The following is a 56,268-nucleotide window of genomic DNA, read 5'->3' as shown; positions in this document are numbered from 1 at the left end:
CCTCACCGAAGAACAATCGATGCTCCGCGACAGCGCGCGCGGGTTGATCAGCGACAAGGCGCCGGTGTCGCATTTGCGGCATCTGCGCGACAGCAAAGACCCCGCCGGCTTTTCCAAGGAGTTTTGGCATTCCTTCGCCGAGATGGGCTTTGCCGGCTTGCTGGTGCCGGAAGAGTTCGGCGGCAGCGGTCTCGGCTATGTCGAGGCCGGCGTGGTGATGGAGGAGATCGGCCGCACGCTGATGCCGTCGCCCTTCCTCGCCACCAGCGTCGTCGCGGCCTCGGCGCTGAACCGTGGCGGCAATGCCGGGCAGAAGTCGGAATATCTGCCGAAGATATCCAACGGCTCCCTGCTGGCGACGCTCGCGATCGACGAGGGCGCAAAACATCGGCCGCTTCAGACCAGCCTCCAGGCCGTACGCGCCGGCAACGGCTTCAGGCTCTCCGGCGCCAAGGCGCTGGTGGTCGACGGTCACGTCGCCGATCTTCTCATCGTCGCTGCGCGCACCGCCGGCTCGGCCGGCGAACGCGAGGGGCTGACGCTGTTCCTGGTCAACCCGAAGGCCAAGGGCGTTGCGATCGAGCGCACCATCATGGTCGACGCTCACAATGCGGCGCGGATCGAGCTTGCCAATGTCGAGGTGGATGCCGACAGCGTGCTCGGCGAAGTCGGCCAGGGCGCCACGCTGCTCGACGGCGTGCTCGATATCGGGCGCGGCGCGGTGGCCTCCGAAATGGTGGGCCTGAGCGAAGAGGTGTTCAACCGCACCGTCGAGTACCTGAAGAGCCGCAAGCAGTTCGGCAAGCTGATCGGCGAATTCCAGGCGCTGCAGCACCGCGCCGCCGAGCTCTATGTCGACATCGAGATCACCCGCGCCGCCGTGATGAAGGCGCTGCAGGCGCTCGATACGGACGTCGCCAAGGCCGCATCAAGCGTCGCAGTGGCAAAGGCCCGCGCCGGCACCACCGCCACGCGCGCGGTGCAGGAAGGCGTGCAGATGCATGGCGGCATGGGCATGACCGACCAGTTCGACATCGGCTTCTTCATGAAGCGCGCGCGCGTGTGCGAGGAATTGTTCGGCGACGCCAATTACCACACCGAGCAGCTGGCGCGTGCGCGGGGGTATTGAGGCGCACCGTCGCGTCGCATTCGGTGTCATCGCCCGCGAAGGCGGGCGATCCAGTATTCCAGAGACGGCAGAGATCTACCGAGAGGCTGCGGCGTACTGGATCGCCCGGTCAAGCCGGGCGATGACAGTTGAGAGTGTGGACAGCGCTTGCCCCAAGCTCGTCATTGCGAGGAGCACTTGCGACGAAGCAATCCAGACTGCCTCTGCGGAAGATCCTGGATTGCTTCGCTTCGCTCGCAATGATGGCGGAAAGACCTCCTACCGCACCGGCGGTGCATACTGCACGCCGCCTGCATTCCACAGCTGGTTCATGCCGCGCGGGATCTTCAGCTTCGACTTCTCGCCGATGTTGCGCTCGTACATCTCGCCGTAATTGCCGACGTGGCGGATGATGCGGACCACCCAATCCTTGGTGAGGCCGAGCTGCTCGCCGTAATTGCCCTCGGTGCCGACCAGCCGCATCACTTCCGGCTTCTTCGACTTCAGGGCCTCGTCGATGTTCTCCGAGGAGACGCCGAGCTCCTCGGCGTTGATCATCGCGTACAGCGTCCACTTCACGATCATCATCCAGTCGTCGTCGCGCTGACGCACGACGGGGGCGAGCGGCTCCTTGGAGATCATGTCCGGCAGGATCATGTGGTCGCCGGGCTTCGACAGGTTGATCCGCAGTGCGTAGAGTTGGGAGACGTCGGCGGAGAGCGTATCGCATTTGCCGGTGTCGTAGGCTTTCACGACGTCGTCCAGCTTGTCGAACTTCACCTCTTCATACTTCATGTTGTTGGCACGGAAGTAATCCGTGACGTTGAGCGCCGTGGTGGTCCCGGTCTGGACGCAGACCTTGCTGCCGGTCAGGTCCAGCGCAGTTTCCTTGTTGCGCGCGCGCGGCAGCATGAAGCCTGCGCCGTCGTAATAGGCGACCGCGGGGAAATAGAGGTCGTAGTCGAGCTCGCGCGCCATGCTCCAAGTCGAGTTGCGCGAGAGGATGTCCACCTTTCGGCTCTGCAATTCCTTGAAGCGCTCGTTGGCATCCAGCGCGACGAACTTCGCCTTGCTCGGGTCGTTGAAGATCGCGGAGGCCACCGCACGGCAGAAATCGACGTCGAAGCCGGTCCAGTTGCCCTTGTCGTCGGGGATCGAGAAGCCCGGCAGGCCCTTGTTGACGCCGCACAGCACTTCGCCGCGGCGGACGGTGCGCTTCAGCGTGCGGGTGTCGTAGAATTCATAGATGATGGCCAGGACGGCGACCAGCACGGCGACTGCGAGCCCGATCAGCAGGCCGCCACGAAAAGTGCGCATCATGTTGCTCTCTCGAAATAATCGGGAAAAGGAATATTCGCTAAGGCGAGGAGATCAGAGCTCGGGCTTCTGCCGGATGACAACCTTGGTGCCGACCGGGACGCGATCGTAGAGATCGGCGACGTCGCGGTTGACCAGCCGGAAGCAGCCCGAGGAGACCTTGGTGCCGATCGTGTCGGGCCGATTGGTGCCGTGGATGCGGTAGACCGTGGTGCCCAAATACATGGCGCGCGCGCCGAGCGGATTGCCGGGGCCGCCGGCCATGAAGCGCGGCAGATAGGGCTGGCGCTGGATCATCTCCGCCGGCGGCGTCCAGTCCGGCCACTCCTTCTTGTTGGTGATGTTCACCAGCCCCTGCCACTGAAAACCGTCGCGGCCGACGCCGATGCCGTAGCGGATCGCGCGACCGCCAGGCTGCACCAGATAGAGATGCCGTTCGGCGGTCGAGATGATGAGGGTGCCGGGCGCTTCGGTGGTACGGAAGTAGACGACCTGCTTCTGCCACTCCGGATCGAGTTCGAAGGCATCGTCGGCGACCAGGCCCGGCTCGTCGCCGCGGTCGGGCTGCTGGGCGTAGGCATGGGGCGCGGACAGGATCAGGCCGATCGCAGCCACAAACATCCCGGTCAGACGACGAAAATCCGTCATTTCAAGCTCTCCCCCACGGCCAAGGCCAAAACCATCTGGAACCATCAAATCTGAGGGCCCTCTTCATGGCAAGTTCAAGGCACACTTAGCCGATATGTCACGAGAATGCTTTGGTTTTTTGACGAGGCCGGGCAATGCCACAAACAGGGGATGGCGCGAAAAGCAGTAGCCACGGCCTCGCTTGGGGTGGGGCGACCAAATTTGCATTCACAAACGCCGTCATGCCCGGGCTTGTCCCGGGCATCCACGTTCTTGGCGCTATGGGTAAAGACGTGGATGGCCGGGACAAGCCCGGCCATGACGATGTGGAAGCGACGCGCTATCAGATCTGGTTATTCTCAGCCGCGATCCCGAGCCGCCGGACGATTTCGGCACCTACGGCCCGGGCTTCAGGCCTCGACCCGATGCGAGGGCTGCGAAACCGCCGTCCCGACTGCAATCGGATCACCACGATACAGTGCTCGTCCTCGGACCGGCCGCGGCGCTCGACCGTGATCGTCTTGACGTCGCGCCCTTCGATGTGGTCGGCGCGCAACGTGCCGTCGCCCCACAGGCGTTCGACGCGGATATCACCTTGCCGGATCATCCAGAAGGCGCCGGTCACAAGATTGGCATAACGGGACACCCCGAAAGCGGCGATCGCGCCGACCGGCAGCAGCATGATGTCGACCGGCCCGGGCGACAGGCCACGCCAGAGCCTGTAGGCGTAGGGAACGGCGCACAATGCGACGACGATCAGTGCGACGATCCTGATGTCTCTCTTCGAGAACGGCTCGAGCGGGTCGCCGAGACGCATCTCGGGATTGCTGGCATCGAGCGGATTGACGGGAGACTCGACGTCGGGAACGTCGAATTGCGCGGCGATCCGCGCCACCGTGTCGTGCACGTGGGTGACATCGGCGATCGGCGGCGATGTCAGGCGCTCACCGGAGGCCAACGTGAAGGCGAGCTGGAAGCGGGCTTTCGCCCTCTTGCTGCCGGGAACCTGCAATCCCCTGATGTCGTCCTTGGCGACGATCCGCGTCCGCAGTTTTCCGAACGGACGCTGCTCCCCGATCAGGATCTCATCCGGCGTGATGATCCACACCACCGCCGGTGCCAGCATGATGATAGCGACGAACGCTGCTCCCACCAGCAGCGCGACCACGGAGATGATGACCTCCAGGGGATCGCGTGTGAACAGGCCCGGCGTGAAGCATAGCGCAACGGCGGCCGCAAAGCCGGACATGACCAGCCGCTGCGCGATCGAGGCGCCTTCACGAAGGCGAATGTCGGTGCTGCTGGTGGCGTCGTCCATCGCGAGCGGCTGATTACGTGGCCCGCGAAACTCCACGGACGGGTCCGTGGAGTCAAGCAACAAGGGCGAGACCCGCGCCGGGTGTTAGCTATTGGCGTTCAGCAGCTTTGCCACGGTGCGGTCGATCTCGTCATAGCGGCCTTCGCCCTCGTGCTGGAACACGATCTTGCCGTTCTGGTCGATGATGTATTGCGCCGGCCAATATCGGTTGCGGTACGCGTTCCAGGTCCTGGAATCATTGTCCTGTGCCACCGGATAGGTGATGCCGTGGCGCTTGAGCGCCGCCTGGACGTTGGACGCCGAGCGCTCGAACGGGAATTCCGGTGTGTGCACGCCGACCACGACGAGGCCCTTGTCCTTGTACTTGGCATAGAGGTCGATGACGTGCGGCAGCGTGTTGACGCAGTTGACGCAGCCATAGGTCCAGAAATCAACCAGCACGACCTTGCCGCGCAGATCGGCAATGTTCAGCGGTTTCGAGTTGAACCAGTTGTTGATGCCGGCGAAGTCGGGCGCGGTGTCCTGGCTGGCGGCCGCTGTCACGACAGGGACGGCGCGCGCGGCCTCGTCGCAGATGCCGGGGATGACGGCGCCGGTTACGGCGATGCCGATCAGAGCGGCGGAGACGGCGAGCAGTTTGAAAGTCATGGAAAGATCCTCCGGTGAAGATGAGGGATGATCACAGGCCGATCTGGCCGGTGGGATAGAAGCCGGTGAGCCACGCCACGATCAGCGTGTCGTATTGGAAATAAGCGGCGAGCGCGAAACCGATCACGACAACGCCAAAGCCCTGCTGCAGCCGCGGCGAGATGCGCGCGAGACTGCGTACTCGCGTCGTGGCGGCCTGCCCGCCATAGGCGATCGCCAGCATGGGAATGGCCGCGCCGATGGCGTAGGCGACCAGCAGCGTGCCGGCCCAGGTCGCGTTTTCAGTGGTCGCGACCAGCGTCAGGATCGAGCCGAGCACCGGGCCGGCGCAGGGCGTCCAGACCAGGCCAAGCGTGGTGCCGAGCACGAGCCCGCCGAGCGCGCCCTCGCGCTGCGTGGCGCCGGAGTTGCCGAGATCGAGCCAGCCGTTGAGCCGGATCGACAGCCATTCGAACGGCGCCGGCCACAGCATCAACAGGCCGAAGCCGAGCAGCAGGATCGATGCCGCCTCGCGCAGCACGTTCGGATCGAAATTAAACAGCCGCGTGATGGCGCCGAGCAACAGCGCGGTCGCGGAGAACGAGATGACGAAGCCGAGCGCGATCATCGCGGGGCGCAGATGCGAGCTGCGGCCGATCGAGGCCCCGAGCAGGATCGGCAGCATCGGCAGCGTGCACGGCGCGGCGATGGTGAGGATGCCGGCGAGGACGGCGAAGGTGAGTTCGAGCATCGGAGCACTCGTGAATGGGGGTCACGAGGGCTGTTCGGGATGAGAGAGGCAGTCGTTACCTCGCGTCACGCCTTCGTGACGGGAGTGCTGCAGCGGGCGTCTCGAACCATAAGGCCGGCACCCGAACCAGCCCAAACACAAAACGACCCGGAGGGGGGCATCCCGTCCGGGTCGTTGGAGGTCTTGGGAGGTTTAACGAAACCGTATGTGAGTTTTATAGGAGGGAAGTTTTTCCGCCTGATGTTGTGCTTTGTTTCAATTGTTTCGTCGGCGGTAACACTTCCGTGTCCGGGGTAAGGCCAAAACGAACGCCCTATCCCCTTGAAATATCTGAACTTCAAGCGGCAAAGCGCTCGACGCCGCAGCCCTTAAGCAATTCGGCGAGTTGCTTGCGGGCGTAGAACATCCGGGTCTTCACCGTGCTCTGCGGGATGCCGATGATCTGTCCGACCTCCTCCACCGACTTCTCGTGGTAGTAGACAAGCGTGATGATCTCGCGATGCGCGGGTGACAGCTTCTGAACGCAGGCACGCAGGATTGCGCTGGTGTCGCTGCGGTCGAGCGAGGTCTCCGGCGTGTCGCAACCGTCGGCGATCTGACGCACGTCTTCCTGGTCGATATCCTCGAAGCGACGCTGGCGCATCGCGGTCAGCGCCTTGAAGCGGGCGATCGAGAGCAGCCAGGTCGAAACCTGCGAGCGGCCCTGGAATTGGCCGGCGGTCCGCCACACGTCCAGAAACACCTGGCTGACGAGGTCTTCCGCCGTGGTGGCGTCGCGCACGATCCGCAGGATGAAGCGGTAGACGCGCACATTGTGCCGGCAATAAAGGATGTGCATGGACGTCCGGTTGCCGTCGGCAATGCTTTCGAGAAGCATGTCGTCCGAGGTCGCCTGAGCGGCAATGATGCTCTGGCTGGCTTGGGCGTTGATGGCGATGACGTTCGGCATTGACTTGGCTCCCCGTAGCGCCGCAACCGAGCGGCGTTTCCTTCGACCAAAGTGTTAATGAGCCAACGTTTCGGGACGTCTGCACGAAAAGGGGAAAATGGTTTCGTGCGCCATCAAATTGTTTCGTCGGATTAGCCGCGACGAAACATTCGGGGTAAAAAAGCGTGGAATTTCAATGTACGGAAAATACGGGGGTGGGGAATGGAGGCGGACGGAGGCGCCGGGAACGTATTTCGGGCCTTTGCGTTCGATGTCGCCTCAATCCCAGCTGTCGTCCTGGCGAAGGCCAGGACCCATAACCACGGAGTGGGTTTGGCGAAGACACGAGGGACCAGCCTCGCGCCACAACTTCTCCCTGGCGTAATGGGTCCCGGCCTTCGCCGGGACGACACCGTGGGTGGTGCGTGATCTACGCCTTCTCGCCCGCCGGCGAGAACAGATAGCCGCCGCCGCGGATGGTGCGGATCACGGCGGGTTTTGCCGGATCGGGCTCGATCTTGCGGCGGATGCGCATGATGCGCAGGTCGACGGCGCGGTCGAAGGCTTCGGCGTCGCGCGCGTTGGCCAATTCCAGCAGGCGCTCGCGCGACAGCACGCGCTTCGGATTGGCCGCGAACACCTTCAAGAGCCCAAACTCGGATGCGGTCAGCGGGTGCTCGTTGCCCTCGTCGTCGCGCAAGGCCTGAGCTTCGAGATCGAGCCACTTCGTCCCGAACCGTACCAATTGCTCCTTGTCCGATTTCGCAGCCGCCGTTTCCGCCACGGCTTTCGCCGGCGCGCTCCGGCGCAGCACCGAGCGGATGCGCGCCATCAGCTCACGCAGCTCGCACGGCTTGGCCACGTAATCGTCGGCGCCGAGCTCGAGGCCGACGACGCGGTCGATCGGGCTCGCCGTCGCCGTCAGCATGATCACCGGCACGTTGATGCGGCTCTTGAGGTCGCGGATGATCGAGAGCCCGTCTTCCTCCGGCATGTTGAGGTCGAGCACGACGAGGTCGGGCATGCTGCCGTCGATCGCCGTGCGCAACGACTTGCCGCCGTCGCACAGCGTCACGGTGAAGCCGTGCATCTTGAGGTAATCGCCGACCATCTCCCGGGCCGGGGCCTCGTCGTCGACGATCATGATGTGCTGGCTTTGGGTCATGGTCCTGAGATCACGGAATTTCGGTCGCGGGGAGGGTGATGGTGAAGGTCGAGCCCTTGCCGGGGCCCTCGCTCTCGGCGGTCACCTCGCCGCCGTGCATGTCGATAATACGCTTGACGATGGACAACCCAAGCCCGGTCGAGCTCTCGCCGGCGGTCGGCTTTGCCGACAGCCGCTGGAACCGGCCGAACAGGCGGCCGAGATCCTCCGGCGACAGGCCGGCGCCCTCGTCGCTGACGCGGACGATTGTGTCGCCGCCTTCATGGCCGACGATGACGCCGATCTTGCCGCCGATCGGCGAGTATTTGATGGCGTTGCTGATGAGGTTGTCGATCGCCTCGCGGATGCGGTCGGTGTCGCACATGGTGACGATGTTGACGGGTGCGGTGACGCTGATCGTCTGCTGCTTGTTGATGGCGAGCGGCTGGTTGGCCTCGGCGACTTCCTTGACCAGGGCCGCGACGTCGACCGGCTCGCGGCGGATGGTGATGTCGAAGGCATCGGCCATCGCGTCCGAGATCAGATGATCGACCATCGAGGTCAGGCGCTTGGTCGCATCGCGGATGTGATCGACCTGGGCGACCACGCCGCCTGACGACGCGCCGGTCGAGATCAGCTCCTTCAGCATCTCGGTGCGGCCGAGGATGACGCCGAGCGGATTCTTCAGATCGTGGGCAACGGTGCCGAGGATCTCGTTCTTGAAGCCGTTGGCGCGCTGCAGCCGCAGCCATTGCGCTGAGAGCCGGCGGTTGGCCTGCATCAGCGCGCGGGTGCGCTGGGCGACGCGGTCTTCCAGCTGGGTGTTGGCAGCCTGCAGCTGCTGGTAGAGGATGACATTGTCGAAGGCAATCGAGAGCCGGCTGGAGAAGATCTCGACCAGCGAGCGGTCGGTCTCGGACAGCTCGCGTTCGGCCTGCAGCAGCACCACGACCTCGCGCCCACTTCCGGTGCGCAAATAAATGACGCTGCGGTGGTCGGCGAATTCGTTCTTGCGGCCCTGGAAAGCGGCTTCCACCATCGCGCGCAGATCGGGGTCGAGCGCCTTCGACGAGGTCGTGCCGATGAAGCGGCTGTAGCAGCCGCTGCCGGCGAGCACCGAGAGCTCGGGGTCGAGGCCGCCATTGTCGCGCAAGACCAGGATGCCGGCGCAATCGACGTTGAGCAGCGAGGCGAGCTGGGTCAGCACGCCCTCGGCGAGCCGCTGCATCGACTTGAAGTCGTACAGCGTCGAGGCGGCGTCGATGATGATCTCGAGCCCGCGCCTTGTCTGCAGCATGCGCTCGAGCTGCTGGTAAGAGCGCAGCGCCGCGGTCAGCGAGGTGAACAGCTTGTCGGCGGTGAGCTCGGTCTTGGCCTTGTAGTCGTTGATGTCGTACTGCACGATTACGCGCCGCTCGGGCGCCTGGCCGGGCTGTCCGGTGCGCAGGATGATGCGCACGGTCTCGTTCTTGAGCTCGTTGCGGATGTACTCGACCAGCTCGAGGCCGGCGACGTCCGTCTCCATGATGACGTCGAGCAACACGGCGGCGATGTCGTTGTGCGCCGCCATCAGCTTGCGACCTTCCGCCGCGGAATGGGCGGAGAGGATCTCCAGGCCCTGGCCGTTGAGGGAATAGTCCGAGAGCGCAAAGCGCGTGCCGTCATGCACGGCCGGATCGTCGTCGATGACGGCGATCTTCCATTTCCGGGCGTCAACATCCTCCGATGCAGTACCGGTGTCGTCGATCAGGTGGAGGACATCGTCCTGTTCGGCCATTGAGAAGTCCCGTCAGTCTCTGTGCTTTGCCCGCCGCCCCTGGCGACCCGGGGCATGATAATGCGAAATGTAGTGCCTTGTCCCAGCTTGGATTCCAGCATCATGCGACCGCCGAGCTGCTGGGTGACGAGGTTATAGACGATATGGAGGCCGAGTCCCGTGCCACCTTCATTGCGCCTGGTGGTAAAGAATGGGTCAAAGGCCTGGCGCTGCACGTCGGAGGTCATGCCGGCCCCGTCATCGGTGAAGATGATCTCGACGTCGTCGGCCCCGCGGGGCCGCGCCGAGATCGTGATCGTGCCGGCGCGGCCGTCGGCAAAGGCGTGGTTGGCGGCATTGAGGAACAAATTGGTCAGGATCTGGCCGTAAGAGCCGGGATAGCCGTCGAGCAGCAGCCCCTCGGGCATGTCGACATGGAGCGTGATCGGCGACCGCTTCAGCACCGGGCGCAGGCTCGCGATGATCTGGTCGGTGGCTTCGCTCAGTGAGAACTGCCGCCGCTCGGCATGGGAGCGGTCGACCGCGACCTGCTTGAAAGACTGGATCAGTTCGCCGGCGCGCTGGAGATTGGCGACGAGCTGCTGCGAGGCGTCGCGCGAGGACTGCACGAATTCTTCCAGCTGCGAGCGGCGTAGGCCGCCGTCGCCCTTGAGCTGGGCCTCGAAGATCTCGGTGCGCCGGGCAAAGCTCGACGCAACGGTGAGGCTGATCCCGATCGGATTGTTGACTTCGTGCGCGACACCGGCGACGAGGCCGCCGAGGGCTGCGAGCCTCTCGGCATCGATCAGATTCTGCTGCGCGGCGTTGAGCTCGAGCAGCGCGCTCTCGGCCTTCTCCTTGGACGCGCGCAGCTCGTCCTCGGTCTGGCGCTTTGCGATGGCGTTTTCGCGGAACACTTCCACCGCGCGCGCCATGGCGCCGACCTCGTCACGTGCACGCGTGCCCTGCACCTCGCGGCCGAGGTCGCCGAGCGTGATCGCGCGCATCGCCGCCATGATCTGCTGCAGCGGCAGCCGGATCGACAGCGCGATCAGCACGCCGGCAGTGAGGATGATGCCGAGGAAGATCACCGCGATGGAAAGAACACGACGGGAAATGTCCGCCAGCGTGCGGTCGAACGTCTCCTGCGCCTTCTGCTCGCGCTGGCGCATCTTGGTGGAGAGATCGTCGATGGCGCCGATGGCCTCGGCCTGGTTGGCGTCGATGGTGTTGCGCAGCAGTTCGGTACGGTTCGTGAGCTGCTCGGAGAGCTTTGCGAAGCCCTCGCGCAGCGCGGCGGTCCGGGCCGCCAGCCGCCGCAACGCCATGCGCTGGAGGTCGTTGTCGGCGAGATCGATCATCACGGGGATGGTCTTCTCGATGGTTTCGGTATTGCGGCGGGCGTCGTCGGCCGCACCCGATGACAGCGAGAGATAGTAGGAATTGGCCGCGACCAGCATCGCGGTGAAGGCTTCGCGCGACTTGCCCAGCGAAGGCCAGATCAGCGCGTCGCGGTGGCCGGTGGCGCCTTCGATGATGGAGTAAAGCCCGGCCATGTCCCTGGCCGGTCCCTGCACCTGATCCTCATAGGTCTTCGCGATGGTGGCCTGCACGCCGCGCAGCTCGCCGAAGCCGTTGAGGAAGCGGTCGGTGGTGCGCTCCAGCTCCTCGACCGAGCCCGACAGCATCGGGTCCTTGGCGGCGCGATTGGTCAGCGTCCCCAGCACCGCCTCGCGCAGCAGCAGGATCTCGGCGAACAGGTCGGGGCTCGGCTGGTTGATGTAGCGGTGGATCAGATTGTGCAGCCGCCCGGTCTCGCTTTCGAGCAGCGCCAGAATCCGGTCGGATTCGCGCACCTGGCGCACGTCCTCCCAGGCCGAGCCGAGCACCTGCGAGCCGTTCCAGATCAGCCCGACCAGCACGATGACCACGGCAGAGTTCAGCGCCGCGATCGACAGGATGCGCCAGCGGATCGGCACCGCCCGCAGCACGCCGACCAGCCGCGCGCGCAGCCGCCCCATCGGGCCGGGCGACCTGTCTGCATGCTCGCTGTGTCCAAGCCCGGGCAAGAGGCCTCACTCCACCTTGCGAATGCGTTCGATCAGCGCGGCCGCGGCCGGATCTTGCCCGGCCTTGGTGTAGATCGCGACCATCGCGTCCTCGAACGGCTTGCGGTCGATATCCCTGACGATGGTGACGCCCGCTTCTTCCGCCTTGCGCTGCGACTGCTCCTCGAGGTCGCGCCATTTCTCGCGCATGAAGCGGCTGGAGCGCTGCGCCGCTTCCCGGAAGATGGTCTGGTCGTCGGCCGACAGGCTTTTCCAGGCCTTCAGCGAGATCACCAGCACTTCGGGGCTCATCGTGTGCTCGGTGAGGGCGAGATAGCCGGCATGCTTGTAATGGTCCGTCGTCACGTAGGAGGGCCAGTTGTTCTCGGCGCCGTCGATCAAATGGTTGGCAAGCCCGGCAAGCACCTGCCCATAGGGCATCTCGACCGGCTCCGCGCCGAGCGCGCGGATCATCTGGCTCATCAACTCCGACTGCTGCACCCGGATCCGCAATCCCTTGAGGTCCGCGACGTTTCTGACCGGGCGGGCGCCGTTGTAGATCGACCGCGCGCCGGAATCGTAGAAGGCGAGGCCAACGAAGCCATAGGGCTCGAAGCTGCCGAGGATCTCGCCGCCGATCGGCCCGTCCAGCACCTTCTGCATGTGCTCGATGGACCGGAACAGGAACGGCATCGCCAGCACGTTCATCGCCGGGACGAAGTTGCCGATCAGCGCCACATTGGTCCGGTTGAGATCGATCGCGCCGACCCGGGTCTGCTCGATGGTCTCCTTCTCCTCGCCGAGCTGGCGGGAGTGGAACACCTTGACCTCGTGCCGGCCGCCGCTGCGCTCGGCTATCAGGGCGCCCATGTAGCGCAGCGCCTGCACGGTCGGATAATCCTCGGCCTGGGTGTCGGCGGCGCGGAATTCCCGCGCAGCGGCCCCCGTCGCGCAGATGGCGATCAGAAGCGCGACGAAAACCACCCCGGTCCGCGAGCGTTCGGCACGGTTCAACACTGGCACACTCAACCCCTCAGTGGTGGAGTCTATGGCGGGAGCAAAAGGTTCAATGCAATCTAGCAGATGGTCGGGGGAAGGCCATCCCGCCCGGGGCTTCGGCGTGATTGTGCGGCGCGGCCGGCGCTCATTCCCGGTTGAAACCGCAAATGCCGCGCCTTAAGCAGGGACGGTCGCCGTCGTCGCGCGATACGGAAAGAGCCATCGTGATTTCAGCATTGCGCTTCTTGCAGGTCATCGCCGCCCTTGCGGCCCTCTCCTTGGCCGCGCCGGTGCGGGCCGCGACCGACATCGCGTGGTGGCACGCCATGTCCGGCGAACTCGGCCGCCAGCTCGAGAAGCTCGCCTCCGACTTCAACGCCTCGCAGCCGGACTATCGCGTCGTGCCGACTTACAAGGGCAGTTACACCGAGACGGTGACGGCCGCGATCTTCGCCTTCCGCTCGCGCAGCCAGCCCGCGATCGTCCAGGTCAACGAGGTCGCCACCGCCACCATGACCGCGGCCAAGGGCGCGATCTATCCCGTGTTCAGCCTGATGCGGGACATGAACGAGCCGTTCTCGCTCAATGACTATCTTCCCGCGGTCTCCGGCTACTACACCGATGCGGCCGGCAATCTCTTGTCCTTCCCGTTCAATTCGTCGACGCCGATTCTCTATTACAACAAGACCATGTTGCGCGATGCAGGGCTCGATCCGGAGGCGCCGCCGAAGACCTGGCCGGAGCTCGGTGCTGCCGCTAAACGCCTGCGCGATCGCGGCGCGGCGTGCGGCTTCACCACGTCCTGGCCGTCCTGGATCCATGTCGAGAATTTTTCAGCGTTTCACAATCTGCCGCTGGCGACGCGGACCAACGGCTTTGCCGCGCTCGATGCCGAGTTGACCATCAACAATCCGTCTCTCGTGCGTCACGTCGCCGAGCTCAGCGAGTGGCAGAAGACGAAGGTGTTCGACTATAGCGGCCGCGGCCAGTCGGCCGAGCCGCGCTTCCAGAACGGCGAATGCGGCATCTTCATCGGCTCCTCGGCGACGCGCGCCGACATCAAGGCGAACTCGAAGTTCGAGATCGGCTACGGCATGATGCCGTATTGGCCCGACGTGAAGGGCGCGCCGCAGAATTCGATCATCGGCGGCGCCACGCTGTGGGTGCTGCGCGACCGCCCGCGCGAGGAATACAAGGGCGTGGCGCGATTCTTCGCCTATCTGTCGCAGCCCGGCGTGCAGGCCGCCTGGCACCAGAACACCGGCTATCTGCCTGTCACCCGCGCCGCCTTCGAGCTGACGCGCGCGCAAGGGTTTTACGAGCGCAATCCGGGCTCGGCGATGTCGTTCGAGGAGATCACGCTGCATCCGCCGACGGAGAATTCGAAGGGCATCCGGCTCGGCTCCTTCGTGCTGATCCGCGGCGCGATCGAGGACGAGCTGGAGCAGGCCTTTGCCGGCCGCAAGAGCGCGCAAGCCGCGCTCGATGCCGCGGTCGAGCGCGGCAACAAGATCCTGCGCCAGTTCGAGCGCGCCAGCCCGGATCGGTAGAGTTCTCAGATTGGACCTCTCTTTAACCGCGAAGGAAGTGCGCTCCCTCTCCCGCTTGCGGGAGAGGGTTGGGGAGAGGGTCTTTCCGCAAAGGGACAATCCCCTAGAGGAGAGAACCCCACCCGGCGCTTCGCGCCGACCTCCCCCGCAAGCGGGAAAGGTGCACCGTCTGCTTGGCGCGCATCAAATCAACCAAAACCTGCTTGCCTGATCGGGCGCGCATGACCAGCGTTCCATCGCAAATCTTGCCGACTTTCACCGACGCTGCTGCCTTTCGCGCCTTTCGCGCCGACCCTCCGCGATGGCTGCCGATCGCCATCGACATCGCCCGCAGCCACGGTCTCGATGTCAGCGCGCCGCACGTGTTTGCCACCGGCACCAATCTCGTCGTCGGCTTCGGCGATCACCTGATCCTGAAAATCTTCCCGCCGCTGCTCCGCGCGCAATTCGTCTCCGAGCACGGCTCGCTGACCCAGCTTGCCGGCCGCCTCCATTTGCCGATCCCCGAGATCGTCGCGGAAGGCGAGCGCGACGGCTGGCCTTATCTCGCAATCACACGCCTTGCCGGCACGCTCGGTTCGGAGGTCTGGCCGTCGTTGGCGGAAGCGCAGAGAGAGCGCGTGCTGCGCCAGATCGGCGAGACCATCGCCACCGTGCAGCGCGCGCCGCTCGGTCCGCTCGCGCAGATCGAGCCGCGCTGGGCCGACTTCATGCGGGCCCAGATGCAGGGCTGCAAGGCGCGGCACACGCGTCTCGGCCTGGCGCCAAAATTCCTCGCCGGCCTCGACGACCTCCTGCGTGACGCGGCCGCGCTCATTCCCATCGATGCGCCGCCGGTGATCTTGATCGGCGAATACATTCCGGAGAACTTCCTGCTCGCCTGCCATAATGATCAATGGTCGCTCGCCGGCCTGTTCGACTTCGGCGACGTGCTGGCGGGATGGCGCGACTACGATCTGCTCGGCCCCAGCGCCTTCATGGCAGCGGGCCGGCCGGGGAGGGTGCGCAGCCTGCTCGAGGGTTTTGGCTATGCGAAGCTCGATTATTCACTCAAGCGGCGCCTGATGGCGCTGATGCTGCTGCATCGCGCCAGCGACCTCAACAACCACATCTGCATCGAGGGTTGGCAGGACGAGGCCGACGATCTGGTCGAGCTCCAGGAGCTGATCTGGCCGGGGTGATTGCCGCGGATCGGTAGCCGAGTGACTTGGGACGAGATGCGCCCACGCAATGAGCGAGCGTTCCAGAAAGCCCATTTTATATGCAAATCTGCTTCTTTGTATGCACGCGCTGGAGATCGGCTTCTGATCGACAGTCGAAGTAATGGCCATTTTACGCGGTTATATCAGTGGCTTATGTTGTTTTAAACTCTCATTAAGCCTTGGCACGAACCTTGCGAATCCAGTTCCAACCAGAAAACTTTGTGTTGGAGCCATTTTATGAAGCGCCGCGATTTCCTCAAGTCCGTTTCCGGATTGGCCGCAGGCGCGGCGCTTCCGGCCATGCCCTCCGTGATCTCGTCGGCGATGGCCGATGCGCGCTCGGAGACGCTGCTGATCGTCTCGGAAGGCGGCCCCAACAATCTCGACATCCACGGCGTCGGCACCAACGTGCCCGGCTATGAGGTGTCCTGGAATTGCTACGACCGCCTGCTCAGCCACGAGATGAAGACCGGCCCCGGCGGGGTGCCCTATTACGACCGCGACAAATTCAAGGGCGAGCTCGCCGAGGAGTTCAAGATCGACGATATGTCGGTCACCTTCAAGCTGAAGAAGAACGCCAAATTCCACGACGGCGCGCCCGTCACCGCCAAGGACGTGAAGTGGTCGCTCGACCGCGCCGTCAGCGTCGGCGGCTTCCCCACCTTCCAGATGAGCGCGGGCTCGCTGACGAAGCCCGAGCAGTTCGTCGTGATCGACGACTACACGGTGCGTGTCGACTTCCTGAAGAAGGACAAGCTGACGATCCCCGATCTCGCGGTGATCGTGCCCTGCATCATCAACTCCGAGCTTGTGAAGAAGAATGCCAGCGAGAAGGATCCCTGGGGTCTCGAATTCACCAAGCAGCAGACCGCGGGCTCCGGCGCCTACAAGGTGACGAAGTGGACCGCCGGCACCGAAGTGGTGATGGAGCGCAACGACGATTGGGTCGGCGGCCCGCTGCCGAAGATCAAGCGCGTGATCTGGCGCATGGTGCCGCAGGCCGGCAATCGCCGCGCGCTGCTGGAGCGTGGCGACGCCGACATCTCCTACGAGCTGCCGTTCAAGGATTTCCAGGAGATGAAGGCGAGCGGCAAGCTCAACGTGGTGTCGCTGCCGTTCTCCAACGGCATCCAGTATATCGGCATGAACGTGACCAAGCCGCCGTTCGACAATCCCAAAGTGCGTCAGGCGGTCGCCTACGCGATTCCCTATCAGAAGATCATGGACGCGGTGATGTTCGGGCTGGCCAATCCCATGTTCGGGGCCGCCAAGGACAAGCCGACCGAAGTCGCCTGGCCGCAGCCGCACAAATTCAACACCGACATGGACAAGGCGAAGGCGCTGCTGGCTGAAGCCGGTTATCCCAACGGCTTCGAGACCACGATCTCGTTCGACCTCAACTTCGCCGGCGTCAACGAGCCGCTCTGCGTGCTGGTGCAGGAGAGCCTGGCCCAGATCGGCATCAAGACCACCATCAACAAGGTGCCCGGCGCCAACTGGCGCACCGAGTTGAACAAGAAGGAGATGCCGCTCTTCACCAACGTGTTCTCGGGCTGGCTCGATTACCCCGAATACTTCTTCTACTGGTGCTATCACGGCAATAATTCCGTCTTCAACACCATGAGCTACAAGTCGGCGGAGATGGACAAGCTGATCGACGGGGCGCGGAATGCTGCCGCGACCGGTGACACCGCGACCTACGACGCCGACGTGAAGGGCTTCGTCGACCTCGCCTACAGCGACATCCCGCGCATCCCGCTGTACCAGCCCTTCGTCAACGTCGCGATGCAGAAGAACATCAGCGGCTACCAATACTGGTTCCACCGCCGCCTGGATTATCGCGCGATGGCGAAGGGGTGAGGGGGGTAGTGGGCGAGATGGTCGCGTCATCGACTCTCTTTCTGAGTGAGGCGGCCACCGCTCTCTCATTCCCTCTCCCCTTTTGGGAGGGGGGCAGGGTGAGGGGTAGCCACGAACTCCGACCTCGCTTGGGGCCACCCCTCACCCCAACCCTCTCCCATCGCAAGTCGGGCCTACCCGACTTGCGCCAATCACCAATGCGCAACCGGGGTAGACCCCGGTTGCGTGGGAGAGGGGGCGCAGCGGAGCAGGTGGCGCGAACCCGCCCACAAATGCAGAGCAGCAGGAGCGCAACCCCATGCTGACCATGATCGGCAAGCGCCTGATGTTCGCAATTCCCTCGCTGATCGGGGTCGTCATCGTCACTTTCCTGCTGACCCGCGCGCTGCCGGGCGATCCCGCCGCGTATTTCGCTGGGCCCGCCGCAACAAAGGAAGCCGTGGAGCAGATCCGGAAAAAACTCGGCCTCGACAAGCCGCTGATCGAGCAGTTCTTCCGCTACACCAACGATCTCGCCCATGGCGATTTCGGCAATTCGCTCACGACGGGCCAGCCGGTCGCAGCCGAGATCCGCAACCGCCTGCCGGCCTCCGCCGAGTTGACGCTGCTCGGCCTCATCGTCTCGGTCGTCATCGCGATTCCACTCGGCGTGCTGGCGGCGACGCGGCCGGGATCGTGGGTCGATCATCTCTGTCGCGTGACGACGACGGCCGGCGTCTCGCTGCCAGTGTTCTTCACCGGCCTCGTGCTGGTCTATGTCTTCTATTTCCGGCTCGGCTGGTCGCCCGCGCCGCTCGGCCGGCTCGATGTGTTCTACAGCGCGCCGCCGACGGTCACAGGCTTCTATCTGATCGACACCCTGATCGCGCGAGACTTCGAGGCGTTCCGCTCGGCATGCAGCCAGCTGATCCTGCCGGCGACGACGCTTGCGATCTTCTCGCTGGCGCCAATCGCGCGCATGACGCGCGCCTCGATGCTGGCGGTGCTGTCGTCCGAGTTCGTGCGCACCGCGCGCGCCAGCGGCCTGTCCCCGGCAACCGTCATCGTCACCTATGCCTTCCGCAACGCGATGCTTCCGGTCATCACCACGCTGAGCATGGTGTTCTCGTTCCTGCTCGGCGCCAACGTGCTGGTGGAGAAAGTGTTCGCCTGGCCAGGCATCGGCTCCTATGCGGTCGAGGCGCTGATCTCGTCGGACTTCGCGCCGGTGCAGGGTTTCGTGCTGACCATGGCGGTGATGTACGTGCTGCTCAATCTGGTGATCGACATTCTCTATGGCGTGATCGATCCGCGCGTGCGGCTGGAAGGGTAGGGGACACAATGAGCTCCGTTGCGCCTGCTGTTGAACCTGTCGGTCCCGCGCGAACGTCAGGGTTCGTCGCGTTGCTCGACCAGACCCGCTACGTGCTCGGCGAAAACAAGGTCACGGGCTTCGCCTTCGCGCTGCTGATCGTGATCCTCCTTGCCGCGATCTTCGGCCCCTATGTGGTGCCGTATGACCCGCTGGCATCCGATACCGCGGCGTCGCTGAAGCCGCCGTCGGCCGCGCACTGGTTCGGCACCGACCAATTGGGCCGCGACATCTTCAGCCGCGTCGTGGTGGCGACGCGGCTCGATACGTTCATCGCGGTCGCCTCCGTCGCGCTGGTGTTCCTGATGGGCGGGCTCGCCGGCATCGCGGCCGGCTATTTCGGCGGCTGGACCGATCGCATCGTCGGCCGCATCGCCGACACCATCATGGCATTCCCGCTGTTCGTGCTCGCCATGGGCATCGTCGCCGCGCTCGGCAATACCGTGCAGAACATCATCCTCGCCACGGCCATCGTGAACTTTCCGCTCTATGCCCGCGTCGCGCGCGCCGAAGCGAACGTGCGCCGGAACGCCGGCTTCGTGCAGGCCGCGCGTCTGTCCGGCAACGGCGAATTCCGCATTCTCCTCGTGCATATCCTGCCGAACATCATGCCGATCATGATCGTGCAGATGTCGCTGACCATGGGCTACGCCATCCTCAATGCCGCCGGCCTCTCGTTCATCGGCCTCGGCGTTCGTCCGCCGACGGCGGAATGGGGCATCATGGTCGCCGAAGGCGCCGGCTTCATGGTGTCAGGCGAATGGTGGATCGCGCTATTCCCGGGCCTCGCTCTGATGATCGCCGTGTTCTGCTTCAACCTTCTCGGTGACGGCCTGCGCGACATCGTCGACCCCCAGCGGAGGACGTGATGGCGAGATTCCGCGCAAATTTTCGCTCAAAATTCTCCAATGAAATCAATCCCGTTCTACTGTGCATGGGGTTGTTTTCGACGTTTTTGTTTGGGAGGTGCCCATGACCGCCCAGCCGCTGCTCGACGTCCAGGACCTCACCGTCGAATTCACCACCCGCCGCGGCATCGTCAAGGCGGTGCAGCACGTCAACATCTCCGTTGCCAAGGGCGAGACGCTGGCGATCGTCGGCGAGTCCGGCTCCGGCAAGTCGGTGACGTCGTACGCGGTGATGCGCATCCTCGACCGCGCGGGGCGGATCGCCGAAGGCTCGGTGATGTTCTCGGGTATCGACGTCAAGGCCGCGACCGAAGACCAGATGCGCGATTTGCGCGGTCGCGAAGTCTCGATGATCTTCCAGAATCCGCGCGCCGCGCTCAACCCGATCCGGAAGGTCGGCGACCAGATCGAGGACGTGCTGCGCACCCATGTCCAGCAGGCCATGGTTTCGGACCGCGGCGAAAAGGCGATCGAGGCGCTGGAGCAGGTCAAGATCGCTCGCCCGCGCGAGCGCTATCACGCCTATCCGTTCGAATTGTCCGGCGGCATGTGCCAGCGCGTCGTCATCGCGCTCGCGCTCGCCTGCAATCCGCAACTGCTGATCGCGGACGAGCCGACGACCGGATTGGACGTCACCACGCAGAAGGCGGTGATGGATCTGATCGTCGAGCTGACCAAGCGCAAGGCAATGTCCACCATCCTGATCACGCATGACCTCGGCCTCGCGGCGGCCTATTGCGACCGCGTCGTGGTGATGGAGAAGGGCAGAGTGGTCGAGGCCGCCAAGGCCGCCGACATCTTCGCCAACCCGCAGCACCCCTACACGAAGAAGCTGATGCGCGCGACGCCGCGCCTCGGCGTGAGCCTGCGGGATCTGTTGCCGGAGGAGGAAGGCTCAGCACTCGCCGCCACGAGCGCAGCATCCGCGGAATTGGCTCCGATCGTCCCGGCGGGCAAGACGCCCCTTCTCCTCATCGACAAGCTCGTCAAGGAATATCCCCGTCAGGGCGCGACCGCGACGCTCGGCAAATTGTTCGGCCGCAAGCCGCCTGTAGAGCCCGATGTGTTCCGCGCCGTCGACGGCATCAGCTTCTCGGTCGGTCACGGCGAGAGCGTCGGCCTGGTCGGCGAGTCCGGCTGCGGCAAATCGACCACGTCGATGATGGTGATGCGGCTGCTGGACCAGACCTCGGGCCTGATCCAGTTCGACGGCGAGGACATCGGCGCCATCGCGCCCGCCGGCTTCGCGCGCCTGCCGCAGCGCAGCCGCATCCAGATGGTGTTCCAGGATCCGACCGACAGCCTCAACCCGCGCTTCACCGCCGTGCGCGCCATCGCCGATCCCATCATGCAGCTCGGTGACATCAGGGGGCGCGACGCGCTCCGCGCTCGCTGCGAGGAGCTCGCCACCATGGTGGGCCTGCCGCACAATCTGCTGGATCGCTTTCCGCACCAATTGTCGGGCGGCCAGAAGGCCCGCGTCGGCATCGCCCGCGCCATCGCCCTGCACCCGAAACTCGTCATCCTGGACGAGCCGACCGCCGCGCTCGACGTTTCGGTCCAGGCCGTGGTCCTCAATCTGCTCCAGGACCTCAAGGCGCGGCTAGGTATGAGTTATCTGTTCGTCTCGCATGATTTGAACGTAGTGCGCTTGCTGTGCGATCGTGTCATTGTCATGCGGTCGGGTCGAATCGTCGAGGAAGGGTCTTCCGAGAGGGTCTTGAGCGATCCGCAGGACGATTACACCAAGGAGCTGCTGACGGCGATCCCGCATCCGCCGCTGCAGACACAGGGCGCACACTGAGAGCTTGTTTGGGAGCGTGATGGCCGAACCGCTGGACGATTATATCGACGCTGTCACCAAAGCGTTGGCGTTGCCCGTCGAGGAAGCATGGAGGTCGTCCATACGCGCCAATCTTGAGGTCTCGCTGCGGCTCGGCCGCCTCGTCGACGAATTCGCGCTGCCGGACGAGACCGAGCCGGCGCCCGTGTTCACGGTCTGACGCCGCCATGACGACCAAGCCAGAGATGACGGCCTCCGAGATCGCGAGCGCGGTTGCCGGCCGCAAGATGTCCGCGCTCGATGCCACCGAAGCCGCGCTTGCGCGCATCAAGCAGCACGACACCATCCTCAATGCGTTCACCGACGTCACCGCCGATCGCGCCCGCGCCAAAGCGCGCGCGATCGATGCCGATATCGCCGCCGCGAAGACCGTCGGCCCATTGGCCGGCGTGCCCTTCGCGGTCAAGAATTTGTTCGACGTCGCGGGCCTCGCCACCCGCGCAGGCTCGAAGATCAACCGCGATCGCGCGCCCGCCAGCCGCGACGCCACGCTGATCGAGCGCATGGAAGCGGCCGGCGCCGTGCTGGTCGGCGCGCTCAACATGGGCGAATACGCCTATGACTTCACCGGGGAGAACGTCCATGACGGTCCCTCGCGCAATCCGCATGACACCACGCGGATGAGCGGCGGCTCCTCTGGCGGTTCGGGCAGTGCCGTGGGCGGCGCGCTGGTGCCGATCGCGCTCGGCTCCGACACCAACGGTTCGATCCGCGTGCCGTCCTCGTTCTGCGGCATCTTCGGCCTGAAGCCGACCTATGGCCGGCTCTCGCGTGCGCGCTCTTTCCCGTTCGTCGCGAGCCTCGATCATCTCGGCCCGTTCGCGCGCTCCGTCACCGATCTCGCGCTGGCCTATGACGCCATGCAGGGGCCGGATGCCGACGACGCCGCCTGCACCACCACACGTGGTCTGGAGCCGACGCTGCCGTTGCTTGCCAATCCGGTTTCGGACCTGCGCATCGCGATCGCCGGCGGCTACTTCCAGACCAATTTGTTTCCGGAAGCAGTCGAAGCCGTCAGCCGCGTCGCCAAGGCGCTGGGCGCAACGCGCGTGGTAGAGGTGCCCGAAGCCGCGCGCGCCCGCGCGGCGGCCTACGTCATCACCACCACCGAGGGCGCCTCGCTGCATCTCGATCGGCTGCGCAAACGCCCGAACGATTTCGATCCCGCCGTGCGCGACCGGCTGATCGCGGGCGCCATGGTGCCGGCGCCGCTGGTCGACCGCGCGCAAAAATTCCGCCGCTGGTATCGCGCGCAGCTCGCGGAGATTTTCAAATCCGTCGACGTGCTGATCGCGCCCGCGACGCCATGCACCGCGCCGAAGCTCGGCCAGGTCAATTTCAATCTTGGCGGCGTCGAGCTGCCGGTGCGCGCCAATATCGGCCTCCACACCCAGCCGATCTCCTTCATCGGCCTCCCCGTGGTCGCCGTGCCGGTGCCGCTCGAGCCGCTGCCGATTGGCGTGCAGATCATCGCCGCGCCCTGGCGCGAGGACATCGCGTTGCGCGTCGCGTACGCGTTGGAGAAGATGGGCGTCGCCGCCGCGCCCAGCCCAAGAGGATTTTGAGATGGAGATCGATCTCCCCGACGTGATCGCGGACGTCAAAGCCGCGTTCGAGCGCTACGAGCAGGCCCTGATCACCAACGACGTCGCGGTGCTCGGCGAGCTCTTCCGCAACGATCCCCGCACGCTGCGCTATGGCATCGGCGAGAACCTGTACGGCTATGAAGCGATCTCCGGCTTTCGCGCCGGGCGCTCGCCGGTCGGCCTCAATCGCCGCACCGCGAAAACCGTGATCACCAGCTATGGCCGCGACACCGCGGTCGCCTCCACCCTGTTCTATCGCGACACGATGCCGGGCAAGGTCGGCCGGCAGATGCAGACCTGGGTAAAGTTCCCGGAGGGCTGGCGCGTCGTCGCCGCCCATGTCAGCATCATCGACGAGTCGAAAGAGACCTGACCGTATGACGCTTGACGATCTTCCGCCCGGAGCGCTGCCGGCCGAACCGGCGGTGCCGCGTGTCGACCGGGCGTCGCCATCAGCGCACAAGGTGACGCGCGCCGAGGAGCTGCGCCTGCAGCTCGCCGACGAGATCGTGCGCGGAGCTCTGCCACCCGGTGCGCCGCTTGACGAAACCGACATCGCGCGCCGCTTCAGCGTCTCCCGCACGCCGGTGCGGGAAGCCCTGCGCCAGCTCGTGGCAAGCGGCCTCGTCGAAGCGCGCGCCCATCGCGGCGCGGTGGTGGCGCAGCCCTCGTTCGAACGGCTGACGGGCATGTTCGAGGCGATGGCGGAGCTGGAAGCGCTGTGCGCGGGCCTTGCCGCCGAACGCATGTCAGCTGCCGAGCGTCACGGTCTGGAAGCCATCCACGAAGAGCTGCGGGTGTTGAGCTACGCCGGCAACCCCGATCGCTTCCACGAAGTCAACGAGCGCTTCCACAATGCGATCTATGCGGGATCGCAGAACGGCTACATCGCCGAGATCACGCTGGCGACGCGCGTGCGCGTGCAGCCGTTCCGCCGCGCCCAGTTCCGCAATCTCGGACGTCTCGCCAAGTCGCAAGCGGAACACGATCGCGTCGTCGTCGCCATCATGCGCGGCGACAAGCAGGGCGCCGCCGCCGCGATGCGTGCGCATATCGAGCTGGTGCGCGGGGAGTACGAGATCTACGCGGTGTCGGTTTAGGGCCGCGCGCACGGTGCCGTAGGGTGGGCAAAGGCGCAAAGCGCCGTGCCCACCATCCACCCAAGCTGACGGTGATGGTGGGCACGCTTCGCTTTGCCCGCCCTACGAGACCTACGCTGTCGCAGCTTCCGCCATATACTTCCGCCAGCCGCCATACGCGGTGATGTCGCGAGCCTCGCCCAGCACCTCGGGCTCGACGAGAAATCCCTTCACGCTGCGGCCATCCGCCAGCCGCACGGTGCCGATCGCCATCGGCGCGGGAATCGCGTTGACGAACTTGCCGAAGGCGGACGACGACAGCGACCAGATCTCCAGCTCGATCGACGCGCCCTTGCCGGCCTCGACGCGCAGCATGCCCGGCTTCGGCGGCGTGGTCTTCAATGCGTAGAGCTTGTAGTCCGCCGCGGTCCTGGTCGCCTCGATCAGCTGGCCTTTCAGCGCTTTCAACTCGCTGTTCAGCACCATGCCGGACAGATGCGCGCCGACTACGGCGATGGGAATCTCGTCGCTGCTATCAGCGGCAAGCGGCGCCAGCGCGGGTTGCGCCACGCCCTTTGCGCCAAGCGTCAGTTTGGTATCGGCATGGAACACGCGCCCGATGCTGGCGAGCAGCGCATCGTGTCCGGTGGGAGCAAGGAGCGTGATGCCGAACGGGATGCCGTCGGCACGCATCGCCGCCGGCAGCGCGAGACCGCAGAGGTCGAGCAGATTGACAAAATTGGTATAGGTGCCGAGCCGGCTGTTGAGCTCGACCGGATTGGCCAGCACCTGCGCGGTCGTATAGGCCGTCGGCGCCGTCGGCAGCACCAGCGCGTCGATATTGGTGAAGGTGCGCTCGGCGATCTTGCGCAGGCCCTGCAGACGATAGAGCGCGGAGAAGGTGTCCGCCGCCGTCAACCGCGCACCGGCCGCGGTGATCTCGCGCGTCACGGGATGGATGGCATCCGGCGCGGACGCCAGCAGGTCGCGGATCACGAGATAGCGCTCCGTGACCCACGGTCCCTCGTAGAGCAGTCGGGCCGTCTCATAGAACGGCTCGAGGTCGAACTCGACGAGCGTTGCCCCAAGCGCGGTCCAGCGCTTCAGCGCCTCGGCGTAAGCCGCTTCCGCCTTCTTGTCGCCGAAGAAGATCAACTGTCCGCTGCGCGGCACGCCCAGGCGCAGGTTTGCCGGAAGCGGGGTGATCGCGCCAAGCGGCCGGTCGCGCGAGAACGGATCGGCCTGATCGGGACCTGCCATCACGGAGAGCGCCAGCGCGGCGTCGTCCACGGTCAGGGCGAACACCGAGATACAGTCGAGCGTCCGGCACGCCGGCACCAGGCCAGCGGTCGAAATCATGCCGAGGCTCGGCTTGAGACCGACGATGTTGTTGAGCATCGCCGGCACGCGGCCGCTGCCGGCGGTGTCGGTACCTAACGACAGTGGCACCAGCCCAGCGCCGACGGCGGCGGCCGATCCCGAGCTTGATCCGCCGGGAATGAGGTCATCGCGGATCGCGTTCCTGGGGATGCCGTAGGGCGAGCGCACGCCGACAAGGCCGGTCGCGAACTGGTCGAGATTGGTCTTGCCGATGATGATCGCGCCGGCGGCGCGCAGCCGCGCAACCGCGGTCGAATCGTGTGTCGGGATGTACGAGAAGGCCGGGCACGCCGCGGTGGTCGGAAATCCCAGCGCGTCGATATTGTCCTTCACCACCACCGGCACGCCATAGAGCCGCAGGCTGGCGGCCTCCTTGGTGGCGAGCTTCTCGGCCTCGGCGATCGCGTCCTTTTCGTCGCGCAGGCTGATGAAGACGGCGGGATCATTGTGGTCGCGGACGCGCTGATAGGTGCGTGCGACCGTCTGCGCCGGCGTGAGCGTGCCCGCGCGATGCGCGGCCACGATCGCGGCGATCGTTTCAGGCTGCTCAGCCCCCATTTCAGCCTTCATGGCGACAAATCTCCGGCTACGTCTCTTCACCCCGATCGAAGCAAGCGATGTGCCATTGTGTACAGAATCCGGGCAGGACAAGTGCTGCGGATATTACCGAGAGATCAGTGGCTTGTGGGATATTTCGAGCGCTGGCGGAGCTTCGTGTCAGCGCCCTGTTACGAGCATTTGCGCAAATAATGGGCAGCTCAACGGGCCTGAGCTTGCGCCCCAACAATTGTCATGGCCAACATGCAGGCCAACGTGGTCCGCGACGAGGCTGCGGCCGATCCCGGCTTCCGGGCGAGGAGGAAACCATGACAACCGCCCCTCGCGGTGATGCTGCGAGCCTGTTCGCGACACCCAGAACCGTTGCCGAGCATCGCGCCGACGGCAGCATCGTGCTGCGCTCGCCCGAGCCGCTGCGCGATGGCGCGCGCTGCATCGGCGACTGGCTGGAGCAATGGGCGCGGCAGAGGCCCGATACGATTTTCCTCGCCGAGCGCAGCAGTGCCGAATTGCCATGGACCACCGTCACCTACGCGCAGGCGCTGCGCCAGGTGCGCGCGGCAGCGTCCTGGATTCTGGCGCAAGGTCTCAGTCCGGAGCGCCCGCTCGCGATCCTCTCCGACAACAGCATCGATCACGCGCTGCTGGCACTGGCGGTTCAGCATGTCGGCGTGCCCTCGGCGGCGATCTCGCCGGCCTATTCCCTGATGTCAAAGGACTTTGACAAGCTCAAGAGCATGATCACGCTGCTGGAGCCGGGCGCCATCTATGTTTCCGCGACGAGGCCGTTTGCGGCGGCGCTGGCCGCGATCAAGCCTCTGCATAGCGCGCGGATCATCAGCGGCAATGCAGACGATGCCGATGCGCTGGCCTTCCGCACCATCGCGGCAACGCCCGAGAGCGCCGACGTCGCAAAGGCCTTCGCCGCGGTGACGCCCGCGACGATCGCAAAGCTCCTGTTCACTTCGGGCTCGACCGGCACGCCGAAGGCGGTCATCAACACCCAGCGCATGCTGACGTCCAGCCAGCAGGCCAAGGCCCAGACGTGGACCTTTCTCGAACAGGCGCGCGAGGATCTCGTCATTCTCGACTGGCTGCCCTGGAGCCATACGTTCGGCGCCAACCACAATTTCAATCTCGTGCTGCGCAACGGCGGCTCGCTCCATATCGACGGCGGCAAGCCGGCGCCCGGCCTGTTTGCGGCGTCACTCGCCAATCTCAGAAGCGTGATGCCGACGGTCTATTTCAACGTGCCGCGCGGCTTCGACATGTTGATCACGGCGCTGCGCGCAGACGAGGAGCTGTGTCGCCGCTTCTTCAGCGAGGTGAAATTCGCCTTCTACGCGGGGGCTGCGCTGCCGCAGAATCTCTGGGACGCGCTGGAAGAACTTTCCGTCAAGACTGTTGGCCGCGCGATGCCGATGGTCTCGGCGTGGGGCTCGACCGAGACGTCGCCGCTGGCGACCGACTGCCATTTCCTCGCGGAGCGCTCGGGCAATATCGGCGTGCCCATCCCCGGCACCGAATTGAAACTCGTGACCTCCGGCGACAAGCTGGAGGTGCGCGTGCGCGGCCCCAACGTCACGCCGGGCTATTGGAAGGCGCCGGAGCTGACCAGGCAGGCGTTTGACGACGAGGGCTTTTATCTCATTGGTGATGCCGTGAAGTTCGCCGATGCGAACCAGCCTGAGCGCGGCCTGTTCTTCGATGGCCGTGTCGCGGAGGACTTCAAGCTCAATTCCGGCACCTGGGTCAGCGTCGGCACGCTGCGCCTCGCCGGCATCGCCGCGCTGGCGCCGCTCGCGCAGGACATCGTCGTCACCGGCCATGGCGGCGACGAGGTGCGTTTCCTGGTGTTCCCGAACATCGCCGCGTGCCGCGCGCATGCCGGTTTGCCCGAGACCGCGAACCTGAACGAATTGCTCGCGCATGACAAGGTCAGAGCCGCGATCGCGCAGGGTCTGGCGAAACTCAAGCAACACGGCGCCAACTCCTCCGGCCACGCCACGCGCGCCCTGCTGCTCGTCGAGCCGCCATCGGTGGACGGCGGTGAGATCACCGACAAGGGCTACATCAACCAGCGCGCGGTGCTGACGCGCCGCGCCGATGCGGTAGCGCGGTTGGATGACGATGTCTCGGGTGAGTGGATCGGTCTGTAGCAGTTGAAACGGCAGCTCTTCGCGTAGGTGGGCGGCCGTAGGCCTCCTCTCGCAATGACGGGCTGAAAACAGCTCGCCGTTAGGCCAGCCAACCTGCCGCATTATCCTGCATGATTCTTTTGTTGCCTAAGCAACTAATTTATGCGAACCGTTCCAACCAAGGATGACGGCGGGAGGAACCGCCGCGTCGGATTCTGGAGGAAGCAATGCTCGGCAGAGAGAGTGCCGCCGGCGAATGCTGGCGCATGCCTGGACATGAGAGAGGTCCGCGTACCGCGCGTGCTCCGTCAGGTCTCGGTGCTGCCGGTCACCGCGCCGAGATTTTCGTGCAGGCGGCGCAACAGCTCGATCAGCACCTCGCGCTCGTCCTTGTCCAGGCAGGACAACAGGCGCCGTTCGCGCTCGAATGCGGCGACGATCACCTTGTCATGGATGGCGCGGCCCTTCGCCGTCAGCGCGATCGAATGGGTGCGCCCGTCGTTGGGATCGGTGCGGATCGAGATCAGCCCCCGCTTTTCCAGACCAGCCAGCGTCCGGCTCACCGGGCCCTTGTCGAAACCAATGACGTGGCAGATGCGCGAGGCGGGAATGCCGGGCTCGATCGCCAGCAGCGACATGATCCGCCATTCCGTGACGTTGACGCCGAACTCTCGCTGATAGAACGCGGTGGCGCTGTTCGAGAGCTTGTTGGCGATGAAGGTGATGAACGCGGGGACGTAGCGGTCGAGATCGAGCGTCGGTCCCGTGTCGGCGGGCGCAGGTTTTTGGCGGGCTCTGGTCGAAGACGGCGGCATGTCGGGATTCTGTCTCGCGGCGTGTCTGGAGACCTAAAGGTAAGCGCGGCCCTTTCACAAGATCAAAATGAGGGGGGACTTCAATGAGCACTTCCAGCTCCCCGGAAATCAACGGTTCGTCGGCCGCCCCGCATCTCGACGTCGATCCCTTCGCGATGGAGTTTTTTGCCGACCCCTATCCCACGCATGAGCTGCTGCGAGAGGCGGGACCGGTCGTCTATCTCGACAAGTGGAACGTCTATGGCGTGGCGCGCTATGCCGAAGTTCATGCCGTGCTGAACGATCCCGCGACCTTCTGCTCCAGCCGCGGCGTCGGCCTGTCCGACTTCAAGAAGGAGACGCCGTGGCGGCCGCCAAGCCTGATCCTCGAAGCCGATCCACCCGCGCACGCCCGCACCCGCGCCGTGCTCTCGAAGGTGCTGTCGCCGACGGTGATGAAGGGGCTCCGCGACCGCTTTGCCGCGGCAGCGGAAGAGCGTGTGGACGCTTTGCTGGAGAAGCGCAGCTTCGATGCCATCACGGACCTCGCCGAAGCCTATCCGCTGTCGATCTTCCCGGATGCGCTCGGGCTGAAGCCTGAGGGACGCGAGAATCTCATTCCCTATGCGAGCGTGGTGTTCAACGCCTTCGGCCCGCCGAACCAGTTGCGCAACGAGGCGATCGCGCGCTCGGCGCCGCACCAGGCCTATGTTACCGAGCAGTGCCAGCGGGACAACCTCACGCCCGGCGGCATCGGCGCCTGCATCCACGCTCATGTCGACGAGGGTGCCATCACCGCGACCGAAGCGCCGCTGCTGGTGCGTTCGCTGCTGTCGGCGGGCCTCGACACCACCGTCAACGGCATCGGTGCAGCGGTCTACTGTCTCGCGCGCTTCCCGGAGCAGTGGCAGCGCTTGCGCGGCGATTTCACGCTGGCGCGCAACGCTTTCGAGGAGGCCGTCCGTTTTGAAAGTCCGGTGCAGACCTTCTTCCGCACGACAACGCGCGAGGTCGATCTGTCAGGCGCGACTATCGGTGAGGGCGAGAAGGTGTTGATGTTCCTGGCGGCTGCCAATCGCGATCCGCGGCGCTGGGACAAGCCGGACAGCTACGACGTCACCCGCCGCACGTCGGGCCATGTCGGCTATGGCTCAGGTATTCACATGTGCGTCGGTCAGCTGGTCGCGCGGCTCGAAGGCGAGACAATGCTCGCGGCTCTGGCCCGCCGGATCGCGAAGATCGAGATCACGGGCGAGCCACAGCGCCGTTTCAACAACACGCTGCGCGGGCTCGACAGCCTGCCTGTAACCATCACGCCGGGCTGACGCTGCCGGCATCGCAAATAATCAATACGACAGGGGAGGGACCAATGAAGAACTTGAAGTGGACGCTTGCGCTGGCCGCGAGCCTGATTGGCGGCGCGGCAAATGCCGAGATCTCCGACAATGTCGTGCGCGTCGGCGTGCTCAACGACATCTCCGGCATCTTCCAGGATACCAACGGCATGGGCTCGGTCGAGGCCGCGCGCATGGCCGCTGAGGACTTCAACGGCGGCGGCAAAGGCATCAAGGTCGACATCGTCTACGCCGATCACCAGAACAAGGCCGATGTCGGCAACGCCATCGCGCGCAAATGGCTCGATGTCGAGGGCGTCGACGCCATTGTCGACGTGCCGAATTCGGCGGTCGGCCTCTCCATCAACACGCTGCTGCGCGGCAGCCGCATGACGTTTCTCGCATCATCTACCGCGAGCTCCGATCTCACCGGCAAGGCCTGCTCGCCCAACACCATCCAGTGGGTCAACGACGCCTGGGCGACCGGCAACACCACGGCGGCCGCGATGATGTCGCGCGGCGGCAAGGACTGGTATTTCCTCACGGTCGATTACGCGCTCGGCAAGGGCATCGAGGCGGAAGCCCAGAAATACATCGAGGCGCATGGCGGCAAGGTGTTGGGCTCCAGCAAGCATCCGCTCGGCACGTCCGACTTCGCGTCGTTCCTGTTGCAGGCGCAGGGCTCCAAGGCCCAGGTGATCGGGCTCGCCAATGCCGGCGGCGACACCATCAACGCGGTGAAGCAGGCGGCCGAGTTCGGGATCCAGCAGGGCGGACAAAAGCTCGTCGCCTTCCTGCTCTTCATCAACGACGTCCACGGCATGGGCATCAAGGTCGCGCAAGGGCTCCAACTCATGGAGGCCTTCTACTGGGACATGAACGACGACACCCGCGCCTTCGCCAAGCGGTTCGCGGCGCGGCCCGGCATGAACGGCAAGATGCCGAGCGGCAACCAGGCCGGGGTCTATGCCTCCACGCTCGCTTATCTCAACGCGGTCGCCGCCACCGGCAGCGACAATGCCAAGGATGCCGTGCCCGAGATGAAGAAGTTCAAGGGCAAGGACAAATTGTTCGGCGACACCACGATCCGCCAGGACGGCCGCGTCGTGCATCCGATGTATCTGTTCGAGGTGAAGAAGCCGGAGGAGTCGAAATATCCGTACGATTATTACAAGCTGGTTTCGACGATCTCTGCGGAGCAGGCGTTCCGCCCGCTGGCGGAAGGCGGCTGTGAGCTGGTGAAATAGGGGCGGCGAGCGCGCCTCACTTAACCTCTCCCCGTAAGAACGGGGAGAGGGAGAAGAAGCCCTACACCACCTTACTACTTCCCTGCGTGATCAGCCGGGCGGCGCGCTGGTCGCGGGCGTAGATCCAGAGCCAGCTCAGCGCGACGCTGAGGCGGTGGCGCAAGCCGATCAGGAAGTAGATGTGGGCAATGCCCCAGATCCACCACGCGATGGTGCCGCGCAGCTTGATGCGGCCGAAGTCGATCACCGCGAGCCGCTTGCCGATCTGCGCGAGGCTGCCGGAGTGCTTGTAGCGGAACGGGCCGGTCGGCTCTTTGCGCAGCCGGGCCTTGATGGTCTCGGCCACGTGACGGCCCTGCTGCTTGGCGGCGGGCGCGATGCCGGGCACGGGCTTGCCGTCCCAGGCGTTGATCAAAACGGTATCGCCGATCGCAAAGATTTCGGGATGACCGGGGATCGTAAGATCGTCTTCGACCTGCACGCGCCCGGCACGATCGGCCGGTGCGCCCAGCCACTCGGCCGCGGGCGAGGCGCGCACGCCGGCGGCCCAGATTCGTGTCTTGGCTTCGAGCAGTTTGCCGCCGAACACCACGCCCTCGCGATTGATCTCGGTGACGGCCTGTCCGAGCACGACCTCGACACCGATTTTCTCCAGCGAGGCCTGCGCGTAGGCCGAAAGGTCATCGGGGAAGCCTGCGAGCACGCGCGGACCCGCCTCGATCAGCACCACGCGCGCCTTGTTGGTGTCGATGTTGCGGAAGTCGGCGGGCAGTGTGTGATGCGCCATCTCCGCGATGGTACCGGCGAGCTCGACGCCGGTGGGGCCGGCGCCGACGATGACGAAAGTCAGCCGCGCCGCGCGCTTTTCCGGATCGGTCTCGCGCTCGGCGCGCTCGAACGCCACCAGGATGTGACGGCGCAGCGTCGTCGCGTCCTCCAGCGTCTTCAGGCCCGGCGCAAACTGCTCCCATTCGTCGTGGCCGAAATAGGCGTGCCGCGCACCGGTGGCGAGCACCAGCGTGTCGTAAGGCACCTCGCTGCCGTCGTCGATCAGCACGCAACGCCTGTCGGCATCGACGCCGCTGACGGTCGCAAACAGCGTCGTCACATCGCGCCGGTCGCGCATCAGGTGCCGGACCGGCCATGCGATCTCGCTGGTGGCGAGCGAGGCGGTCGCGACCTGGTAGAGCAGCGGTTGAAACAAATGATGGTTGCGGCGGTCGATCAGCGTGATCTCGACCGGGCTGCCGGCGAGCCGGTAGGTCGTCTCCAGCCCGCCGAAGCCGGCTCCGACGATGACGACGCGATGCGGTGTCGTGGTCATGATGCGCCCCTCCGAATCTCGCGGCTCTATCCTCATCTAAACGCTGATCGGGCGCCGCGGTCCAATAGCCGTCATCAATCGCTGGATAGGCCTGACGTATCGATATCCCGCGAAAAAGCGCCGCAGCCCTCGCCGAAGTGAGTAGAACTATATTTCTTGCCATTAACGATCGGGGCGAAATATGGTGCAGGGCGGGCGCTGAGCCATTGGCGGCGCGACAGATTTTGCGTTCAATAGAGATGACCCGGGGCGGCAATCACCCCGCTTCCGGGCATAATAATATGGAGGGGAGTGGTTATGAGGACGGCATTCTGGCTGGCGGGCGCAGCGGCGCTGGTGCTGGCAGGCCCGGCATCCGCCGGCGACACCATCAAGATCGGATTCGTTTCGACCTTCAGCGGCCCGACCGCCGTGATCGGCAACGACATGCGCAACTCGTTCGAGCTCGCGCTGGATCACATCGGCCGCAAGATGGACGGCAAGCCGGTCGAGGTGATTTACGAGGACGACGGACAGAAGCCCGACGTCGGCAAGCAGAAGACCGAGAAGCTGGTGCAGTCCGACAAGGTCGACTTCATCGTCGGCTACATCTGGTCGAACGTGCTGCTGGCCTCGCTCAAGACCGCCGTGGATTCGCAGACCATCCTGATCTCGGCCAATGCCGGTCCGTCGCAGCTCGCCGGCGAGCTCTGCTCGCCTTATGTGTTCTCGACCTCCTGGCAGAACGACCAGACGCCGGCCGCCATGGGCCTCTACATGAACCAGAAGGGCGTCAAGAGCGTCTTCCTGATCGGCCCGAACTACGCCGCCGGCAAGGACATGCTCGCGGGCGTGAAGAGCACGTTCAAGGGCGAGGTCAAGGGCGAGGAATACACGGTCTGGCCGAGCCAGCTCGACTTCTCCGCCGAGCTCTCCAAGGCGCGCGCCTCGGGTGCCGAGTCGATCTTCGTGTTCTATCCCGGTGCAGCCGGCGTGCAGTTCCTCAACCAATATGCGCAAGCCGGGCTGAAGAGCACGATGCCGCTCTACACGGCGTTCACCGTCGACGAGCTGTCGCTGCCGCTGCAAAAGGAGAACGCGCTCGGCGTTCCCGGCGCGCAGGAATGGGTGAATGATCTGCCCAACGAGCAGAACAAGCGCTTCGTCGCCGACTATCGCAAGAAGTACCCCGGCCTGCGCCCGACCTATTACGGCGCGCAAGCCTATGACGCGGCCCAGCTCATCAACAGCGCGGTGGTCGCGGTGAAGGGCGACACCAGCAAGAAGGACGCGATGAAAGCCGAGATGGAGAAGGCCAACTTCAAGTCGCTACGCGGCCCCTTCAAGTACGGCAAGAACCACATCCCGGTGCAGAACTTCTATCTTCAGGACGTGGTCAAGGACGGCGAAGGCCAGCTCTCGCTGAAGACGGTCGCGACCATCGTTGAAAACGACCAGGATCGCTTCCACGACAAATGCGCGATGAAGTGAGCTGATTGCTTCTCCCTCTCTCCGTTCTTGCGGGGAGAGGGAACGGGTCAGGGGCGGCCTTTACGAGTTGTCCTGTCGCCGCACACTCACAGTCCCTCCACGTCATTGCGAGCGCAGCGAAGCAATCCAGAATCCTTCCGTGGAAAGACTCTGGATTGCTTCGTCGCTTCGCTCCTCGCAATGACGGCTCTCGGTAGAGACTACACCCGCGGCATGCTCACAGGCCGCACCTCGCGCGCTTGCGCCGCGAGCCTGATCCCGGCATTGGCCGCGCCGAAGCCCTGATAATCCCGTCGCTCCACGATCTCGAAGAAGAAACGCTCGTCGAAGATGTGGGTGTAGACCTGAAAGAACTCCCCGTCGCCTTCGCGGTCGTAGAGAATGTGGTTGGCGCGCAGCTGCGCCATCAGCTCGGGCGCGAGGTCGTATTTGGCTTCGATGTCGTCGTAGTAATTATCCGGGATATCCAGGAAATCCGCGCCGCGCTTGCGCATCTCCGCGACCGCCGCAAAAATGTCCCGGCACGTGAACGCGACGTGCTGCACGCCCGAGCCGAAAAACTCGGAGATGAAGCGGGCCGGCAGCGTGCGGTTGGCGGATGAGCCGTTGAGCACGAAGCGCAGGCTCTGGTCGCCGTTGACGACGGCCTGGCTTTGCACGAGGCCCCTGGGATCGGCGATCTCCATCTGCGGCAGCCGCTCGAGGTCGAGGATGCCGGTGTAGAACAGCAGCCAGGACAGCATCTCGTCATAGGGCATCGACTGCGCGATGTGATCGACGGCCAGCAGGGCGTCCGCGCGAGCGTCGCTCGGAATTTGTTCGAAATCCGTGTCCCAGTTCTTGCCGGCTTGGTCGAGGAAATACAGCAGGCTGCCGCCGACGCCGTGGATTGCGGGAATCTCGAGCTCGCCCGGTCCGACAGGCTGGTAGAAGGTGCGCGCTTTCAGTGTTTCGGCGCGCTGCATGACGAGGCCGGCATTGTCGACGTCGAGCGCAATGGCGCAGACGCCGGGGCCGTGCGTCACGTAGTGCGAATGCGCAAAGCCGTCGGTCTCGGAGTTGACGACGAGCTCGACCTTGCCTTGCGACCAGCGCTCCACCGCCTTGCTGCGATGCTTGCCGGTCTTGCGGAAACCGAGTTGCGCGAGCAGGCGGGCGAGTTCGCCGGCCTTGGTTTCGTTGACGGCAAACTCGATGAAGCCCGTGCCGCGACTTCTGGGCTTCGGCACCAAGGGCTCGCTGGTGAGCTTTGGCCAATCCGGTGCAAGCTGGTCTTCCAGCAGGATCAGCGAACGCAGGCCGTCGACCGCGGTCTGCACGGCCGAGCCGGCGCGGAATTGGTCGTTGAAGATCTCCAGCGACAGCGGTCCGGCATAGCCGGTTGCCGCGATCGCCGCCATGAACTCGCCGACCGACAGGTCGCCCTGACCGGGAAAGGAGCGGAAGTGCCGGCTCCACGACAAGATGTCGAGCTCGAGCTTCGGCGCGTCCGCAAGCTGGATCAGGAAGATCTTGTCGCCGGGGATCGAGGCCATCGCGCGGACTGGAAAGCCGGGGGCCAGTGCGTGAAAGCTGTCGAGGATGACACCGATCGCGGGGTGTTCGGCGCGCCGCACGATTTCCCATGCATCGCGGTAGTCGTTGACGTGGCGTCCCCAGGCCAATGCCTCGTAGCCGACCCGCAAAGATCGTTTGGCCGCGCGCTCGCCAAGCTCGCGAAAATCATCCGCGGCACGGTCGATGCCGCCGAGCGAGGCCGGCGACACGTTGGAGCAGATCAGCAGCAGATCGGTCCCGAGCTCCTGCATCAGGTCGAACTTGCGTTCGGCGCGGGCAAAGTTGCGCGAACGCTGCGGCTCCGGCATGCCCTCGAAATCGCGGAACGGCTGAAACGCGCAGATCTCGAGATTGAGGTCCTTGCAGAGTTTTGCGATGTCGCGCGGGCCGGCGCCGAACGACAGTAGATCGTTCTCGAAAATCTCGACCGCGTCGAAGCCTGCAGACGCGATGGCGCGGAGCTTCTCGTCAAGGGCGCCGGAGAGAGAGACCGTTGCGATCGAGCGTTTACTCATGCTGCGTTGTCCTCCATCGCGCCGCCCAGGAACAATTGTCCGATGCGGGGATCATTCAAAATGCGCTTCGCGCCGTCGATCATCCGGGTCTGGCCGAGCTCGAGCACGATGCCGATGTCGGATATCTCCAGCGCCGAGCGTGCGTTCTGCTCGATCATCAGAATGGTGACACCGCGGTCGCGCAGGCTCTTCAGGATGTCGAAAGTCTGCTGCACCATCAGTGGCGACAGGCCGATTGAGGGCTCGTCGATCAGCACGAGCTTCGGTTCGAGCAGCAGCGAGCGGGCGATTTCGAGCTGTTTCTGCTCGCCGCCGGACAGCGTGGAGGCCTGCTGCGTCGATTTCCGCCGTAGCGCCGGGAACAGGTCGAGCGCGGCCTCGATCCTGCTCCGCAGGTCGATGCCCTTGCCGGCGGAAACGCCGCCGAGCTCGATATTGTGGCGCACCGACAGTTCGGGAAAGATGTTGCGGCCCTGCGGCACGTAGCAGATGCCGGCATTGAGCAGCGCGCGCTGGCCCAAATGGGTGACGTCGCGGCCGGCGAAGTTGATCTTGCCCTCGCGCAGCTTGAGCAGGCCGAAGATCGCCTTGAACACGGTGGACTTGCCGGCGCCGTTCGGGCCGATGATGGTGGTGATGGTGGCCTGCGGCACCGCGAAGGTGGTGCCGTTCAGGATCGTCATCTTGCCGTAGCCGCCGACGAGATTGTGAACCGAGAGGATCGGATCGCTCATGGCTGGTTCCTCAATGTCCTAGATAGGCTTCGATCACGGCGGGGTTCTTTCGGACCTCGTCGGGCCGTCCCATTGCCAGCACCTTGCCTTCCGCCATCACCATCACGCGCGAGCACAGCGACATCACGAATTCCATGTTGTGCTCGATCACGACGAAGGTGGCATTCTTCTCGCGGTTGATCGCGACCAGGCGGTCCTTCAGGTCAGCGAGCATCGACGGGTTGACGCCGCCGGCGGGCTCGTCGAGCAGCACCAGCCGCGGTCCGCCCATGAAGGCCATGGCGGCGTCGAGCAGTTTTTGCTGGCCATAGGAGAGCCCGCCGGCCGGCTCGTCGGCGAGATGATCGAGCTTGAAAAACCCGATCATCTGGTTGGCGGCCTCCGTCAGTCCGGCATCGGAGCGGCCGACCAGGCGCGAGGCCATGCTGCCCTGGTGCTCCTGTCCCGCGAGGATCAGGTTCTCGCGCACCGAGAGTTTTGGGAACACCTGCAGGAGCTGGAAGGTGCGGCTGACCCCGAGCTTGTTGAGCTCGGCGGGGCGCAAGCCTGTGACGACCTTGCCGTCGAGCTTGACCTCGCCGCCGCTCGGCGTGAGCTGGCCGAGGATGCAGTTGAACAGGGTCGACTTGCCGCAGCCGTTCGGCCCGATCAGGCCGAGGATCTCGCCTTCGCGGACGTCGAAAGAGACGCCGCCGACGGCGCTGATCCCGCCAAAGTTCTTCTTGATGTCGGTGACTTCGAGGACCGCGCTCATTGCACCGTCTCCAGCCGGGACTTTGCGACGGCGCGCTGGGCGGAGGCCACCTTGGTACGGCGTTCGGCGAGATAGCGGTCGAGGATTCCCAAGATTCCGGTCGGCGACCAGATCAGCAGCCCCATCACTGCGATCGCGTAGAGCATCAAATAATAGCCTTCGGTGAAGCGCAGCCATTCCGGCAACAGCACGGCGATCATCGCGCCGAGGAACGGACCGAGGAAGAAGCCGGCACCGCCGACGATCACCATCATCAGCAGGTCGAGCGAGAGCGACAGGTTGAACGGCACGGGATCGATATATTGCGTCAGCGGCGCATAGAGCGCGCCGGCGACGCCGCCGAGCGCGGAGCCGATCGCGAACGCCATCAGCGTATAGCGGCGCGTGTCGACGCCCAGCGACTGCGCCCGCAGCGGGTTTTCGCGGAGCGCCATGAAGGCGCGGCCCCAGGGCGAGCGGATCAGCCACCACACCGCGAGCGACACGATCGCGAGCGAGCCGAGACAGACATAGTAGAACGGCAGCGGCTTGTTGGTCGCGATGCCGAAGATGTGCGGACGCGGAATGTTGGAGATGCCGTAGATGCCGCCGGTGAGCCAGCTCTCGTTGCGAAACACCAGGAAAGCCAGCGTGGAGAAGGCGAGCGTGACGAAGGCGAGGTAGTGGTGCTGCACCCGCAGCGCGGGATAGCCGAGCACCCAGCCGACCGCGAAGCTCAAGGCGATCGCGACGACGATCGCCGCCGGCAGCGGCCAGCCATGGGTGGTCATGATCGCCGCGGCGTAAGCGCCGATGCCGACGAAGGCGCCCTGTGCCAGCGAGACCTGGCCGGCATAGCCAAGCGTGAGGTTGAGGCCCATTGCGGCGATAGCCATCACCGCCCATTGGCTCAGGATGAACAGGCCATAGCGGTTGAAGTTCATGGGGACGACGATCAGCGCAGCGATGACGATGAGGCCGAACGCGATCTTGAGAGGTTTGGCGAAGCCACTCATACGGTCCGCTCCTCGGCGCGACCGAGCAGGCCCTGCGGCCGGAACAGGATGACGGCGATCAGGAAGATCATCGGCACGGCGGCGCGGTACTGCGTCGAGACATAGGCGGCCGCGAGATTGTCGAGCACGCCGATCAGGAGACCGCCTGCGATCGCGCCGCGCACCTGATTGAACCCGCCGACGATCGCGGCGATGAAGGCAGCCTGGCCCAGCACCTCGCCGGACGTGAATTTCGCGAGATAGATCGGCGTGATCAACAGCGAGGCGAGAGCGACCAGGAACGCGTTGATCAGGAAGGTCAGGAGAATCATGCGCTCGATCGGAACGCCGATGATGCGCGCCACGGTCGGGTTCTGCGCCGCCGCCTGCATCTGGTGGCCGAGCGAGGTGCGGTTGAGAAGCGCGGTCAAGCCGAAGACGGCAACGATAGCGAGGCCGAGGACGCCGATGCTTTGCAGCGAGACGGCATGGCCGAGGATGGAGACGTCCCCGGTCGGCACGATCGAGGGGAAAGGTGAGGCTTCGGCGCTGAAGAACTGTTTTACGGCCTCCTTGAGGCCGATCGCGAGCGCCATGGTCGCGATCGCGAGCGGCAGCACGCCGTGACGCATCATCGGATCCACCAGCAGCATCTTGAAGGCGAGGCCGAGCAGGAGCATCGAGAGCAGGATGCCCAGGATGATCGCGAGCCAGAACGGCGCGCCGGCATGCATCGCCGCCAGCATCAGGAACGCCGGCAGCATCACGAATTCGCCTTGCGCGAAATTGATGGTCTGCGAGGTCTGCCACAGCAGCGTGAAGCCGACCGCGACCAGCGCATAGATCGCGCCGGTGGCAAGTCCGGCGACCAGAAGATCGAACAGATTGGACATTTTCCCCTCTCGGCGCGCTGTCTTCTCCCTCTCCCCACTCTCTTTCTTCTCCCTCCCCCCATTCTTTCGGGAAAGGGAGACGAAAGATCTCGCTCCGCAAGAAGCGGGCGAAGGGCAAAGACCTCACTTCACCTTCGGCAGCACCTGTTTCACGACCTGCTTGCCTTCGACCACTTCGACCAGAAAGCTCTGGCGATCGATGTCACCGGTGTCGCTGAAGGTGACGTCCATCAAGATGCCCGGCTCGTCCGCGGCCTTGATGGTCAGGCCATGCAGCGTGTCGGCGAACGCCTTGGAATCGACCTTGCCCATCTTGTCGGTGGCGGCCTTCACCATGTAGACCGCGAGATAGCCTTTCAGCCCGTTGTGGTCGGGCACGTAATTGTACTTCTTCGCGAACTTGTCGCGAAAGGCCTTGATCAGGTCGACCGGCGCATCGGTGGTGAGGCCGACATGGCCGCGCGCGCCGTTGGCGGCATCGCCCGCAAGCTCGATCACCTTCTGACCGATCAGCGTGGTCTCGCCCATCAGCGGCGCGGTGACGCCCTGGCGCTTCAGCTCCTTGAGGATGCGCGCGCTCTCTTCCTCGTTCAAATAGACGAACACGGCGTCGGGATTGGCGGCCTTGATCTTGCCGACGTCGGCGGCGAAATCGGCCTGGCCCGCCTCGGTGGAGAGATCGGCGACGACCTTGGAGCCGAGCCGGTCGAGCTCCTTGACGACGACATCGCGACCGCCGCGGCCAAAGTCATTGTTGACCCAGACGACGGCGACCGACTTCGCCTTCATGTCGTCGTGAATGTATTTGGCGACCTTCGGCATCGACGATTGCTGGCCGAACGAGGTGCGGAACAGGAATTTGTTTCCGCCTTGCGTCAGCTCGGCGGCTTCGCCGCCCATGATCTGCGCGATGCCGGCCTCGGCCGCCAGCGGCGCCGTCACCTTCACGGAGCCGGAATAGCCGGGTCCGAGCAGCACATAGGGCTCGGCGTCGAGCGCCTTTTGCACCTGCGCGCGCGCGACGCCCGGGTTGGATTGCGAGTCCGCATGAGTGACTTCGAGCTTGCGGCCGAGCACGCCGCCCTTGGCGTTGATCTCCTCGATCGCGAGGTCGATGCCGTTCTTCCAGTTGGTGCCGACGGTGGCGCCGCCGCCGGACAGCTCGGCGACGTCGGCGAGCTTGATCGCCTGGGCGTGGACACCGGTTGCGGTCGCGAATGCAAGCAGGGCGCCTGCCAGAATGGTCGATTTCATGGTCTCTCCTCCGATTTCTTTTGATGTTACGTGCGGCCTTGTGTCCGGCCGCTTCGGTTACGCTGCGTGATAGGTCGGGCTTCGTGCCGCCATCACCTCGTCGAATGCCTCTCCCATGATCTCGGTGGATGGGGCAAGGCCAGTGAACAGTTCGAAAGCGTCGGCGGCCTGGTAGATCGCAAGCTCCCGGCCGGTCATGATCCGTGCGCCCTTGGCTTGGGCAGCCGCCAGCAGCGGCGTGATCAGCGGCGAATAGACTGCGTCGGCGACCCACAGGTTTTGACGCAACAGCGTCGGCGCGACCGGCGTTTCCCGGTTCGGCAGCATGCCGACCGGCGTGCCGTTGACGAGGCCCGTTGCGCCGTCGAGCGCGTCCTCGACGCTCGCGGCGACCCTGGCGCCACCCTGCTTGACGAGCAGTGTGGCGAGTTTTTCGGCGCGTGCCGGCTCGCTGTCGAAGATGCGGATGTCGGCCACGTCAAGGCTCGCCAGCGCAAAGGCGATCGCCTTGCCGACGCCGCCGGTGCCGATCACGGCGACCGCGTTTCCAGAGGCCGCCAGCAGCGGCGCGACGGCGCGCGCAAAGCCCGTCGTGTCGGTGTTGTGGCCGATCAGCCGGCCGTTGCTGGCGACGACGGTGTTGACCGCCCCCATCGCGGCTGCACCCGGTGCCAGTTCATCGAGCAGCGGGACCACTGCCTCCTTGTAGGGAAAAGTGACGTTGACGCCGGCAAAGCCGAGCCGCCGCACGCCTTCCAGCATCAGCCGGAGCCCGGCCGCATCGGCGCCGGCCACTTCGATGAGCTGATAATGTCCGCGCAGGCCAAGCCCCTCCGCGGCGCGCTCATGCATGGCAGGGGAGGCGGAATGCGCGATGGGTGCGCCGATCAGGCCGGTCAGGAGTTTTTTGGATGCGGCAGGTCCGCGCTTTGACATGGTTCGCTATCGTCTCGTTGGGAGCGTTTGGTCCCGGCCATTAGCGGGGAAATCCGCCCAATTCCAAGGGGCTTCCACCAGGGACGATAGCCTTTCTTCGGCCTAACACAATTACCCTCTTGTCCTGCAAACCTAACGTAATGTTATCTCTTCCGCCGTGGCGGCGCGGCCCTGCTTTTGCCCCGCGACGGCTCGACCGCGCGCATCTCCGCGCGCAGGGCCTCGATGAAATACTCGACATGAAGCGACAGCGGCGCGCCGCGCTTCACCGCGATATAGGTGTCGAATCGCGTCGGCTCGGTGATCTTGATCAGCTCGATGCCGGGATAGCCGCCATGGGCCACCGTGAACTGGTCGATGATGGCGATGCCGAGACCCGCCTTCACCAGCGCGCAGACCGTGGTGCCGAAGCGGGCGCGGATGGTGATGTTGTACTCGAGGCGGTGGCGCGCGAAGATCTCGGCCATGATCCGCCCGTAGGGATCGTTGGGATCGATGCCAATCAGCGGATAGCGGGTGATCTCGGCGGCGGAGACCTGCTTGCGGCCGGCGAGCTCGTGGCCCGGCGGCACGATGCAATAGAGCTCGCCGGAGGCGAGCGGCATGAAGTCGAGTCCGGAATGCTCCAGGCGGTAGCTCATCGCCACGCACTCGCCGCGGCCGAGCATGAGATAGTCGATGGCTTCCTCGAGCTTGAGGATGTTGATGTCAATGCCCAAATCCGGATAGCGCCGCCGGACCCGCTCGATTGCGCGCGGCACCATGACTTGCGAAATGCTCGGCACCGAGCCGATGCGCAATTCCGACAATCCGCCGCGTCCGATCTTGGAGATGATCTCGGAGAGGTCGTCGACCTTCTTGTAGACGCCGTTGATCTGCTCGAAGATGTTCTCGGCTTCCGGCGTCGGGAAATAGCGGCCGTTCTGGCGCTGAAAGAAGCGGATGCCGAGCGAGCGCTCGGTGTATTTGACGAGGCGGCTGATGCCCGGTGCCGAAACGTTCAGCAGCTTCGCCGCGCCGCCGATCGTGCCCGTCACCATCACGGCACGGATCACTTCAACCTGGCGCAGCGTCATCATGTCTTGGGCATCCAAAAGATAATCGTGGTCGGCGCTGCCTTTCCCTCTCCCCTTGTGGAGGCGGGTGGACCGCCGCGATAGGGCGAGACGGGTGAAGGGTTCTCTCCCCGCGCGAGCCTCGCGCATTTGAACGCGTGGAAACAACCCCTCATCCGGCGCCATAGCCGATCCGAAGCATCGGCGTTTTGTTTTAAGAACGGCGGCCGAAGGCCGCCTACGCCACTTCTCCCACAAGGGGAGAAGGAAGGAAACATTCGCGTTCGGTTGTTCGGTTCAGATCAGAGCAAGCCATGGCACCGAACGGACCGTTCGTGCGCTCACAGCAATTGCGTGCTAGCTCGCCGGTCCGTCCGGCGAGGCGCTCTCGGCCGGCTTGCTGCGCTCGCTTTGCAGCACCCCGCGCGCGAACTCGATGATCTTCTGCTTGTTTGCCGTTTCGCGGACGGCGAAAAATACGCGGTTGAGTTCCAGGCCGAGCACGCTGTTGAGGGCGATGTCCTCGTCTTCCATCGTGGTTTCCCCGCTTCAGACATTATAGGTGTAACTTGACGTCACTTCTTCCACAAGTAGATTAAGCCTTCGGGGTCAAAGGGATACCGGGAAACTACGGAAGCGCTGAATTGAGGCAGTCGCCAGGACGTGCTATAGCGATAACGAGGGTCAGGAAACGCACCGATGTCCGCCGTGGATTATGGCCGGGAAGCGCTCGACTTCATTGAGGGGCTTGGAGCCTATACCAAGGTTCCGGACGCCATGGATGCGCTTGCGACCGCGTTCGGGCGCTACGGCTTCGAGCACATCATCGTAACCGGCTTGCCGAATCCCGATCAGCGTTTTTCCCAGATGGTGCTCGCCAAGAAGTGGCCGGCGGAGTGGTTCAGCCTCTATACCCAAAAAGGCTACGACCGCGTCGATCCCGTGATCCGCAAATGCCGGCAGACGGTGAACCCTTTCGAGTGGTCCGAGGCGCCGTACGATCCGGAACTGGAGCCGGGCGCGGTGGAGGTGATGCGGCGCGCTGCCGATTTCCGTATGTCGCGCGGCTTCGTCGTGCCGATCCACGGATTGACCGGCTACGAGGCCGGCGTCTCGCTCGGTGGCGTTCACCTCGATCTCAATGCGCGCAGCAAGCCGGCGCTGCACCTGATCGGGATGTACGGCTTCGATCACATTCGCCGCTTGCTCGATCCGGCGCCGCATCGATCGATGCGCCTTACCCCGCGCGAGCGCGAGGTGCTCGCCTGGGCCTCGCAGGGCAAGTCGGCTTGGGAAATCGGCGAGATCCTGCACATCACTCAGCGCACCGCCGAAGAGCATCTCGCAACTGCCGCGCGCAAACTTGGTGCCGTCAACCGGACGCATGCGGTTGCGATCGCAATCCGCCACAGAATCATCACCCCCTGAAATCCGCGCCTACTGGGAAATTTCCCAATAGTCGCTTTGGCCGTTTTCCGTGAGTGTTCCCCTTATTTCGAACAATGGGGGAATAAATGATTCATGTGATTTCTGCCGCCAACCGGCACCTCTACGAGGACGTTCTCGAGCAACATTTCAGGGTGCGTCACGAGATTTTTGTCGAGGAGCGGAAATGGGAGGCGCTGCGCAAGCCCGATGGCCGCGAGGTCGATACCTACGACAATGAGGACGCGGTCTACCTGCTGGCGCTCGAAAATCGCCGGGTGCTCGGCGGCTCCCGCCTCTATCCTACCACCAAGCCGACGATGATGAGCGAGGTCTTCCCGCATCTCGCCGCGGTGCGCGGTTGCCCCTCCAACCCGCTGGTATGGGAGTGGTCACGTTTCTTCGTTTCGCGCGAGCGCCGCGACGGCGCGTTCAATTGGCAATTGATGGCAGCGGCGCAGGAGTTCTGTCTCGATCAGGGCATCGAGCGTCTCTCTCTTGTGATGGAGACCTGGTGGCTGCCGCGCTTCCACGAGATCGGATTCATCGTCGCGCCGCTGGGATTGCCGGCGCTGGTCGAAGATTCCTGGACGATGGCGGCCACGATCGAGATCCGTCAGGAGTCGCTGGATGCCGTGTGTAACCGTATCGGGACGACAAACGTCGTCCAACAGGACGGTCCGCGTATCGACTGCATCGCCCTTGCCAACCTCTGCGGCCTCGCTGCCGCGCAACGAAAGAGCGCCTGAGATGTCGAACATGATGCGGGACAGCCAGATCATGGCGCAGATCAAAGACGAAAATCTCGGCTACATGTCCGACATGGCGCTCGAACTCGCGCAGATGGCGGAAGACACCGGATTGGCGACGCTCGCCTATCTGTTCCGGATGGCGGCGCTGGAGGCCTCGACAGCCAATAGCGTGCTTGCCGAGCCGGATGACCTTCCCCGGCAGATGACGTCGCACTAGGCGTCTCCATCCATACGTTGCGACGAATTTCACACCCTCTCTCCGGGAACGGAGGGAGGGTGATCCGTTTGGGTGCGGCAGGTTGACCCATCCTGCGCGGCAGTCTTCTTGCAGGGCAAATTACAGGGCCAGGATCGATCGGATGCATCGGCATGCAACAAAGTGCATGTTGGGTGTCGAATCGCTCTTGCCTCGGAACGATACTGCCATTACCCATTTTTCCGCCTTGTACAGGCAGGGGGAGCTCTTTCACTGATGGCGACCGTGTTCGAACATCGGCGCGAACCTGCGTGCGCCTGAAAGAGTTTTGATGCTGCTCGTCGTCGAACAGTTCTTGAACGGTTTGCAGTTCGGCCTGCTGCTGTTCCTGCTCGCCGCCGGCCTGACGCTGGTGTTCGGGATCATGGATCTCGTCAACCTCGCGCACGGCTCGCTCTACATGATGGGCGCCTATTTCGCCGCGACCTTCGCAGCCTGGACCGGCAGCTTCCTGCTCGGCGCGCTTTTGGCACTCGGCGCGACGCTCGTGCTCGGCATCGTGCTCGAGATGACCGCGCTGCGGCACCTCTACGGACGCGACCATCTCGACCACGTGCTCGCGACCTTCGGCCTGATTCTGTTCTTCAATGAAGCCGTGCGGCTGATCTGGGGGCCGGCCGGGCTTGCGCTGCCGCTGCCGGCCTGGCTCACCGTGCCGGTGCCGATCCTGCCCGGCATTCACTATCCCGCCTATCGCCTCGCCATCATCGTCGTGGCGCTGCTGGTTGCTCTGCTGCTCTATCTCGGCGTGATGCGTACCCGCATCGGCATGCTGATCCGGGCCGGCGCGTCCAATCGCGAGATGATCGGCGCGCTCGGCATCAACATCAAGCTGCTCTACACCCTGGTGTTCGGCCTCGGTGCCGCGCTCGCTGGTCTTGCCGGGTTGATGCAGGCGCCGATCCTCACCGTGCAGATCGGCATGGGCGAGAACATCCTGATCCTTGCCTTCGTCATCATCGTGATCGGCGGTATCGGTTCGATCCGGGGCGCGTTCCTGGCCGCGATCTTCGTCGGCATGATCGACACGCTCGGCCGCGCCTTCTTGCCGAATTTGTTGCGGCAGGTGCTGAGCGGCGCTGCTGCTTCCACTGCCGCGCCCGCGCTGTCGTCCATGCTGATCTATCTGCTGATGGCGATCGTGCTGGTGGTGCGTCCGGAGGGGCTGTTTCCGGCCAACCGCCGATGAAGTCATTCACTGTGAGCAAGGCCGTCACGGCCCTGATGCTGGCGGGCCTCGTGCTGCTGCCGCTCTATTCGCAACTCTCCGGCAACATCTTCATCCTGACGCTGTTCACGCGCATCGTCATCCTGGCGCTGGCGGCCGCGAGCCTCAACCTCATCATGGGTTTTGGCGGCATGATGAGTTTTGGTCACGCCGCCTATCTCGGCATCGGCGGTTACGCGGTCGGCATGCTGGCGCAGGAAGGCGTGGGAAGCGGCTTCATCCAGTTTCCGGTCGCGCTCGCGGCCTCCGCGACTTACGCCGTCGTGATCGGCGCGCTCTCGCTCCGCACGCGTGGCGTTTACTTCATCATGATCACCCTCGCCTTCGCGCAGATGGCCTATTACGTCGCCTCGGGGCTGGCGCGTTACGGCGGCGATGACGGCCTCACCGTCTACAAACGCAGCGACTTCTCCGGGCTGATCAACCTGTCGAACCGCACGCAGTTCTATTATCTCTGCCTCGCCTGCCTGTTCGGCGTGGTCTTCCTGATCTGGCGCATTGTCAATTCGCGCTTTGGCCTCGTCCTGCAGGGGCTGCGCTCCAACGAGCAACGCATGCAGGCGATCGGCTTTCCCTCGAAACGCTACCAGCTGGTCTGCTTCGTCATCTCGGGCATGATGTGCGGCCTTGCCGGCGCGCTGCTCGCCAACAACACCGATTTCGTCAGCCCGGCCGCGATGTACTGGACCCGTTCCGGCGACCTCATGGTGATGGTGATCCTCGGGGGCATGGGCACGCTGTTCGGTCCGGTCATCGGCGCGGTGGTGTATTTGCTGCTGGAAGAATTCTTGTCGCAGCTCACCGAATACTGGGCGCTGATCATGGGCCCGATGCTGCTGCTGATCGTGCTGTTCGGCCGCGGCGGCATCATGGGCCTGCTCGGGAGGCTCAATCGTGGCTGAGCCGCTGCTCCGTGTCGACAGGCTGGTACGCCGCTTCGGCGGCATCATTGCGACCGACAACGTCTCTCTCGACGTTGCGGCAGGCGAGCTGCACGCCATCATCGGCCCGAACGGCGCCGGCAAAACCACGCTGATCAGCCAGCTCACCGGGCATCTGGAGCCGCATTCCGGCAGCGTCTCGCTGGCGGGGCGCGACATCACCTATCTGCCGGCCTATCGCCGCTGCGCGCTGGGCCTGGCACGTTCGTTCCAGATCACCTCGCTGCTGCTCGATTTCACCGCCGCCGACAATGTCGCGCTCGCGGCCCAGGCGCATGCTGGCACCTCATTCCGCTTCTTCGCTGATGCACGCAAGGAAAAGGGCCTGCGCGATGCCGCGCATGCCGCGCTCGACCGCGTCGGTCTCGCCCATCGTGCCGACGTCCTGGTGTCCAGGCTCAGCCATGGCGAGCGTCGCCAGATCGAGCTGGCGGTTGCGCTGGCAAGCAAGCCGAAACTTTTGCTGCTCGACGAGCCGATGGCGGGCCTCGGCGTCGCCGAGTCCCAGCGCATGGTGCAGCTGCTCCAGGAGCTGCGCAAGGAGGTCTCGATCGTGCTGGTCGAGCACGACATGCCGGCGGTATTTGCGCTCGCCGACCGCATCTCCGTGCTGGTCTATGGCCGCGTCATCGCCTCCGGCGATCCGGCTGCGATCCGGGCGAACGAGGACGTCAAGCGCGCCTATCTCGGCGAGGCGCATGTGGTGACGCACCATGTCTGAAAAAGGGATGGGTGACACGCTGCTCGAGGTCGACGGCATCGAGACCTGCTACGGCCTGTCCCAGGTGCTGTTCGGCTTGTCGCTGTCTGTCAAATCAGGCGAGATGGTCTCGCTGATGGGCCGCAACGGCATGGGCAAGACCACGACCATCCGCTCCATCATGGGCCTGACGCCGGCGCGCGCAGGCAGCATCCGCTTCGCAGGCTCGGAGGTGCGGACGCAACCGTCCTACAGGATCGCGCAACTCGGTGTCGGCCTCGTCCCCGAGGGGCGGCAGATCTTCCCGAACCTTACCGTGCGCGAAAACCTGGTCGCGGCCGCCGCCGATCGTTTCGACAGCAGCAATCCCTGGACGCTGGCGGCGATCTACGTGATGTTTCCGCGCCTGGCCGAGCGCGCCTCCAACATGGGCAACCAGCTCTCCGGCGGCGAGCAGCAGATGCTCGCGATCGGCCGCGCGTTGATGACCAACCCGAAGCTCCTCATCCTGGATGAAGCGACCGAAGGTTTGGCGCCCCTGATCCGCGAAGAGATCTGGAGCTGCCTGTCGCTGCTCAAGAGCCGGGGACAGTCGATCCTGGTCGTCGACAAGAACGTCGACCACCTTGCCCGCATCTGCGACCGCCACACCATCATCGAGCGCGGCAAGACGGTGTGGAGCGGCACGTCGAATGAACTGTTGGCCGAGCCGGATCTGCAGCACAAATATCTGGGGATTTGAGCTCTCCTCGTCATTGCGAGGAGCGAAGCGACGAAGCAATCCAGACTGCCGCCGCGGAAAGATTCTGGATTGCTTCGCTACGCTCGCAATGACGGAAGTGAGAGCTGGGTCCCCTCACCAGTAAATCCCATGCCGATGCAGTTCGCGGATCACGCGCGCCTCGGTGGATGGCTGGCGGTGTTTCGGCTTGGTCGTTTCGGTCGTTCTGGCGACCGGCGCAGCGGTGGATTGGGCGGGCGCGACGGCCGGAGCTGTTGCGGCTGGCGCTGTTGTCGCAGGCGGGCTTGAAGCGGGTGTGGTGGTCGCCGTCTGGACATTTGCCGAAGGCATTTGTGCCGGAGCTTGCGGCGCTGCTGCTGTGGCCGGCTGCTCGGCCGCCAGCTGGCTTGCATCGGTCGCTGCCAGGCTGAGGCTCCGCGGGCCGCCGGCGTAGGCTTGTGTTGCGAGCAGTGACATCGCTGCGATCAGAACCAGCTTGCGCATGAAAACCCCCGTTATCTGGTCAATCCCTCTTACCTAAGTCGCGTCCCGCCCACCGCTATCGTGCGAGGCGGTTCGCGCCGATCTCCATCAGGGTGGTCCGGCAGGACAGGCGATAGATCAGACTGAACAATTGACCCAACATGACCGAACTCCATTGTTGATCACTGCGGCAGCCTAGATCCCGCGTCTTTCCGGCGGTTTTCGTCGGTCGGGAAAAACGGCTTCGTCGGGAGCGGTGAAATGTCGTCGGAACAGAGCCGACGAAGTCGCCTCACGGGGAGGTGAGGCGCATCTCCGTCAAAACACCTCGAAATATTCCTTGTGCTCCCAGTCGGTCACTTCGGACAGGAAGCGGTCGATCTCGGCGTTCTTGATGTGGGTGTAGTAATCGACGAACTCAGCCCCGAGCTTTTCCCGGAAGAACGGATCGTCCTTCAGTGCGCTGACCGCATCGCGCAGCGACTTCGGCAAGAGCGGCGCCTTGGTTTCGTAGGGCATGTCGGCCGACGGGCCGGGATCAAGCTTGCGGTCGACGCCGTCGAGGCCGGAGAGAATCTGCGAGGCCATGTAGAGATAGGGATTGGCGGCGGGCTCGCCGATGCGGTTTTCCAGGCGCGTGGCGGCGTCGCCGGCAGCGCCGAGCACGCGGATCATCACGCCGCGATTGTCGCGGCCCCAGATCGCGCGGTCCGGCGCCAACGAATAGGAGCGGTAGCGCTTGTAGCCATTGATGGTCGGGGTGGTGAACACGGTCGACGCGCGGGCGTGGTCGAGCAGGCCGGCAAGCCAGGCGCGGCCGAACGCGCTGAGCGGCTCGCCGCCGTCTTTGGCCATGAACTGGTTCTCGCCGCTCGCGCGTGAGACCACCGATTGGTGCAGATGCCAGCCGCTCGCGAACAGGTTCGGTAGCTTCGGCCGGCACATGAAGGTGGCGTGATAACCGTGGCGGTGCGCGATCTGCTTCACGGCGCTCCGAAACAGCACCATGTTGTCCGCGGGCTCCAGACCCTTCTTCGGGGCGAAGGTGAATTCGCACTGGCTCGGCCCAAACTCGACCTCGACCGAGCGCAAAGGCAATCCGAGCGCAACGATGTCACGCCGCAGGATTTCCAGCACCGGCTCCATCTGGTCGAAGCGCTGCTCGGTGAGATATTGATAGCCGTGGCTGAGCAGGCTCACCGAAGGCGGCGTGCCGGGCTGGCCGGCATCTTCCGGGCGCATATGCGGATCGTCGAGCTTGAAGATGTGGAATTCGACCTCGAGCCCCGCCACGAAATCATGGCCGCGGCTTGCGAGCTCGCCGAGCACCTTGCGATAGAGCCCGCGTGTCGCGAACGGGACGGGACGGCCGTCGTTGAAATAGAGGTCGCAGAGAACCCAGCCGGTGGTCGGCGCCCAGGGCAAAACGCGAAACGTCGTGGGATCCGCGACCATCAGCACATCGGCCGCGCCCTCCATTTCCTTCATGCCGAAGCCGCCGCCCGACGTGAACACCGGAAACACCGTGCGGTGCGAGGTGTCCTTGGCGAGCATGGTGGTGGTGATGGAGCAGCCGCTTTCGAGCGACGCAAGCGCCTCCGATGCAATGATGGTCTTGCCGCGCAGAATGCCGTGCTGGTCCGGGAAGGCGAGGCGGATGACATCGAGGTTCTTCTCTTCGACGATGCGGCGCATGCGCGTCGCCGCGTCCCTCTGCTCATCCGACCACAGCGCATGACGCGCGACGAAAGTCACTTTTTCACTCCTCTATCCGTGAGAGGCGAAGCATGCGCTACATTCTCCGTCATTGCGAGCGAAGCGAAGCAATCCAGGATCCCTCCGCAGAGACAGTCTGGATTGCTTCGCTTCGCTCGCAATGACGAAGGAGGGACCTGCATTCTGCGCTACTCCGCCGCCGTCAGCCGATGCACGTTGTCCGCGATCTCCTTCGGCACCGGCGCCGTCCACGGCGCGTTGCGGCGGCGCTTGACGTCGACTTCCATCCAGTAAATCTCCCAGCCTCGTGTCGGCCCGATGCCGTCCATGGTCGCCGGGCCCTGGATCGAACGTGCGGTGGCCTCGTCGAGATGCAGCATCGGCTTCTCGCCGCCCGCGACCTTCTCGATCTCCTGCCGCAGCAGGCGGCGGTATTGCATGATGGCCTTGTCGCTCGTGCCGAGGTGCTCCCTGGTGCGGTCCTGGATCGCGCCCATCGATTCGACCGCCCACTGGTCGTGGACGTTGATGTCGGTGCCCATGCCGGTATAGGTCGCCGTCTGCTGCTCGTGCGGATCGAAGCCGTAATCGTTGGTCCTGTTCTTGCGGGATTTGTAGTCCGGCAGCTCATAGAGCTCGAGCCGCTGGTCGCGCATCTTCTTCTTGTCCACGGCATTCGTGTAGCTGGTGAAGATCGCGTACCAGTAGCAGTTCTCGTCGTCGACCGGCACGTGCCACTGCGTGATCGTCATCTCCGTGCTCATGGGGATGACGAAGCCGTGCGGGAAGAGCTGGTTGGTGACGCGCACATGGGTGCGCTCCTCGTCGATCTCGCGCAGCGCGATCAACCGGAGGCCGTATTCGGTGTGCTCGACATTGATGATCGGACGATCGTATTCGCGCAAAATCTTCGTCATCGGCAGGTCGCTTCCCGCAGATGCGCCACGGAACTGTTTGCCGTAGGCGGTGGAGGTGTCCTCGTCCTCGAAGAAGCGATGCAGGTAGGAGGCGTGCGCGGGATCGATGCCGACTTCGAGCGCCTGCAACCAGTTGCAGGCCATGTGCCCCTTGAATGCGAAGGTGTGCGTGCCGGGCGCGACGAAACAATCGAGCTCGGGAAATGCCGGCGGCTCGCCCTCGCCGAGATAAGCCCAGAGGATGCCGCTCTTCTCCACCACGGGATAAGAGCGCTGGCGGATGTTCTGGCAGAGCTTTGAGTCCTTCGGCTCCGCCGGCGTCTCGATGCATTGCCCAGTGGCGTCGAACAGCCAGCCGTGGAAGGCGCAGCGCAGGCCGCCATGCTCGAGCCGTCCGAAGGCGAGATCGGCGCCGCGATGCGCGCAGTGCCGATCGATCAGGCCGTAACGCCCGGTCTCGTCGCGGAACAGCACCAGATTTTCGCCGAGCAATCTGACGGGACGGATCGGTCTATCGCCGTCGAGCTCATCCACCAGCGCCGCCGGCTGCCAGTAGCTCCGCATCAGCTTCCCGCACGGGTCCTTCGCACCGGTGCGGGTGATCAGGTCGTTCTGCTCCTGGCTCATCATGGCGAGTGCATCCTTTGTGGAATGGCGTTTGTTCGCCTATTGAACGAATGGGCGAATTATGACATGCCTTGATCCGGCAGCAAGCACTATTTTGCAGGAATGACCCGACACCCATGCCCAAGCTGAAGCGAAGCGAGAGCGACGAGCGCGCGACGGATTTCGTCGAGAGCCTCGATCGCGGGCTGCGCCTACTGCAATGCTTCGGCACCACGGCCGGCCCGATGACGCTCAGCGATCTCGCCCGTGCCGCGGCGCTTCCACGCGCCACCGCGCGGCGCATGCTGTTCACGCTTCAGCGCGGCGGCTTTGTCAGCGGCGACGGCAAGCTGTTCTCGCTGACGCCACATGTGCTGACACTGGCCGCGTCGTATCTGCGGTCGAGCCAACTCGTCACGGTCCTGCAACCGGTGCTCGACCGCGCCGCGACAGGGGCCAACGAAATCGCCTCGCTCGCGGTGCTCGACGGCGATGAGGTCGTGTTCATCGCGCGTAGCAGTCCGGCGCGGATGTTTTCAGGTGGGCTGGACATCGGTTACCGCCTACCGGCCTTCTGCACCTCGGTGGGCCGCGTCATGCTCGGTCAGCTCGACGATGCCGAGCTTGCAGCGCGCCTGACGGCGACGAAGCGCGAAGCGCTGACGCCGCAGACGGTAACCGATCCCAAGGTGCTGCTCGCGCGCATCGTTGCCGACCGCGCGCAGGGTTACGCGCTGGTCGATCGCGAGGCCGAGCTGCATTTCCGCTCGATCTCGGTTCCCGTCCGCCGCTACGACGGCGTGATCATCGCTGCGATCAACATGGGCGCCCATGTCGACCGCGTGCCGGCGCAGGAATTGATCGGTCGCTTCCTGCCATTGTTGCGTGAGGGCGCGGAGGCGGTGCGGTCGCAGCTGTTGTAGCCTGGCTACCGGTTGCGCATCCAGTCGGCGAGGCCGGACAACGCGCGGTCGAGGTCCTGCCGCGCCGCGGCGTCCACAACGGTCTCCTCGAGCGCGCCGCGCATGCAGAGCATCCACGCGTCGCGCTCGGCATCGCCGATGGCAAAGCCGATGTGGCGCTGGCGCAGCCGTGGATGGCCCTTCTCGACCGAGTAGAGTTTCGGGCCGCCAGTCCACTCAGTGAGATAGCGCTTCAGCACATCCCTGATAAGGTCGAGGTCGTCCGCATGCATCGCGCGGATGATCTTCGCCTCCGGCAGCGTATCCATCCGCTCGTAGAAGCGATCGATCAGTCGATTGATCGTGGCGCTGCCGCCGATACGCTCGAACATGGAGATTGCAACGTCGTCGTCGGTCATGGGAGTTCAGACCTACAGCGCCACGCTGCGCAGCCCAAAGCTGCGCGCCTCGTTTTGCAGCACCGGCCGCACCGCATCGATCAGCCTTGCCGCGGCGGCATCGACGGAGAGTCCCGCCGTGTCCACCACGGCCGTCGCGCGCGCATACAGCGGCTCGCGGCTCAAGAGGATGTTGCGCAGCTCTGCCATAGCTGAGCGGTCGTCGGCCATCGGGCGCAAATCGCCTTGGCGGCGGACGCGGGCCATGTGCTCCTCGGGCTCGGCCTTCAGCCAGATCGTGTAGAACGACGACAGGATCTGGTCGAAGGTCAAGGGCTCCGAGACGATGCCGCCGCCGGTCGCGAGCACCATCAGTTCGTTGCGCGCGAGCAGCTGTTGCAGCGCCGCCTGCTCCATGCGGCGAAAGCCTTCCTGGCCGTAGAGCGCGATGATCTCGGCGACCGAGAGGCCGTTCTGCTGCTCGACCTCCTTGTTGAGCTCGACAAAACTCCAGCCGACCTTCTTCGCCAGCATCCGCCCAAGCGTCGATTTGCCGGCGCCGCGCAGGCCGATCAGCGCGATGCCGCAGAACGGCGCGCGCCGCGGCGCGGAGGCGCTGCCGCCCGCGAGCAGATCCTTGGCTTGCGCGATCTGCGCCGGCGTCGCCTTGCGCAAGAGATCGCGAAACATCTGCCAGTCCGGGGTCGGATCGGCCGAGGGAAGCAGGTCTTCGAGATGCGCGCCCATCGCGTCAGAGACGCGGCGCAGCAGCACGATGGACACATTGCCCTTGCCGCTTTCGAGCTGCGCGATGTAGCGCTCCGATATTCCTGATACCTTGGCGAGCACCTTGCGCGACATGCCGCGTAGCGCGCGCATGTTGCGCACGCGCTGGCCGAGCTGTTCGAGAAATCGGGATTCGGCGTCGGGACTGTCAGTCATGGACTACGGATCATGGGCCTGCTTGAGCGGATGTCTTCTTTTAAAGAGGTCCTGCTTTTAAAGAGGTCCTGCGGCGAGTATTAATGAAACATAGTGCCTGCTGGCATTGACAGCAAGCCGATGCGGTGTCTTTCTATGAATTATAATTCTAAATTCAGGGGAGAAGTCCGTGAGCGAGGGATCCTATAACGCGGTGACCTGGCTGCTCGACCGGAACGTCGATGAGGGACGCGGCAACAAGCTCGCCTTCGACGACACCGTCTCACGGCTCACTTATGGCGAGCTCCAGCGCGAAACGCGGCGCGCCGCCAACATGCTGCGCCGGCTCGGTGTCCGCCGCGAAGAGCGCGTGGCGATGATCATGCTGGATACGGTCGACTTCCCGATCGTGTTTCTGGGCGCGATCCGCGCCGGCATCGTGCCGGTACCGCTCAACACGCTGCTGACATCAGATCAATACGCCTACATCCTCGCAGACTGCCGCGCGCGCGTGCTGATCGTCTCGGAAGCGCTCTATCCCGTGATCAAGGACGTCGTCGGCCGCATGCCGGATCTCGAGCATGTCGTGGTCTCCGGCGCCAAGCAGAATGGCCACAAGCAGCTTGCCGAGGAGATTGCGGACGAGAGCGACCGGTTCACCACCGCCGCGACGCATCCGGATGAGCCGGCGTTCTGGCTCTACTCGTCAGGCTCGACCGGCATGCCCAAGGGCGTGCGTCACATCCATTCGAACATGCAGGCGACCGCGGAAACTTATGCGAAGCAGGTGCTCGGCATCCGCGAGAACGACGTTTGTCTTTCCGCGGCAAAGCTGTTCTTCGCCTATGGTCTCGGCAATGCGTTGACCTTTCCGATGTCGGTCGGCGCCACCGTGGTACTCAACGGCGAACGGCCGACGCCGGCGCGCATGTTCGATCTGATGAACCGCTACAATCCCTCGATCTTCTACGGCGTGCCGACCCTGTTCGCGGCGATGCTCAATGACGAGGCGATGAAGAGCGAGCGCGGCGGCCGCGCCTTGCGCATCTGCACCTCGGCCGGCGAGGCGCTGCCGGAATCCGTCGGCAACAGCTGGAAAGCGCGCTTCAACGTCGACATCCTCGATGGCGTCGGCTCGACCGAGCTGTTGCACATCTTCCTGTCGAACGCGCCCGGCGACATCAAGTACGGCTCCTCCGGCAAGCCAGTGCCGGGCTACGCGGTGCGGCTCGTCAACGAGGCGGGACAGGATGTCGCCGACGGCGAGGTCGGCGAACTGCTGGTCGATGCGCCTTCCGCCGGCGAGGGCTACTGGAACCAGCGCCACAAGAGCCGCCGCACGTTCGAGGGACCATGGACCCGCACCGGCGACAAATATGTCAG

General features: G+C 64.5%; 51 protein-coding genes (2 of these 51 only partly in view). 24 read left to right on the top strand and 27 right to left on the bottom strand.

What is annotated here, in order from left to right:
* Nucleotides 1-1,129, top strand: the 3' portion of a protein-coding gene (locus IVB48_RS26925; RefSeq protein WP_247404584.1) for an acyl-CoA dehydrogenase. 11 nt of this gene lie to the left of the window's left edge; the window shows 1,129 of its 1,140 coding nt (coding positions 12-1,140); its start codon lies off the left edge, out of view; its stop codon occupies nt 1,127-1,129.
* 258 nt (nt 1,130-1,387) lie between these two features.
* Here IVB48_RS26925 and IVB48_RS26920 read toward each other — a convergent pair whose 3' ends face one another.
* From IVB48_RS26920 to IVB48_RS26875, 10 genes are all read right to left on the bottom strand, one after another.
* On the bottom strand, nt 1,388-2,425 hold the full coding sequence (locus tag IVB48_RS26920) for an amino acid ABC transporter substrate-binding protein (RefSeq protein ID WP_247405444.1): 1,038 nt from the start codon (nt 2,423-2,425) through the stop codon (nt 1,388-1,390).
* A gap of 54 nt (nt 2,426-2,479) precedes the next feature.
* The gene (locus IVB48_RS26915; RefSeq protein WP_027565945.1) at nt 2,480-3,073 is read right to left on the bottom strand and encodes a L,D-transpeptidase; all 594 of its coding nucleotides are present in this window, start codon (nt 3,071-3,073) and stop codon (nt 2,480-2,482) included.
* Nucleotides 3,074-3,395: 322 nt separating this feature from the next.
* On the bottom strand, nt 3,396-4,370 hold the full coding sequence (locus tag IVB48_RS26910; protein WP_247405439.1) for a hypothetical protein: 975 nt from the start codon (nt 4,368-4,370) through the stop codon (nt 3,396-3,398).
* Between the two features lie 84 nt (nt 4,371-4,454).
* A complete protein-coding gene (locus IVB48_RS26905) occupies nt 4,455-5,018 on the bottom strand; it encodes a thioredoxin family protein (RefSeq protein ID WP_247404582.1) in 564 nt (187 codons plus the stop codon).
* Nucleotides 5,019-5,049: 31 nt separating this feature from the next.
* On the bottom strand, nt 5,050-5,748 hold the full coding sequence (locus IVB48_RS26900; RefSeq protein ID WP_247404580.1) for a cytochrome c biogenesis CcdA family protein: 699 nt from the start codon (nt 5,746-5,748) through the stop codon (nt 5,050-5,052).
* 337 nt (nt 5,749-6,085) lie between these two features.
* Nucleotides 6,086-6,697: a sigma-70 family RNA polymerase sigma factor gene (locus tag IVB48_RS26895; RefSeq protein WP_018456005.1), complete on the bottom strand. Its 612-nt coding sequence runs from the start codon at nt 6,695-6,697 to the stop codon at nt 6,086-6,088.
* A gap of 409 nt (nt 6,698-7,106) precedes the next feature.
* On the bottom strand, nt 7,107-7,841 hold the full coding sequence (locus tag IVB48_RS26890; RefSeq protein ID WP_007597984.1) for a response regulator: 735 nt from the start codon (nt 7,839-7,841) through the stop codon (nt 7,107-7,109).
* A 10-nt stretch (nt 7,842-7,851) separates the two neighbouring features.
* Complete coding sequence (locus IVB48_RS26885; RefSeq protein ID WP_247404578.1) at nt 7,852-9,597, bottom strand: DUF3369 domain-containing protein; 1,746 nt, start codon at nt 9,595-9,597, stop codon at nt 7,852-7,854.
* A complete protein-coding gene (locus IVB48_RS26880) occupies nt 9,567-11,597 on the bottom strand; it encodes an ATP-binding protein (RefSeq protein WP_027514477.1) in 2,031 nt (676 codons plus the stop codon). Before IVB48_RS26880 ends, IVB48_RS26885 begins: the two co-directional genes overlap by 31 nt.
* A gap of 54 nt (nt 11,598-11,651) precedes the next feature.
* Entirely contained in the window at nt 11,652-12,647 is a 996-nt protein-coding gene (locus tag IVB48_RS26875; protein ID WP_247404576.1) for a TRAP transporter substrate-binding protein, read from the bottom strand.
* Nucleotides 12,648-12,790: 143 nt separating this feature from the next.
* On the opposite strand from IVB48_RS26875, the gene ugpB reads away from it, so the two are divergent.
* The 10 genes from ugpB to IVB48_RS26825 all read left to right on the top strand — a co-directional run bounded on the left by ugpB (nt 12,791) and on the right by IVB48_RS26825 (nt 24,023).
* The gene (ugpB, locus tag IVB48_RS26870; protein WP_247404573.1) at nt 12,791-14,173 is read left to right on the top strand and encodes a sn-glycerol-3-phosphate ABC transporter substrate-binding protein UgpB; all 1,383 of its coding nucleotides are present in this window, start codon (nt 12,791-12,793) and stop codon (nt 14,171-14,173) included.
* Nucleotides 14,174-14,394: 221 nt separating this feature from the next.
* Entirely contained in the window at nt 14,395-15,354 is a 960-nt protein-coding gene (locus tag IVB48_RS26865; protein WP_247357575.1) for an aminoglycoside 3'-phosphotransferase/choline kinase family protein, read from the top strand.
* 258 nt (nt 15,355-15,612) lie between these two features.
* A complete protein-coding gene (locus IVB48_RS26860) occupies nt 15,613-17,235 on the top strand; it encodes an ABC transporter substrate-binding protein (protein WP_247357576.1) in 1,623 nt (540 codons plus the stop codon).
* 298 nt (nt 17,236-17,533) lie between these two features.
* On the top strand, nt 17,534-18,547 hold the full coding sequence (locus IVB48_RS26855; protein ID WP_018456013.1) for an ABC transporter permease: 1,014 nt from the start codon (nt 17,534-17,536) through the stop codon (nt 18,545-18,547).
* A gap of 8 nt (nt 18,548-18,555) precedes the next feature.
* A complete protein-coding gene (locus IVB48_RS26850; RefSeq protein ID WP_247357577.1) occupies nt 18,556-19,455 on the top strand; it encodes an ABC transporter permease in 900 nt (299 codons plus the stop codon).
* Between the two features lie 103 nt (nt 19,456-19,558).
* Entirely contained in the window at nt 19,559-21,298 is a 1,740-nt protein-coding gene (locus tag IVB48_RS26845; RefSeq protein WP_247404569.1) for an ABC transporter ATP-binding protein, read from the top strand.
* 19 nt (nt 21,299-21,317) lie between these two features.
* Nucleotides 21,318-21,497, top strand: coding sequence for a DUF4089 domain-containing protein (locus IVB48_RS26840; protein ID WP_007615797.1), 180 nt, complete (start codon nt 21,318-21,320; stop codon nt 21,495-21,497).
* Between the two features lie 7 nt (nt 21,498-21,504).
* The gene (locus IVB48_RS26835; protein WP_247404566.1) at nt 21,505-22,902 is read left to right on the top strand and encodes an AtzE family amidohydrolase; all 1,398 of its coding nucleotides are present in this window, start codon (nt 21,505-21,507) and stop codon (nt 22,900-22,902) included.
* Between the two features lies 1 nt (nt 22,903).
* Nucleotides 22,904-23,296: an oxalurate catabolism protein HpxZ gene (gene hpxZ, locus IVB48_RS26830; protein WP_007615793.1), complete on the top strand. Its 393-nt coding sequence runs from the start codon at nt 22,904-22,906 to the stop codon at nt 23,294-23,296.
* Between the two features lie 4 nt (nt 23,297-23,300).
* A complete protein-coding gene (locus IVB48_RS26825) occupies nt 23,301-24,023 on the top strand; it encodes a GntR family transcriptional regulator (protein WP_027565933.1) in 723 nt (240 codons plus the stop codon).
* Nucleotides 24,024-24,134: 111 nt separating this feature from the next.
* Here the strand turns inward: IVB48_RS26825 and atzF are convergent, their stop codons facing one another.
* A complete protein-coding gene (gene atzF / locus IVB48_RS26820; RefSeq protein WP_247404562.1) occupies nt 24,135-25,952 on the bottom strand; it encodes an allophanate hydrolase in 1,818 nt (605 codons plus the stop codon).
* A gap of 296 nt (nt 25,953-26,248) precedes the next feature.
* Between atzF and IVB48_RS26815 the strand changes: the two genes are divergently transcribed.
* Nucleotides 26,249-28,099 carry a feruloyl-CoA synthase gene (locus IVB48_RS26815; RefSeq protein WP_247404559.1) on the top strand — a complete coding sequence of 617 codons (1,851 nt, stop codon included), beginning with the start codon at nt 26,249-26,251 and terminating at the stop codon, nt 28,097-28,099.
* Nucleotides 28,100-28,386: 287 nt separating this feature from the next.
* Here IVB48_RS26815 and IVB48_RS26810 read toward each other — a convergent pair whose 3' ends face one another.
* On the bottom strand, nt 28,387-28,893 hold the full coding sequence (locus IVB48_RS26810) for a MarR family winged helix-turn-helix transcriptional regulator (protein ID WP_247404556.1): 507 nt from the start codon (nt 28,891-28,893) through the stop codon (nt 28,387-28,389).
* A gap of 83 nt (nt 28,894-28,976) precedes the next feature.
* Here IVB48_RS26810 and IVB48_RS26805 point away from each other — a divergent pair, with 83 nt between their 5' ends.
* Complete coding sequence (locus IVB48_RS26805; protein ID WP_247404553.1) at nt 28,977-30,197, top strand: cytochrome P450; 1,221 nt, start codon at nt 28,977-28,979, stop codon at nt 30,195-30,197.
* Between the two features lie 44 nt (nt 30,198-30,241).
* Nucleotides 30,242-31,453: an ABC transporter substrate-binding protein gene (locus tag IVB48_RS26800; RefSeq protein WP_027565928.1), complete on the top strand. Its 1,212-nt coding sequence runs from the start codon at nt 30,242-30,244 to the stop codon at nt 31,451-31,453.
* A 61-nt stretch (nt 31,454-31,514) separates the two neighbouring features.
* Here IVB48_RS26800 and IVB48_RS26795 read toward each other — a convergent pair whose 3' ends face one another.
* Nucleotides 31,515-32,777, bottom strand: coding sequence for an NAD(P)/FAD-dependent oxidoreductase (locus tag IVB48_RS26795; protein ID WP_247404550.1), 1,263 nt, complete (start codon nt 32,775-32,777; stop codon nt 31,515-31,517).
* Between the two features lie 297 nt (nt 32,778-33,074).
* Between IVB48_RS26795 and IVB48_RS26790 the strand changes: the two genes are divergently transcribed.
* Complete coding sequence (locus IVB48_RS26790) at nt 33,075-34,247, top strand: ABC transporter substrate-binding protein (protein WP_027514457.1); 1,173 nt, start codon at nt 33,075-33,077, stop codon at nt 34,245-34,247.
* A gap of 200 nt (nt 34,248-34,447) precedes the next feature.
* Here IVB48_RS26790 and IVB48_RS26785 read toward each other — a convergent pair whose 3' ends face one another.
* The 9 genes from IVB48_RS26785 to IVB48_RS26745 all read right to left on the bottom strand — a co-directional run bounded on the left by IVB48_RS26785 (nt 34,448) and on the right by IVB48_RS26745 (nt 43,453).
* Nucleotides 34,448-36,319, bottom strand: a complete 1,872-nt coding sequence (locus tag IVB48_RS26785; RefSeq protein WP_247404547.1) for a sugar phosphate isomerase/epimerase and 4-hydroxyphenylpyruvate domain-containing protein — start codon at nt 36,317-36,319, stop codon at nt 34,448-34,450.
* Nucleotides 36,316-37,053: an ABC transporter ATP-binding protein gene (locus IVB48_RS26780; RefSeq protein WP_247404542.1), complete on the bottom strand. Its 738-nt coding sequence runs from the start codon at nt 37,051-37,053 to the stop codon at nt 36,316-36,318. Before IVB48_RS26780 ends, IVB48_RS26785 begins: the two co-directional genes overlap by 4 nt.
* Nucleotides 37,054-37,063: 10 nt before the next feature.
* Nucleotides 37,064-37,807: an ABC transporter ATP-binding protein gene (locus IVB48_RS26775; RefSeq protein WP_027565923.1), complete on the bottom strand. Its 744-nt coding sequence runs from the start codon at nt 37,805-37,807 to the stop codon at nt 37,064-37,066.
* Complete coding sequence (locus IVB48_RS26770; RefSeq protein WP_247404539.1) at nt 37,804-38,802, bottom strand: branched-chain amino acid ABC transporter permease; 999 nt, start codon at nt 38,800-38,802, stop codon at nt 37,804-37,806. The genes IVB48_RS26775 and IVB48_RS26770 overlap by 4 nt, the downstream gene beginning before the upstream one ends.
* Nucleotides 38,799-39,674, bottom strand: coding sequence for a branched-chain amino acid ABC transporter permease (locus IVB48_RS26765; RefSeq protein ID WP_247404536.1), 876 nt, complete (start codon nt 39,672-39,674; stop codon nt 38,799-38,801). Before IVB48_RS26765 ends, IVB48_RS26770 begins: the two co-directional genes overlap by 4 nt.
* 123 nt (nt 39,675-39,797) lie before the next feature.
* A complete protein-coding gene (locus IVB48_RS26760; protein WP_247404533.1) occupies nt 39,798-40,928 on the bottom strand; it encodes an ABC transporter substrate-binding protein in 1,131 nt (376 codons plus the stop codon).
* Nucleotides 40,929-40,985: 57 nt separating this feature from the next.
* Nucleotides 40,986-41,864: a shikimate dehydrogenase gene (locus tag IVB48_RS26755; RefSeq protein ID WP_247404530.1), complete on the bottom strand. Its 879-nt coding sequence runs from the start codon at nt 41,862-41,864 to the stop codon at nt 40,986-40,988.
* 143 nt (nt 41,865-42,007) lie between these two features.
* The gene (locus IVB48_RS26750; protein ID WP_027565918.1) at nt 42,008-42,943 is read right to left on the bottom strand and encodes a LysR family transcriptional regulator; all 936 of its coding nucleotides are present in this window, start codon (nt 42,941-42,943) and stop codon (nt 42,008-42,010) included.
* Nucleotides 42,944-43,276: 333 nt separating this feature from the next.
* The gene (locus tag IVB48_RS26745) at nt 43,277-43,453 is read right to left on the bottom strand and encodes a hypothetical protein (protein WP_007597932.1); all 177 of its coding nucleotides are present in this window, start codon (nt 43,451-43,453) and stop codon (nt 43,277-43,279) included.
* 165 nt (nt 43,454-43,618) lie between these two features.
* On the opposite strand from IVB48_RS26745, the gene IVB48_RS26740 reads away from it, so the two are divergent.
* The 7 genes from IVB48_RS26740 (at nt 43,619) to IVB48_RS26710 (ending at nt 48,963) form a co-directional block, all read left to right on the top strand.
* Nucleotides 43,619-44,347: a LuxR family transcriptional regulator gene (locus IVB48_RS26740; protein WP_247404527.1), complete on the top strand. Its 729-nt coding sequence runs from the start codon at nt 43,619-43,621 to the stop codon at nt 44,345-44,347.
* A gap of 86 nt (nt 44,348-44,433) precedes the next feature.
* Nucleotides 44,434-45,093: an acyl-homoserine-lactone synthase gene (locus IVB48_RS26735; protein ID WP_247404524.1), complete on the top strand. Its 660-nt coding sequence runs from the start codon at nt 44,434-44,436 to the stop codon at nt 45,091-45,093.
* A gap of 1 nt (nt 45,094) precedes the next feature.
* On the top strand, nt 45,095-45,313 hold the full coding sequence (locus IVB48_RS26730; RefSeq protein WP_027514447.1) for a hypothetical protein: 219 nt from the start codon (nt 45,095-45,097) through the stop codon (nt 45,311-45,313).
* Between the two features lie 310 nt (nt 45,314-45,623).
* Complete coding sequence (locus IVB48_RS26725; protein WP_007615745.1) at nt 45,624-46,541, top strand: branched-chain amino acid ABC transporter permease; 918 nt, start codon at nt 45,624-45,626, stop codon at nt 46,539-46,541.
* Entirely contained in the window at nt 46,538-47,482 is a 945-nt protein-coding gene (locus IVB48_RS26720; RefSeq protein ID WP_247404521.1) for a branched-chain amino acid ABC transporter permease, read from the top strand. The genes IVB48_RS26725 and IVB48_RS26720 overlap by 4 nt, the downstream gene beginning before the upstream one ends.
* Entirely contained in the window at nt 47,475-48,242 is a 768-nt protein-coding gene (locus IVB48_RS26715; protein ID WP_247404517.1) for an ABC transporter ATP-binding protein, read from the top strand. Before IVB48_RS26720 ends, IVB48_RS26715 begins: the two co-directional genes overlap by 8 nt.
* Nucleotides 48,235-48,963, top strand: coding sequence for an ABC transporter ATP-binding protein (locus IVB48_RS26710; RefSeq protein ID WP_247404514.1), 729 nt, complete (start codon nt 48,235-48,237; stop codon nt 48,961-48,963). The genes IVB48_RS26715 and IVB48_RS26710 overlap by 8 nt, the downstream gene beginning before the upstream one ends.
* 114 nt (nt 48,964-49,077) lie before the next feature.
* Here IVB48_RS26710 and IVB48_RS26705 read toward each other — a convergent pair whose 3' ends face one another.
* The 3 genes from IVB48_RS26705 to IVB48_RS26695 form a co-directional block, all read right to left on the bottom strand.
* Entirely contained in the window at nt 49,078-49,446 is a 369-nt protein-coding gene (locus IVB48_RS26705; RefSeq protein ID WP_247404511.1) for a hypothetical protein, read from the bottom strand.
* A gap of 297 nt (nt 49,447-49,743) precedes the next feature.
* Entirely contained in the window at nt 49,744-51,180 is a 1,437-nt protein-coding gene (locus IVB48_RS26700; protein WP_247404487.1) for a glutamine synthetase family protein, read from the bottom strand.
* A gap of 149 nt (nt 51,181-51,329) precedes the next feature.
* Nucleotides 51,330-52,688 (bottom strand): aromatic ring-hydroxylating dioxygenase subunit alpha, encoded by a 1,359-nt coding sequence (locus IVB48_RS26695; RefSeq protein WP_247404484.1) that lies wholly within the window; start codon nt 52,686-52,688, stop codon nt 51,330-51,332.
* A gap of 113 nt (nt 52,689-52,801) precedes the next feature.
* Here IVB48_RS26695 and IVB48_RS26690 point away from each other — a divergent pair, with 113 nt between their 5' ends.
* Complete coding sequence (locus IVB48_RS26690) at nt 52,802-53,587, top strand: IclR family transcriptional regulator C-terminal domain-containing protein (protein WP_247404481.1); 786 nt, start codon at nt 52,802-52,804, stop codon at nt 53,585-53,587.
* 5 nt (nt 53,588-53,592) lie between these two features.
* On the opposite strand, the gene IVB48_RS26685 is transcribed toward IVB48_RS26690, so the two are convergent.
* Together IVB48_RS26685 and IVB48_RS26680 are read right to left on the bottom strand one after the other, a co-directional pair.
* A complete protein-coding gene (locus tag IVB48_RS26685; RefSeq protein ID WP_247404478.1) occupies nt 53,593-53,985 on the bottom strand; it encodes a group II truncated hemoglobin in 393 nt (130 codons plus the stop codon).
* Nucleotides 53,986-53,997: 12 nt separating this feature from the next.
* A complete protein-coding gene (locus tag IVB48_RS26680) occupies nt 53,998-54,906 on the bottom strand; it encodes a helix-turn-helix transcriptional regulator (RefSeq protein ID WP_247357600.1) in 909 nt (302 codons plus the stop codon).
* A 169-nt stretch (nt 54,907-55,075) separates the two neighbouring features.
* Between IVB48_RS26680 and IVB48_RS26675 the strand changes: the two genes are divergently transcribed.
* On the top strand, nt 55,076-56,268 hold the 5' portion of the coding sequence (locus tag IVB48_RS26675) for a benzoate-CoA ligase family protein (RefSeq protein ID WP_247404475.1). 349 nt of this gene lie beyond the right edge of the window; only the first 1,193 of its 1,542 coding nucleotides appear in the window; the start codon lies at nt 55,076-55,078; its stop codon lies beyond the right edge, outside the window.

The organism is Bradyrhizobium sp. 76, from assembly GCF_023073025.1.
GTDB lineage: Bacteria > Pseudomonadota > Alphaproteobacteria > Rhizobiales > Xanthobacteraceae > Bradyrhizobium.
Note: the sequence above shows the minus strand (reverse complement) of the source record. Positions and strands in the feature narration are given on the sequence as shown.

What these genes read in the sequence shown, in the direction of transcription:
- IVB48_RS26920 (WP_247405444.1), bottom strand. Translation starts at nt 2,425, where the DNA reads ATGCGCACTTTTCGTGGCGGCCTGCTGATCGGGCTCGCAGTCGCCGTG.
- IVB48_RS26915 (WP_027565945.1), bottom strand. Translation starts at nt 3,073, where the DNA reads ATGACGGATTTTCGTCGTCTGACCGGGATGTTTGTGGCTGCGATCGGC.
- IVB48_RS26910 (WP_247405439.1), bottom strand. Translation starts at nt 4,370, where the DNA reads ATGGACGACGCCACCAGCAGCACCGACATTCGCCTTCGTGAAGGCGCC.
- IVB48_RS26905 (WP_247404582.1), bottom strand. Translation starts at nt 5,018, where the DNA reads ATGACTTTCAAACTGCTCGCCGTCTCCGCCGCTCTGATCGGCATCGCC.
- IVB48_RS26900 (WP_247404580.1), bottom strand. Translation starts at nt 5,748, where the DNA reads ATGCTCGAACTCACCTTCGCCGTCCTCGCCGGCATCCTCACCATCGCC.
- IVB48_RS26895 (WP_018456005.1), bottom strand. Translation starts at nt 6,697, where the DNA reads ATGCCGAACGTCATCGCCATCAACGCCCAAGCCAGCCAGAGCATCATT.
- IVB48_RS26890 (WP_007597984.1), bottom strand. Translation starts at nt 7,841, where the DNA reads ATGACCCAAAGCCAGCACATCATGATCGTCGACGACGAGGCCCCGGCC.
- IVB48_RS26885 (WP_247404578.1), bottom strand. Translation starts at nt 9,597, where the DNA reads ATGGCCGAACAGGACGATGTCCTCCACCTGATCGACGACACCGGTACT.
- IVB48_RS26880 (WP_027514477.1), bottom strand. Translation starts at nt 11,597, where the DNA reads ATGGGGCGGCTGCGCGCGCGGCTGGTCGGCGTGCTGCGGGCGGTGCCG.
- ugpB (WP_247404573.1), top strand. Translation starts at nt 12,791, where the DNA reads ATGCCGCGCCTTAAGCAGGGACGGTCGCCGTCGTCGCGCGATACGGAA.
- IVB48_RS26865 (WP_247357575.1), top strand. Translation starts at nt 14,395, where the DNA reads ATGACCAGCGTTCCATCGCAAATCTTGCCGACTTTCACCGACGCTGCT.
- IVB48_RS26860 (WP_247357576.1), top strand. Translation starts at nt 15,613, where the DNA reads ATGAAGCGCCGCGATTTCCTCAAGTCCGTTTCCGGATTGGCCGCAGGC.
- IVB48_RS26855 (WP_018456013.1), top strand. Translation starts at nt 17,534, where the DNA reads ATGCTGACCATGATCGGCAAGCGCCTGATGTTCGCAATTCCCTCGCTG.
- IVB48_RS26850 (WP_247357577.1), top strand. Translation starts at nt 18,556, where the DNA reads ATGAGCTCCGTTGCGCCTGCTGTTGAACCTGTCGGTCCCGCGCGAACG.
- IVB48_RS26845 (WP_247404569.1), top strand. Translation starts at nt 19,559, where the DNA reads ATGACCGCCCAGCCGCTGCTCGACGTCCAGGACCTCACCGTCGAATTC.
- IVB48_RS26840 (WP_007615797.1), top strand. Translation starts at nt 21,318, where the DNA reads ATGGCCGAACCGCTGGACGATTATATCGACGCTGTCACCAAAGCGTTG.
- IVB48_RS26835 (WP_247404566.1), top strand. Translation starts at nt 21,505, where the DNA reads ATGACGACCAAGCCAGAGATGACGGCCTCCGAGATCGCGAGCGCGGTT.
- hpxZ (WP_007615793.1), top strand. Translation starts at nt 22,904, where the DNA reads ATGGAGATCGATCTCCCCGACGTGATCGCGGACGTCAAAGCCGCGTTC.
- IVB48_RS26825 (WP_027565933.1), top strand. Translation starts at nt 23,301, where the DNA reads ATGACGCTTGACGATCTTCCGCCCGGAGCGCTGCCGGCCGAACCGGCG.
- atzF (WP_247404562.1), bottom strand. Translation starts at nt 25,952, where the DNA reads ATGAAGGCTGAAATGGGGGCTGAGCAGCCTGAAACGATCGCCGCGATC.
- IVB48_RS26815 (WP_247404559.1), top strand. Translation starts at nt 26,249, where the DNA reads ATGACAACCGCCCCTCGCGGTGATGCTGCGAGCCTGTTCGCGACACCC.
- IVB48_RS26810 (WP_247404556.1), bottom strand. Translation starts at nt 28,893, where the DNA reads ATGCCGCCGTCTTCGACCAGAGCCCGCCAAAAACCTGCGCCCGCCGAC.
- IVB48_RS26805 (WP_247404553.1), top strand. Translation starts at nt 28,977, where the DNA reads ATGAGCACTTCCAGCTCCCCGGAAATCAACGGTTCGTCGGCCGCCCCG.
- IVB48_RS26800 (WP_027565928.1), top strand. Translation starts at nt 30,242, where the DNA reads ATGAAGAACTTGAAGTGGACGCTTGCGCTGGCCGCGAGCCTGATTGGC.
- IVB48_RS26795 (WP_247404550.1), bottom strand. Translation starts at nt 32,777, where the DNA reads ATGACCACGACACCGCATCGCGTCGTCATCGTCGGAGCCGGCTTCGGC.
- IVB48_RS26790 (WP_027514457.1), top strand. Translation starts at nt 33,075, where the DNA reads ATGAGGACGGCATTCTGGCTGGCGGGCGCAGCGGCGCTGGTGCTGGCA.
- IVB48_RS26785 (WP_247404547.1), bottom strand. Translation starts at nt 36,319, where the DNA reads ATGAGTAAACGCTCGATCGCAACGGTCTCTCTCTCCGGCGCCCTTGAC.
- IVB48_RS26780 (WP_247404542.1), bottom strand. Translation starts at nt 37,053, where the DNA reads ATGAGCGATCCGATCCTCTCGGTTCACAATCTCGTCGGCGGCTACGGC.
- IVB48_RS26775 (WP_027565923.1), bottom strand. Translation starts at nt 37,807, where the DNA reads ATGAGCGCGGTCCTCGAAGTCACCGACATCAAGAAGAACTTTGGCGGG.
- IVB48_RS26770 (WP_247404539.1), bottom strand. Translation starts at nt 38,802, where the DNA reads ATGAGTGGCTTCGCCAAACCTCTCAAGATCGCGTTCGGCCTCATCGTC.
- IVB48_RS26765 (WP_247404536.1), bottom strand. Translation starts at nt 39,674, where the DNA reads ATGTCCAATCTGTTCGATCTTCTGGTCGCCGGACTTGCCACCGGCGCG.
- IVB48_RS26760 (WP_247404533.1), bottom strand. Translation starts at nt 40,928, where the DNA reads ATGAAATCGACCATTCTGGCAGGCGCCCTGCTTGCATTCGCGACCGCA.
- IVB48_RS26755 (WP_247404530.1), bottom strand. Translation starts at nt 41,864, where the DNA reads ATGTCAAAGCGCGGACCTGCCGCATCCAAAAAACTCCTGACCGGCCTG.
- IVB48_RS26750 (WP_027565918.1), bottom strand. Translation starts at nt 42,943, where the DNA reads ATGATGACGCTGCGCCAGGTTGAAGTGATCCGTGCCGTGATGGTGACG.
- IVB48_RS26745 (WP_007597932.1), bottom strand. Translation starts at nt 43,453, where the DNA reads ATGGAAGACGAGGACATCGCCCTCAACAGCGTGCTCGGCCTGGAACTC.
- IVB48_RS26740 (WP_247404527.1), top strand. Translation starts at nt 43,619, where the DNA reads ATGTCCGCCGTGGATTATGGCCGGGAAGCGCTCGACTTCATTGAGGGG.
- IVB48_RS26735 (WP_247404524.1), top strand. Translation starts at nt 44,434, where the DNA reads ATGATTCATGTGATTTCTGCCGCCAACCGGCACCTCTACGAGGACGTT.
- IVB48_RS26730 (WP_027514447.1), top strand. Translation starts at nt 45,095, where the DNA reads ATGTCGAACATGATGCGGGACAGCCAGATCATGGCGCAGATCAAAGAC.
- IVB48_RS26725 (WP_007615745.1), top strand. Translation starts at nt 45,624, where the DNA reads ATGCTGCTCGTCGTCGAACAGTTCTTGAACGGTTTGCAGTTCGGCCTG.
- IVB48_RS26720 (WP_247404521.1), top strand. Translation starts at nt 46,538, where the DNA reads ATGAAGTCATTCACTGTGAGCAAGGCCGTCACGGCCCTGATGCTGGCG.
- IVB48_RS26710 (WP_247404514.1), top strand. Translation starts at nt 48,235, where the DNA reads ATGTCTGAAAAAGGGATGGGTGACACGCTGCTCGAGGTCGACGGCATC.
- IVB48_RS26705 (WP_247404511.1), bottom strand. Translation starts at nt 49,446, where the DNA reads ATGCGCAAGCTGGTTCTGATCGCAGCGATGTCACTGCTCGCAACACAA.
- IVB48_RS26695 (WP_247404484.1), bottom strand. Translation starts at nt 52,688, where the DNA reads ATGATGAGCCAGGAGCAGAACGACCTGATCACCCGCACCGGTGCGAAG.
- IVB48_RS26690 (WP_247404481.1), top strand. Translation starts at nt 52,802, where the DNA reads ATGCCCAAGCTGAAGCGAAGCGAGAGCGACGAGCGCGCGACGGATTTC.
- IVB48_RS26685 (WP_247404478.1), bottom strand. Translation starts at nt 53,985, where the DNA reads ATGACCGACGACGACGTTGCAATCTCCATGTTCGAGCGTATCGGCGGC.
- IVB48_RS26680 (WP_247357600.1), bottom strand. Translation starts at nt 54,906, where the DNA reads ATGACTGACAGTCCCGACGCCGAATCCCGATTTCTCGAACAGCTCGGC.